Origin of the sequence: Lacihabitans soyangensis (assembly GCF_024343775.1) — a bacterium.
Classification (GTDB): domain Bacteria; phylum Bacteroidota; class Bacteroidia; order Cytophagales; family Spirosomataceae; genus Leadbetterella; species Leadbetterella soyangensis.
On the sequence record NZ_RJUF01000183.1, the window covers coordinates 57672 to 106385 of the forward strand.

The window sequence follows — 48714 nt, forward strand, 5'->3', positions numbered from 1 at the left end:
TAAATAAGCGAATTAACAATTCAAACGCATACAGGGTCTTGGCCACAACGTATGGTGAATATGATATCATCGACGATTTGGTATTAAAGGTTTCATTTGGCACTGATATTCAAAACAATCGTGAGAATAGCTATTTGCCCACCTCTATTTTCGAAGGCTTAGCATTGAATGGGGAAGCAAGAATCGGATATTTCAATTCAAGCTCTTGGCTGAATGAGAACACCTTAACCTACTCGAAGGCCATTCAAAATAAGCATTTCTTCAACATTTTAGCTGGTTATACCCAACAACGCAATACCAGAGAAATAGTGAGTACAGGTTCGCAGAATTTTGTAACAGATGCACTGACTTACAATGCTTTGCAAAGTGGTAACACCCCTTTAACACCAGTATCCTCATCAAATACCTGGGCCTTAAATTCTTATTTGGGAAGAGTAAATTACAATTTCGAAGGTAAATATTTCGCAACGGCCAGTATTCGTTCGGATGGATCATCTCGTTTTGGTGTAAACAACAAATGGGGTTATTTTCCATCAGCTGCTTTGGCCTGGCAAGTGAGTAAAGAGAATTTCTTCTCACCACTTTCTGCTGCTATCAACAGTCTGAAAATCAGAGCTTCGTATGGCTCTACTGGTAATCAAGAAATCGGGGAATATCAGTCGCTTTCCACCTTAGAAAGTGTAAAGTATATTTTTGGGGATCAAATTGTTACCGGGTTTCGACCTTCAAGAATCGCTAATAGCTTTTTGGGTTGGGAGCAAACCAATCAATTTGATGGGGGATTGGACTTGGGCATTTTGAAAAACAGACTTTTCTTAACCTTAGATCTTTATCAAAAAATCACCTCTAATTTATTGTTGGATGTTCAGATTCCATACACTAGTGGGCATACTTCTTCACTGCAAAACTTTGGATCGGTTAGAAACAGAGGTATAGAAGTAGGAGCTAACACCCAATTGGGTAGCGGAGCATTTTCTTGGTCTTCAAACTTCAATATAGCCTTCAATAAAAACGAAGTTATTCAAATAGGCAATGGAGCATCATTTTATACTTTCGGAAACTATATCGTGAAAGTGGGCGAGCCACTGGGTAGTTTTTATGGAGCAGTTACAGATGGTGTTTTACAAAAAGCAGATATCGAAACCAAAGGGAAACTGACTGGCAATGCCGTACCCAAAGCTGGCGATAGACTTTATAGAGATATCAATGGCGACGGAGCATTTACCACTGCGGCGGATAGAACAACCATAGGTACTGCTCAGCCCAAATTTACCGGAGGGTTTAATAATACTTTTAATTACAAAGGTTTTGAGTTAAATGTACTTTTTCAAGGGTCTTATGGTAACAAAATCTTAAACGGCAATGGTCAATCTTTGGAGCTTTTTAATGGCCAACAAAACGCTTCTATTGCTGCATTAGACAGATGGACGGAAACTAACCCAAGCACCACCATTCCGCGTGCAAAGCTAGATCCTGCTCCAGTTTTCTCTGACAGGTATGTGGAGGACGGATCATTTTTAAGAGCCAAAAACGTAAGCTTAACTTATAGTTTGCCAAAACCACTTTTGGTAAAAGCAAAAATAGAAGCTGTAAGAATCAGATTGTCTGGGCAGAATCTATGGACATTGACAAATTACACAGGCTTTGATCCGGAAGTTACGAACGGTAGCTCTATCTCGCCCGGAACCGACAGTGGTATTTATCCAACTTCCAAAACCTATTCTTTGGGCTTAAATCTAACTTTCTAAACTTAAAATCATGAAAAATAAAATCATAATAGCTTTAATATCAATAAGTACGCTTGCCTGTAACTCATTGGAGGAAGTGCCTTTGGGTTTGGTTTCATCATCGACTTTTTACAAGAGCGATAAAGATGCTGATGCGGCGGTCATAGCTGTTTACAATGCCATCAACAACGGTCAGCATACGCTTTACAATCGATTGATACAGATAGGTACGGAAATGGCCACCGACGACTATGAGGCTGGTCCAAGAGCCAGAAATGCACATGTAAGAGCCTTATCAGGTCTTACACATGATCCATCCAACGACCGAATGCTGGAGTTGTGGAGACAGAGCTACGATGGCATTAATAGAGCTAATATTGCCATTGATAATATTTCTTCTAATACAAATCTTACTGCCCAAACAGCCAAAAACTTGGTGAATGAAGCCAAGTTTTTAAGAGGTTTGCTATATTTTAATTTAGTTAGATGGTTTGGCGGTGTGCCTTTGGTGCTGCATGAAACTACCACTTTAGATGCAACTTCGTTGAATGTATCAAATGCTACAGAGCCTGCTGTTTATGACCAAATTATAAAGGATTTGACAGATGCCGAAGCCTTGCCAATTCCAGGAAAAGAAACCATAAAAGGAAGAGCGACAGCTGGTGCGGCGAAAAGTTTGTTGTCAAAAGTGTATCTAACGCAGAAAAATTGGGCAAAAGCTGCCGAAAAAAGCAAAGAAGTCATAGACAGTGGCTGGTATGATTTATTTGCCAACTATGCCGATGTGTACAATGTGGCCACCAAAAATGGTAAAGAACATATTTTTTCGGCTCAATCTAAAGGCCTTACCAATTGGAACGGCAACATGTTGGCAGGTTCTTCGGCACCTTTTGTAGTGCCAGGCATCACGGGTGATTATGCCGATGCCCTGCACAAAGAAGGAAAACTATTTGCGGCTTTTGCAGAAACAGATAAACGCAAATACATCACTTTTGGAGTAGAATTTGTGAGTCCAACGGATGGAAAAACTTACAAAACCGACCCGCATTTTAATAAGTATTTTGACCCAGCTATACCTACGACGCCTTATCAATCTTCTAAAAACACCCCAATCATTAGGTTTTCGGAGGTTTTATTGATTCATGCCGAAGCACTGAATGAGCAAAATTCAGGTCCTAATGACCAAGCTTATGCTGCGATAGATAGAGTGAGAACACGTGCAGGCATTCCATTGCTCAAAACTACTTCACCAAGTCTTAGTCAGGCAGATTTTCGAGAGGCGGTTTTTGAGGAACGAAGAAAGGAGCTGGTTTTTGAGTATCAACGTTGGTTTGATTTGGCCAGAAGAGGTGCAGATTATTATGTTGCCAAACTAAAAGCTGCAGGAAAGACCAATGCACAAGCCAAACACATTCACTTTCCAATTCCCCAAAGAGAATTAGACCTCAATCCAAATCTTAAGCAGGTGGCAGGTTGGTAATTAAAATATTTTAGACTCGATTATTTTAAACATTTAAAAATGAAAAAAACACTTATAATATTTACTGCCATTTTGAGTCTTACAATTGCGGCTCAAGCACAAAAAAAGTCAAAAGTTCAGGAAGTTAAGCCAGACAGTCGTCCTAATGTTATACTGATTATGGTGGACGATATGGGATATTCAGACCTCGGCATTTATGGTTCTGAAATAGCTACGCCCAATTTGGATAAATTGGCAACGCAGGGTCTTCGTTTACGTGAATTTTATAACAACTCCATCTGTGCCCCAACGCGAGCCTCTTTGTTGACAGGACAATATCAACATAAGGCAGGAGTTGGATATTTTGACGTCAACCTAGGTTTGCCGGCATACCAAGGCTTTTTAAACAAAGAGTCTTTGACTTTGGGGGAAGTTTTTCGTTCGGGTGGTTATAGCACGCTATTGTCTGGCAAATGGCATGTTGGTGATGACAGTTTAAGCTGGCCAAAGCAACGAGGTTTTGATAAATTCTATGGAATCCTGAAAGGTGGAGCAAATTACTTCAACACAAAGCCGCTTTACATTGGTGGTCAAAATGGGTACCCTGTCACGCTTTTGAAAGATAACACGCGTCAGTATCCAGCAGATGATTCTTACTATTTTACTGATGAGATAGGCAAAAACGCAATTGAGTTTTTACAGGAACAAAACAATGAAAAGAAGCCATTTTTCTTGTACCTAGCATTTACAGCACCGCATTGGCCGCTTCAAGCTAAGCCCGAAGACATCGCTAAATACAAAGGAAAGTTCGATAAAGGGTGGGATGCATTGAGAGAAATAAGAATAAATAAACTCAAAGAAAATGGCATTCTTTTACCAAGTCAAACCATAGCTGCCCGTGATCCTGAAGTGCCGGAATGGGATAAATTAACTTGGGATGAGAAGGATTTTTGGAAGAAAAAAATGGAAGTTTATGCCGCTATGGTAGACAACATGGACCAAAACGTAGGCAAAGTATTAGAAAAACTGAAAGAGCTTAAAAAAGATGATAATACCTTAATTATTTTCATTTCTGACAATGGAGCTCAGGGTGGTTTTAATACCTACAATCCTTTAAGAAGAGGAAAAGTTGTAAATGCTGGTCCTATTGGCACCTCAGGTTCATTTGACTATCAAGAACAAAACTGGGCATACTTATCCAACACTCCACTTCGTCAGTACAAAAACAATATGCATGAAGGTGGATTCAGTTCTCCATTTATTGCTTGGTTTCCTTCCAAAATCAAGGCTGGTAGAATAGACAAAGGCACAGGTCATTTGATAGATCTCGCTCCAACTTTTTATGATTTAGCGGGAATAAAGTATCCTGAAAACTACAATGGTATCAAAACCAACCCACTGGCGGGTAAAAGTTTGTTGCCAGTATTGTTTGGAGATGCTTCTGAAGTAAATAGGGGCGAACCAATTTTTTGGGAAAGAGCGGGCAACCGTGCGGTAAGAGATGGCAAATGGAAGATTGTTTCCACCTTTCCAGCTTATAAATGGGAGCTATACGATTTAGAAAACGACCGTGGTGAAACCAAAGATTTGGCAGAGGCTCACCCTGATGTGGTAAATAGACTCTCAACATCTTACAACCAATGGGCAGAAAAAACTGGCGTCGTAGAATACAGTAAAATTCGTCCCGGAAACGAACTAATACCTGGAGCTGCCGCACGAAGAAATCAATAATCCCTAAACCTATACCGAGGGAGAACGAATCTTTCTTCTCCCTCTTTTACATCTTGTTTTATGAAAAAACTAAGTTTTGTCTTTTTGATTATGCTCGGGAGTCTAAATGGATATTCCCAAGTTTTCAATTTGGTAGAAGAACTTCGAAAGGGAAAACTGGAGTTTGTACATAGACAGAATGATAAATTTGGTTTAAATAACATTAAAATATCAAAGGGTTCAGGAGAAGGCTTAGTTTGGCTGAGAAATAAGAAATTAAAGACTGGTACCATTGAAGTTGATATCAAGGGAGAAGATGTTTTTCAGAAAAGCTTTGTTGGAATTGCCTTTAATGGACAAAACGATTCTACTTATGAAGCCATCTATTTTCGTCCTTTTAATTTTCATGCCACGGATTCTGTTCGAAGGATTCATGCTGTGCAATACATTGCTCATCCAAAGTATACTTGGAAGCACCTTCGAGAGTTTCGAAACGCAGAATTTGAAAAGGGCATAAAAAATGCACCAGATCCAAATGGCTGGTTTCATGCTAAAATTGTTGTTTTGCCGACTTCGGTTACTGTATATGTTGATAACAAACAAGAACCTTCATTGGTAGTTAATCGCTTAGTTTCGAATAAGAAAGGAACAATTGGTTTGTTTTTAGGAGATGGTTCAGGTGGAGAATATAAAAATTTAAATATTTATTAAGAAAAAATCCTCTCAAATCAGTTTTTTCTTATATACTCTATAAAATATATAGACTAAGTATTTATATTTGTATAAAAACAATTAAACTTCATGAAAAAAATAATTGCGATATTGATAGTTTTGGGTTCTGTGAATCCGATAAATGCTCAAAATAAGCTTCAGACTGGCGTTTGGCGTGGTACGTTTTCTGTTTTTGAAGGAAATGAGTCGCCCTTCAATTTTGAGGTTACGAGCAAAGATATAATTCTATTAAATGCCTCAGAACGCTTTGAGTTAAAAAATTATGGAATAAAAGGAGATTCTATTTTCATTCCAATCGAAATTTTTGATGCCATTATAAAAGCTAAAATTGAAACCAATTCTTCCATTTCTGGTGTATTGAAAAAGTACAATTCCACTACACCTGATATTCCGTTTAAGGCTATTGCTGGCAAAAAGTATCGTTTTTTTGAAGAATCCACACAAGCAAATGTAAGTCTTCAGGGCAATTGGGACTTTTTGATCGGTACTACAGGCAACAAAACAGTAGGAGTTTTTAACCAGACCGGAAGCAAGCTTACTGGTACCATATTAAGTACCACTGGCGATTATCGTTTTTTCGAAGGAACAGTAAAGGGCAATGAATTTTATCTTTCGGCATTTAGTGGTTCTAGTCCATCGCTGATTAAAGGCTCTGTAAATGGTGATGAACTTACAGCTGAAATCATTGGATTGAGAGGAAGTCAAATCGTAAAAGGTACTAGGAATGCTAAAGCAGCCCTGCCCGATGCATATACTTTGACAAAACTCAAAGAAGGAGCAGAATTTAATTTTAGTTTTCCTGATGCTTTTACAGGAAAATTGGTCTCTCTGAAAGATGAAAAATATAAAGGAAAAGCTGTTATTGTTACAATTTTAGGTTCATGGTGTCCAAATTGCCTCGATGAAGCCCTTTTTCTTTCACCTTGGTATAAAGCCAACAAGTCAAGGGGAGTGGAGATTATAGGATTATCTTATGAAAGAAAAAATGACCCAGCTTTTGCAAAAACTCGTTTAGAGGCTCTTAAAAAACGTTTTGATATAGACTATGATCTGCTATTTTGCGGATTAGCTGATAAAAATGGAGTTGCTCAGTCATTGGCTGCTTTAGACAATTTCCTTTCGTTTCCTACCACGATTTATATCGACAAAAATGGTAAGGTTCGAAAAATTCATACTGGATATTCTGGACCAGCTACAGGTAAATATTATGAAGAATTTGTAAAGGAATTCAACGAAGAAGTCAATCATTTGCTGAATCCTGACAAATCGGCTAAGCTATAATTCATTGATAATGAAAGCACATTATTCTTTATCTGAAATAACTCTTTATTTTCTTAAATTAGGTACCGTGGGTTTTGGAGGCCCGGCGGCTCTTATAGCCTACATGCACCGTGATTTGGTAGAGAATAAATCTTGGATATCAGAGGAAGATTACAAAGAAGGATTGGCTTTGGCACAATTGGCTCCTGGACCTTTGGCGGCACAGTTGGCCATATATTTGGGTTATGTTCATTACAGAGTTTTGGGTGCAACCATCGTCGGCTTGGCATTTGTGATACCCTCTTTTTTAATGGTAGTACTATTGGGTTACCTCTATACGCTCTATGGTGGACTTTCTTGGATACAAGCTGTATTTTATGGCATAAGTGCTGCGGTTATCGGTATCATAGGTTTGAGTTCCCATAAACTAGTTACCAAATCTATCGGGAATGATTATTTTCTTTGGGTAATTTTCGTTATAACTGCTTTGTTTACAGTTATTACTGAGTCTGAAAGTGTTTGGCTGTTTTTTATTGGAGGTGTTTCTTATACGCTGTATAAAAACCCTCCCAAATTCCAGAAGACCAATTTTATTGCTCCTCTTGGCTTAAGCTTTTTAGGTGTGAGTGCATCAGATTCGGATATTTTAGTCAAAATTGCACTTTTTTTTGCCAAAGCAGGAGCATTTGTTTTTGGTAGCGGATTGGCGATTGTTCCGTTTTTATACGCTGGTGTGGTTAAAGAATATCATTGGCTCAACGAAAAGCAGTTTTTGGACGCTGTGGCAGTAGCCATGATAACCCCAGGGCCTGTCGTTATCACTGTTGGATTTATTGGATATTTGGTTTTGGGTTTTAAAGGGGCACTTGTAGCAGCTTTAGCCACTTTTTTGCCATGTTATTTTTTTACGATCTTGCCAGCACCTTACTTTAAAAAATATGGTGGCCTTCCTCGAATCAAAAGTTTTGTAAGTGGCATTACTGCCGCTGCCGTTGGGGCCATTTCTGGTGCAGTTATTATTTTAGGGAAAAGGTCATTGTTGGATTTCAATACGATTGCGATAGCACTCATAACGGTTTTGCTGTTATGGAAATATAAAAAGATTCAGGAACCAATTGTTATTCTGGGAGCTGCAGTTTTAGGTTATATTCTCAAGAATCTGGCAATCTAAACAGGTTTTGATTTGAACGTTTAAATTGTGTTTCAATCATACAATTTAAAGGTTTGTCAAACAAAAGCATGAGCTTCTCGTGCTTTTTGTTTTTCATTAAAAAATGAATTAAAAAGGCGTATTTCTTTGGAAATTTTAATTCATTATATAATATTTGCATATAAGTCTATAAAACATATAGATTATATAGGATAAAAAAAGCGAAATGAACAAATACTTAATAATACCAGGTTTTAAAGGGTCAGATGATATTCATTGGCAGACCCTATGGCAAAATGGACCTTTACTCAATAGTGAGCGAATGGAATTTGAAGACCTTATCTCCGTAAAAAAAGGAGATTGGGTAAAACCACTTTTAAATAAATTGATAAATTCTGACGATAAATACACCATTGTTGCCCATAGCTTGGGATGCTTGGCATTTGTACACACCTATGCGAGGTATGTCATAAAAAATGTAAACGCTGCTTTTTTGGTAGCACCGCCAGATGTAGAGCAGAATTCAAACGCTTTTTTTCTGAACGACTTTGCACCCATTCCGAAATTCGAATTTGATATTCCAACATTCTTAATAGCTAGCACTTCAGATCCGTATTGTACATTAGGTAGGGCAGAAAAAATTGCGGATTATTGGGGCAGTACTTTTATAAATGTAGGAGATAAGGGCCACATAAACAGTGCCTCAAGGTTAGGCTCATGGCCCTATGGTTTAAAACTACTGCAGCAACTCGAAAGTGAAAATTCAATACTAATACATTCATAAAACAAATAATATCATGGGACTTAGATTAGGAGATATCGCACCAGATTTTACGGCAGAAACAACAGAGGGAAATATCAATTTTCACCAATGGCTCGGTGATTCTTGGGGATTATTATTTAGTCATCCTGCCGATTTTACGCCTGTTTGTACTACAGAACTTGGCAAAACTGCCCTTTTGAAGGGTGAGTTTGAAAGGAAAAACGTTAAAGTAATAGCCGTTTCTGTGGATGACTTGAGTTCGCATAATAAGTGGATTCCTGACATTGAGGAGGTAAACAACGTCAAGTTTAATTTCCCAATTATCGCAGATTCAGACCGTAAAGTAGCAGAATTATACGACATGATTCATCCAAATGCTTCTGAAAAGGCTACAGTTCGTTCTGTTTTTGTCATTGGGCCTGACAAAAAAGTAAAGTTAACCCTAACTTATCCAGCATCTACTGGACGTAATTTCCAAGAAATCTTAAGGGTTATTGATTCATTGCAGCTTACAGCCAACTACCAAGTAGCTACACCAGCTGACTGGAAAAATGGCGAAGATGTGATTATAGTACCAGCGGTGTCCAATGAAGCCGCAGTTGAGAAGTTTCCGAAAGGCTTTAAGTCTGTTAAGCCTTATTTGAGAGTTACGCCGCAACCCAATATTTAAAAATAAAAGAATTTATGGAAGATTTCGATAAGGCTTTTTGGGACACTGAAATTAAAATTTCGAAACCAAATGTTAGGATTTTTCCAATTCCTTTAGGCTCGAAAATACCTGACTTTACATTTGAAAAATTTTGGAAATCGCAAAATACAATTCTCACGAAAGAGGGAAGTTTTCATAAATTTTGCAAATCTGGTGTAAAAGTTATAGGATTTTTGTCGCCTGAATGGAATAATTTTAATCAAAACTATATCGAAAGACTTATTTTGTGTAACGAGGAGATTAGTGCTCTTGGAGGACAATTTAGTCTATTTGTAAACAGTGAAAGTGAGTTTATTGAAACTTTTTTACGAAATTCACCCATTAAATTCAATGTTTGTAAAGATAAAGAGTTTTCGGTTGCTCGGCGTTTTGGTGTATTTGATAATAATCATCAAGCTTGGGAAACAATAACGGGAATATCTGAGGATGGGCCGTATCCTTCAATTTTTATTGTAAATACAGATAATGAAGTTATTTATTCTCATGTAGACATAAAATACAATAGTCCCTTCTCTTTTTTAGAAATAGCAGCAACAGTATATAATGAAAAACAAAAAAGATATTGGAAAGACGAAAACCTTATCTTTCATAACAGAGGCTAATTTCTCTTTATCTTTTAGAAAAAATAACTAATTTACAATTATTATAATTTAACAAAGTGCGTTTTATCTATTTCTTGGCTATATTTTGTTTAATAAACTCGATTGGTTATTCCCAATCCTCAGATTATCTTAAGGAAATCAACGATTGGCACAAGCAACGTGAGGAAAATCTCAAAAAGGAAAATGGTTGGCTGAATCTTGCGGGTTTGTTTTGGCTAAATGATGGCAAAAATACTATTGGCTCAAATACCCAAAACGATCATTTGTTTCCTTCAGATAAATGTCCTGATTTTCTCGGAGAGATTTTGTTACAAAATGGAGAAGTGGAATTTAAAGTACTCAACGGCCATGAAGTACTGCACGAAGGGGTGAAAATTGAAAAAATTAAACTATTTCCTGCGGACAAACCCGTGTTACTGCAATATGGGTCTTTGAAATGGTTTATAATCAAAAGAGGTGAAAAGTATGCAATTCGATTGAGAGATTTGAAAAGCCCATTTTTAGAAGAATTTTCGCACATTGAACACTTTAAAATTGACCCAAATTGGAACATCAAGTCAAAATTTGTAAAAACCGAGAACAGAAAAATGGCAATTTTGGATATTACCGGTCAAAACAGTCAACAAGATTCACCTGGTAAATTGGTTTTCAAAATTGGCAAAAATGAGCACTCACTTGACGTTTTGGCAGAAGGAGATCAGTTTTTTGTCATTTTCGGAGACAAAACCAATAAAATAACCACGTATGGAGGTGGGCGGTATATATACACCAATCTTCCAGATAAGGACGGAAACGTTTGGTTGGATTTCAACAAAGCATATAATCCGCCTTGTGCTTTTACACCTTACGCCACTTGTCCATTGCCCCCGAAACAAAATTTACTTTCTGTAAAAATTGAGGCTGGCGAAAAAAACTACGGATTTCATTAATAATTCAACCCTAACAAATATAAATTTATGAACCCTAACAAAGAAAAAGCATTACTGACCGAAGACTGGACAGTGGTGGTTTTTGGTTTTCTTATTATTTTTTTGGCCTTGTTCGGCTTTAAAATTCCCTCTCCATCATTTGGTTGGGAAAGTAGCTCTGATTTAGTAGAAAAAGTACTGACTGCTGAAAATTTTGTTAAAATCGGCTCAGTATTTCTCTTGGTATTTTTTACAGCCATTTTAGCGTCTAAGGTACTCGGCAAAGGTTTTTCGGATACGGTACGAGGATTTCCAGTGGTATTTATACTAACGGTTCTTGCTCTTATTTTGGCAGGAAATAGTTTCCTTAAAAACTGGAATTTAGAGGCTGTTATTTTTAGTTTAGCCATTGGATTGATTATCCGAAATTTCTTTGAAATTCCTCAATGGCTTAGCAAAGCTTTGAATACAGAATTGTATGTAAAAATCGGGCTAGTATTGCTCGGCACAAGTGTCATTTTTGGAGATATTCTTAAGGCAGGATCGCTCGGTTTGGTTCAGGCTCTGCTCGTTGTGGTTTCGGTTTGGTATTTCGCTTTTTGGATTTCCAAGAAATTGGGAATAGACGAAGAAATGGCCATCATGATATCCAGTGCGGTTTCTATTTGTGGCGTTTCGGCGGCCATTGCCACTTCGGGTGCCATAAAAGGCGATTCAAAAAAACTTTCTTATGTCATTTCATTGGTCTTGATTACAGCCATTCCGATGATTATTTTCATGCCTTTTCTGGCCAAAATGATGGGACTTTCGGAAACCGTCACGGGAGCTTGGTTAGGAGGAACCATCGATACCACCGGTGCTGTGATAGCCTCTGGCACCATGATAGGAGAGGAGGCATTGAAAATCAGTACAATCGTAAAATTCTCTCAAAACGTTCTCCTTGGTTTGGCAGCATTTGCCATATCGGTTTATTGGACATATACCAACAACCAATCTGAATCAGCCAAAGAAACGAAACCTACCCTTGGGATAATTTGGGAGCGTTTTCCAAAATTCGTTATCGGATTCATAGCGGCTTCTGTGTTGTTTTCGTTTTTTATTTCGCAAGAAAAAATCGATGCGGTAAAAGTAGGGCTAAAATCTTTACAAGGCTTATGGTTTGCATTGGCATTTACAAGCATTGGGCTTGAGACCAAGTTCTCCGATCTGTTTAACAATGAAGGCAAAAAGCCACTTTATGCCTTTTTGATAGCCCAATTGTTTAATATTTTCGTCACCTTGATTATCGCTTACTTTTTGTTTAAATAAAAAAGATTCTTGATGACCAAACTCCACAAAATTGGCTGGAAAACGGCTCTGATGCTGGTGGTTTCTAACATGATTGGAACTGGAGTTTTCACAAGTCTAGGCTATCAACTAATGGATGTTCGGAATGTCTGGAGTATTGTCCTGCTTTGGGTTTTGGGCGGATTGTTGGCACTCATTGGTGCATTTACCTTTGCTGAGTTAGGCACCTATTTCAAACAATCTGGCGGCGATTACCTTTTCATTTCTAAAGCTTTTCATCCATTTTGGGGATATTTGTCAGCCTGGACTTCCTTGATTGTTGGTTTTTCCGCTCCTGTGGCCATTGCAGGCTTGGCCATGGAAGCCTATTTGTCGCCTTTCCAAATTCCAAATTTGAGAGCTTATGTGGTATTGTCTATCATCGTCATTTCTTTTTTTCATACCATTTCGTTGAAGCACAGTAGCATTTTTCAATCAGCTACCACGCTCTTTAAAGTTTTGTTTGTGGCCTTTTTGTTGGGTTTGGGCGTTTGGTATTCTCCCATAGCTTTTAATGCAATTGATACTAACCATTCTATATTTGATGATATTTCGAAAACAGGATTTGCGGTTTCTTTGCTTTATGTTACCTATGCCTACACAGGCTGGAACGCCGCGGCCTATATTGTGGGAGAAATCCGAAATCCCGAGAAAAACTTGCCTAAGGCACTTATTTTGGGAACATTGGCTGTGATGATGGTTTACGTTTTGTTACAATTGGTATTTCTAAAATTTGCCACTTATGATCAGCTCAATGGTCAGGCTGAAGTGGCTATTTTGTCTGTCCAAAATATTCTAGGAAAAGAAAGCATTCCTTGGGTGAGTGCAGGAATAGGGCTGCAGTTGGTTGCTACTATGAGTTCCTATATCTGGATTGGCCCCAGAGTAGTACATGCCATGGCTAACATTATAGTCTTTGGAGTTGGCTTCGGCCTCTCAATTCCCACGGAATTCCCGTTCGGGCCATTTGGTTGCAGTGCGGCATCATCTTGGTTTTACTTCTTTCCGGAACTTTGCAACAGGTACTACTTTATACCTCGTTTTTGTTGCAGTTGATGGGCACTTTGGCTGTGGCCAGTTTTTTTAAAATTAAAAGAAACGTAGATGGTTTCAAAAGTCCTTGGAGCCCCTATATTCAGTATTTTTATGTTGGTTTTAGCTGTTTGGTTTTACTTTTTATAATTTATGATAAACCGCTTGAAAGCCTTATTGGATTAGGAATTTTGGTGATTGGAGCCATTACTTACGTTTTTTCGAAAAAAGAATATACCGATGAATGATTTAGAATATTGGCTGACGGGCCCGATTGAAGGAATTACTGACTTGTTGCAGCCGGTGGCTCATGCCTTACTGCAAGTACAGAAAGAACTACATGAAGTTCTTGCAGACTTTGACCAAGAGAAGCTTTGGAAAAGACCTAATAATGTGGCTTCGGTGGGTTTCCATCTAAATCATTTGGTTGGAGTTTTAGACAGGCTATTTACCTATGCCGATGGCGGCAATTTGTCTGATGCACAAATGGCTTTTTTGAAAAATGAAGCTGTAGAAAACCATGAAATTGGAGTAGGAGATTTGCTACAAGCATTTGATTTACAGGTAGAAAAAGCTTTGAGCCAGTTGAAGAAAACAAATCCTGAAATATTAGCTGAAGTAAGATATGTAGGACGAAAAATGATTCCTTCAACAGTAGTTGGTTTGTTGTTTCACGCGGCAGAACACACAACTCGTCATTTTGGACAACTGATGGTCACGGTAAAACTTTTGTAAGGAGGTTAACGGTATTTTCTGGGGAAATAGAAAAAAAAATCATAATAACTGTGTTAATTTTGGCAAAATAATAATCTACGAAATGAAAAAGATATATATAAGTGATAGCGGTCCAAAGGTTTCGGCTGCCATTTACAGTTTCTGGCGTTGGGAAAACGAAAAGAATCTTACGGACGAAATAGCACAAAGTGTGATAGAACACTGCGTGAAACTTGGAATCAATACCTTTGACCTAGGCAACTACGAGACAAGTTCAAATTCTCAAAAAATATTTTTTAGCGAAATAAACAAATTGGGTCTCAAGCGTGAAGACGTGGTTCTTTTTGCCAAGTTTGGTCTTCAGAAAAAAGACGGTTTAGAATATTTTAATAATTCGAGAAGCTTTTTGCTAGAAAGTCTGGATAAATTTTTGGCCGCTCAGAAGCTTGATTACATCGATATTTTCTTGCTTGAAGGCTTGGATTTTATCACGGATTTGGAGGAAATTGCGACGACACTTGAATACATTGTGCATACTGGAAAGGCCAAACATATAGGTATTGCCAATTTGAACAACAGTCAACACAAGTTACTTTCTAAGTTTCTGTCTATTCCAATCGTGACCAGTCACATCGAAATGAACCTCCTTAAGCCAGACGCAATTTTGGATGGACGCCTGGATTTTATTAAGGAAACTTACAGTAAGCCTTTGGTTTGGGCACCATTAGCAGGTGGCGACATTCTGAGTGGTGGTTCAGAAAAAGCTATAAAAATCCGTAAAATACTGAATGAGATTGCCACAAAACAGAATGTCAACATAGAGCAGCTAGCCGTAGCGTGGTTGATTCAGCTGGGTGCCTTACCAATCATAGGCTCACTGAGCTTGGAAAGAATCCGTAATGCTGCCGAAGCCACTGAGGTGAAACTTTCGCACGAAGATTGGTACAAAGTTTTTTCGGTTGTAGCATAAATGTTCAAGTCCAAATTACCCAATTTAGGTACTACCATATTTACTACCATGTCAGCTCTGGCGGCTGAACATGGTGCTTTGAATCTCTCTCAGGGGTTCCCAAATTTTGCAGCTGATCCAGAGCTTTTGCGTTTATTGGGCGAATACAGTACCCATGGTTTTAATCAATATGCACCTATGACTGGTGTTAGAGAGCTTCGTGAGCAGCTTTCGTTAAAAACTAAGAAACTTTATGGAGCACATTATGACTCTGAAACAGAAGTAACCATATCCTCGGGAGCTACAGAAGCTATTTTTGCTGCTATTGCCGCTACGGTTTCCGCTGGTGATGAGGTAATTGTATTTGAACCTGCCTATGATTCGTATCTGCCAGCCATAGACCTTTGTGGGGGAATACCCGTTTACATTACATTGCATTACCCGGATTTTCAGATAGATTGGGATTTGGTGAAGTCAAAAATTTCGCCAAAAACAAAGATGATTATTGTCAATACCCCGCATAACCCCACAGGAAGTGTTTTTTCTGAAAATGATATAAACGAATTGGCCAAAATAGTAGCCGACAGGGATATTTATTTGGTGGGCGATGAAGTTTATGAGCATATCATTTTTGATGGATTGTCGCATCAATCGCTTTGTACAAATTCTGCATTGAAGGAGAAAAGCTTCATTTGTGGATCCTTTGGGAAGACTTTTCACATCACAGGTTGGAAAATTGGCTATTGCTTTGCTCCGAAAGAATTGAGTGTGGAGTTTCGAAAAATTCATCAATATCTCACTTTTAGCACTTTTACTCCTGCACAATATGCTTTGGCTAAATACCTTGAAAACGAGAACAATTATCTTTCTATTCCAAGTTTTTACCAAAGAAAAAGAGATGTGTTTTTAGAGAGTATTGCAGGTTCACGTTTTGAGTTTATTCCAAGCAAAGGAAGTTTTTTCCAGAATGTTTCATATGCAAACATCACAGACGCAAATGATGCTGAATATGCCATTCAACTTACAAAAACGATTGGAGTGGCATCTATTCCGACCTCGGTGTTTTACCATCAAAAGCTTGACCAGAAAGTACTTAGATTTTGTTTCGCCAAAGACGATGAAACACTTCAGAAGGCAGGTGAAATTTTATCAAAGCTCTGATTTTTTAAAATTTAATAATCTACTAATTTGGTAGATTAATTAGATGTATCTATATTTGCGGACATTTTATCGAAAATCTTGATGGCATCGGCAAAAAATTCCTCTTCCAAAGCATTAGTTTCCAACACGCACTGGTGGTACATTATCCCTGGTTTTCTGTTAATCGGACTCTTCTCGGTCATTTATTATAACTATTCCAGCCAGTTTTCGTTTTCTAAAATCGTCAACGGATTTACTTCAGAGTTTTTTGTATTTCTAATCATTGGAGTTTTTGCACAATTGGTTGATGGTACATTAGGTATGGGCTATGGAGCCACGTCTACCTCATTTCTACTTTCGTTTGGCGTTCCGCCAGCAATAAGCAGCACCGCCGTGCACGTTTCTGAAATGTTTACAACCGGAGCCTCTGCCATTTCTCATCATAAATTTGGAAATATCAATCGCAAATTGGCCAAAATGCTTATAATCCCAGGTGTTATTGGTTCAATAATTGGAGCCTATTTATTATCAGATGTGATTGATGGAAATGCAATAAAGCCCTACATAGCCATTTATATGATTATTTTGGCTATTGTAATTATAGTTAAGGCAGTTAGAAAAAAACGTCCGAAAAAACCTACCAAACAATTGGGTCTTTTGGCCATTTTCGGTGGATTTATGGACTCCGTTGGTGGCGGAGGTTGGGGGCCAATTGTAACCTCAACGCTCATTGGTCGCGGACGTGACCCTCGTTACACCATCGGATCGGTAAATGCTGCTGAGTTCGCCATTTCCTTTGCCAGTGGTATCACATTTCTTCTTTTTCAAGGTATCCATGGCTGGCAGGTTATAGCTGGATTAATTCTCGGCGGCGTAATAGCCGCACCACTTGGAGCTTATTTCATAAACAAAATACCAAGAAAACCCGCCATGGTAGCAGTCGGTTTAATGATTATTTTCTTGAGTCTTAGAACTTTGGTGAAGTGGTTTTGATTAACACACCAACTTAAACCCCTCACCATGCAAATTCATAATCTGGATACTGCCGTCGGATTTTAGATATTTCCTTAATTTGGTGATATAGACATCCATGCTGCGGGCATTGAAGTAAGAATCATCCCCCCAAATAAGTTTTAAGGCATAGCTGCGGCTTACGGTTTTATTTTGGTTTTGGCAAAATAATTTCAGTAAGTCAGATTCTTTTGTGGTTAATTTATAGGTTTCGGCACCGAGTTTCAACTCATGCTGCAAGGAGTTAAAATTAAATTTTCCAAGACTAAAAATCTCTGCATCTGGATTTATTTCTCCTTTTTTTGTTCTTTTAAGTATTGCTTTTATCCTCAGTAGGAGCTCTTCCATGCTGAATGGTTTAGTCATATAGTCGTCAGCTCCAACTTCAAACCCTTTTATGGTGTCTTCTTGCATACTTTTGGCCGTAAGAAACAAAATCGGAATTTCTGGATTTTTAGTGCGTATTTCCTTTGCCAACGAAAAACCATCTTTCTTGGGCATCATGACATCTAAGATGCAAAAGTCGAATTCGGCATCTAAAAAAATATCCAAGGCTTGATTTCCGTCTTTGGCCAGTGTCACGTCGTAGCCTTTGGCAGTGAGGTATTCTTGTAGCAATGAGCCCAAGTTGTGGTCGTCCTCAGCTAATAGTAGTTTTGTCTCAGACATATTTGCTTTGATTTATTTTTATGCTAGGGGTAAATTTATAGAAAAGTCGGTGCCTTCGTCTATCTTACTGTTAACGGTTATACTGCCCTTGTGCATCTCTACCATGTTTTTGACATAGCTTAGTCCAAGACCAAATCCTTTGACATCGTGCAAGTCACCCTTTGGAACACGATAGAATTTTTCGAAAATTTTGCCGAGTTGATCCTTCGGAATTCCTATTCCTTTGTCCGAAATAGTTATGTTTAATTCTTTAGCAGTATTGGAGGTGGCTATGCTTATTTCGGGTTGTTCTTTTGAATATTTGATAGCATTGTCCATCAAATTAAAAATGATATTGGTTAAGTGAACCCTATCTGCTGAAATGATCGTTTCTTCGGCTTGCAAGTCAAGATTTAGCTTAACCCCATATTGTTCCATTTGAACACTCTGGTTTTTAACTACTTGGTCGAGAACCTCATTTATATCAATTGGTTCGAAATTTAAGTTGAGGTCTCCCTTTTCAAGCTTGGCTATTTGTAGTACTTTTTCTATCTGTGTTCCGAGCCTTCTATTTTCTTCAGTAATGATATTTAGATAGCGGTCTGTTTTTTCAGGGCTTTTGTTTATTTCTTTATCCTTTATGACTTCAAGGGCCAGAGCTATTGTTGAAACCGGCGTTTTTAACTCGTGGGTCATATTGTTAATAAAGTCATTCTTGATATTTGAGAGCTTTTTCTGATTCAGTAAACTGTTAACAGAGTAATAGAAAATACCCCCTACAAATGCGATTAAGAGGAAAGAGCTACCAAATATTGACCAGAGGTTTTTCAATATGTAATTCTCTTTTTCGGGAAAGTACACCTGCAAAGTTTGATCCTGTTGGAAGGTGTCATTTGGGAACAATTTTACCTTATAGGTTTTAGATTTCGAGAAATTTTCACTTTTATTGAACGAAGCAAAAACGAAGTTTCCGTTGTCTCGAACTCCATACTCGAATGGAAGAGATATACCCTCCTCAGCAAATTGTTTTTTCAAAAGGGTATCGAGCATTACATGGTTTAATCTTTCATAAATACTACGTTTCCCGATTATAAAGTCCTTAAATACGTCTTTCATCAGGTCTACTTTCTTCTGCTTTTTTGTGAAATTCTCGTTTAGCTTATTGGAAGGTTTCTTACTTAACCTCAGATATTCGCCGGGTTTGATTTCATTACCTCTTATCTCAACTGTGCTGTTGTCTTCAGCAATAAAAGCATCAAAACCCGACATGGGACTTCCTGTTTCTATGAAATCGTCTTCCTCAAAGAACCGTGAAATTTCTACGATATTGTTCTGTTTTTGTGCAATTTCCAGCGATCGTTTTCTAAACTTTTCAAAAGACCTATGCTCATCTTCTAAGAACGCTCTCAAATACTCGCTTTGGCGTTCAGGATAAACAAACATTCTTTCTGTCAGTGCGTCATTTTTTGTTTGAATACCCTCAGGTGCTAAATTAATGGTTATGACATGTCTTGGGTCGAACTTTAAACTATTACCATCATTGTAAGCAAAATTTATGGTGTCTGATTGTACTTCTTGTCTTTGTTTAGCAAGCTCAGTTTTTCGTGAAGTAAACCTTTTTTTTGGTTTAGATATTTCTAGTAGTCTACGTTTTTCTTCTTCAAGAATTCTTTGTTTGGCCAAAAAAATCACCTCTTGTTTTTCTATTTGGCGAGCCGTTTCACGCAAAGTTTCATTCACTTTTCTATCGAATTGCTCATTTTTTACGGCTATGGCGTTCTCAATCCAGTACCATTGGAAGGCTATCAACGATACCAAGGCAAGGAGCATAACACCGATTAGAACATTAATTCTATTCAATTCTTAATAAATTAATACTTCAAAACTAGGTTTTTTGGAAAACAATGGAAAGGCCTTTAACACTTTTTAACTACTCAACAGCCTATCACCAAATTGACCAATAGTCAGCTTCTTAACGAATAAATGATTAATTTTGTAACAAATACTCTCAAGAAGATTTTTATGGCGATATCGGTAAATCAGCTGACAAAAACTTATGGCAGCCAAACGGCAGTAAACAATATTTCTTTTTCGATTGAAAAAGGTCAAATATTGGGTTTCTTAGGACCAAATGGTGCGGGCAAATCTACCACCATGAAGATTCTTGCTGGCTTTATAAGTTCGACATCTGGTGTAGCCCAATTGGACGGGGATGTAATAACCGTAGATTCTTTAGTAACGAAAAGAAAGGTCGGGTATTTGCCAGAGCATAACCCGCTGTATCTGGAAATGTACGTGACAGAATATCTCGGCTTTGTAGGTGGTATGTATGGATTAAAAGGCGAGAATCTTAAAGGTAATGTTGCCAAAGTAATAGAAATGGTAGGGCTTTCGCCCGAAAAGCACAAAAAGATAGAGCAACTCTCAAAAGGATATAGGCAAAGAGTTGGACTAGCTCAGGCACTGATTCATGACCCCGAAGTTTTGATTTTAGACGAACCCACCACAGGTCTTGACCCCAACCAATTGGTGGAAATAAGGAAATTGATAAAGGAAGTTGGTAAAAATAAAACAATTATCCTTAGTACACACATCATGCAAGAAGTGGAGGCTATTTGCGATAGAGTGATAATCATAAACAAAGGTAATTTGGTTGCCGACGATTCTCTCGAAAACCTCAAGAAGGAAGGCGGAACCTTAGAAGAAATATTTAGAAAATTGACAAACTGATATAGACATGGACATTTTTGTAGGAAGCATACCGTTCAAATTCAAAGACCAAGACTTGGTAGATTTGTTTTCTCCATTTGGCGAGGTAAAATCTGCCAAAATAGTAATTGACAAAAGTACTAGACAAAACAAGGGTTTCGGTTTTGTGGAAATGGGCGACAGAAAAAGTGGCACCGCGGCCATAAAAAAACTTAATGGTTCGGAGCAAATGGGTAGGGCCATTGTGGTATCGGAGGCCAATAAAAATAAAGATGGAGAAAAAATAGACAAAGCTCCGAGAGACTGGCACAAGCCCAAAAAGAAGAACGATAATATCATAACTTACGGCAATTAATGAAGTTTGAAGATTACAGAATTTCGAATGACATTAAAAGGAGTTTGGCCGAAAAGGGATTCAAAAAGCCAACAGACATTCAGTTTAAGGCTATTCCGAATATCCTGAAAGGCGAAGATGTGCTTGCAATTGCTCAAACAGGTACTGGTAAGACCGCAGCATTTGCTATACCAGTTATAAATATTCTGCATACCAATCCTCCTGAGTGGTTTGCCAAAGGCTCGGTTAGGGCTTTGGTGATGGTACCCACACATGAACTTGCACAACAAATAGCCGAAGTTTTTAAGGAAATTGCTAAGTATACCAAACTTCGTATTCTGGCCTTGTTCGGCAGTACAGACCAAGATCCACAGATTGCAGCTTTTCAAAAAGGCGTGGATATTTTGGTAACTACCCCCGGTAGAATGTTTGACCTTCGTGCTCAAGGATATATCGACTTCAGAGGTACAGAATTCTTAATACTTGATGAGGCCGACCGAATGCTTGATATGGGTTTTTATAAAGACATCGAGGACGTAATTCGGTTTCTCCCAAAGAATAAGCAAACCCTGTTTTTCTCCGCAACCATAGACGAAAAGATTAAGAAACTGGCGTATTCTATTGTTAAAAATGCTATTCGTATACAGATATCTCCAGACGATCCAATCTCGAAAAATATCAGTCATTCGATGATTTTGATAGAAATGGATGACAAAAGATTCTTTTTGGAAAGGTTTATAAAACAAAACCTGGATAAGAAACTAGTGGTTTTTGTTAGAACCAAAGTCAGAGCGGATAGGGTAGTGGCTGCTATGGATCGTGTTGGATTAGTCACAGAGTCGATACATTCAGGTAAAACACACCAAGAGCGTAAAGACACTATGAGAAGGCTGAAAACAGGAGAGTTGAAAGTATTAATAGCCACCGACGTTAGTGCAAGAGGGGTAGATATTCCCAATGTAGATTATGTTATAAACTATGACCTGCCAGATGTACCCGAAAACTATGTTCACCGAATTGGTAGAACAGGAAGAGGCACACAGAAAGGCAGGGCATTGTCTTTTTGTAGTTTAGAAGAACGACCCATGTTGGATGCTATCGAAGACTATATTGGTCACTCCATAGCCACACAAAAACTCGAAGAAATGGACTACCAAGAAACCATAATTTTCTCGGAGGCAGACCAAAAAACCTTTAAGGACGTTTTCAAAGAAATTGCAGAGTTTGAAAAAGCAATGGAAGAGAAAAAGAAGAAGAAAAAGTGAGAGCTAATGAAAAAGGCAGTAATTTTATTTTTTACATTATTATTAGGTTTTGCGAAGGTTAAGGCCCAAATAAATTGGAAAACTGACTTTGAAGCCGCAAGAAAAATAGCTTTCAAAACAGGTAAGAAAGTGCTTATAGAGTGCTTTCATCCAGAGTGTACCCATTGTATTGAATTGAACAAGAACTTAGAAACACCTGAGCTTTCGGCTTATCTAAACAACAATTACACTAACATGAAGCTTAACTTGACTGACTTAGAACAAGTAAAGCTTTTGGAAGGTAAAAACATTCGATTGACCAATTATCCCATTTTCTTGTTTTTTGACAATGATGGCAATTTTCAATACTTCATTGAACCCAGAGAAACTCCACAGGATATTATCCGGCAGTTTGAGGAAGAAAGAGGAAATTCTTGTATTGACTGCGAAAAATCTCTGGAATTAAATACTATTGAAAAAGTCAGATGTGCTACTTTTCAGCGGCTAACGAAGAGTTACAATAAGAGCAATACCATTTGTACTAAGTTTTTTAATGAATTACCGGAGGAAGAAAAAACGAAAATAGGCCCATGGAATGTTTTCAAAAAAGTAGTTTATTCAACCAATAACGATTTTTTTAAATATTATATTAATCACCAGGCATTAGCGGCGAGTTTAGAACAAAATAGTGGTAGAGAAAAGGATGTCTTCATAACTATTATTCAGCAACAAATTAAATATTTGGAGAATAAAGGTGAATATCCGAGTTGGGAGATTGATTCGATTAAAACCTATTTGCAAAAAATGGGAGCAAATGAAAAACAAAAACTTGTTTGGACTTGGAGCTTAGAATTAAGTAATAGTTTGACGAAAAAAGACTTTGCAGCGGCCAAAGCACTTTGTAAAAAAATGAGTGAATACTATCCCGATGTTACCACTTTTGGCTTTCTTTCAGAGAAAATTAATGAAAAATCTTCAGGCAGTGAAATGTTTGATTATTTCACAGAAATTAAAGATAAATGGCTGTCGGGTCTCAAAGAACCGAAACAAAAGCTACAATTCTACACGCAATCTGCCTGGTATTATGGTAGAAACAAACAGAAATCTCAATGTGCGAATGCCTTGGATTCAGCTTCGCAGTTTGGCATGAGTCTTACAGAAAAGAACAGTTTACTAGTGAAATACTGTCAGTAATTCAGCCATAATTAGTATATCAATACTTCTCAGATATAGAATTGTACCAATTTTGTTTGCATCTAACATCTTGCTTATTGTTTGTTTTAAAATTTGTTATAAATATCAAATTAAGAAGTCAAGCATTGTTGGTTTAAGTAAAATCTGCCTTCAACTTGAACATGAATATGATGTTTGACTGGCACATTAATAAATTCTTTATAATCTGCAAATCAACTTTCAACTCTTAACAAGGCGTCAATTAAACCCGCAACTAAAAATTGTTTTATGCTTCGCGTAAAAGTGAAAGTTTTATAGCTTAACCCCTAAATTTTAGTGCATTTTGGGGTAATTGTTTCCCGAAATAGTCCACATTTATCTTTCCACTTATATTATAGCCTAGAGTGATATTGGAGGTTTTTGAAATCCATTTCCAACTTAAGTTCTTCATTTGTATTTGTTATGCTCTATTTTTCAATAGTTTTCAGAAACCCCTGTAGAGTTTATACATTTTAAGGTATAAAATATTTTTATGGGTTAGATATTAAAATTAAATAAAAACTAATGAATAATATGCCCCAATTTTGCAAAAAAAATTAAAAACTACCTAATCAAAGTGTATGTCACGAATGGCACAGAGTGAATTTTAATCATTTCTAACAAAGGTTATTTTTCTCGCCAAAGACAAAGTTTGTATGCCAAATCAGTTATATATCATTTGCCCTTTTTCATGCATTGAACCCGTTTTACAAAAAGAATTTGGAGAATCTATACTTTTTTTAACGTCTCCAATTGCCTCCATTGAAACAAGTGATACTAGTTTATTAAATGCTCTAAAGTGTATTTTGGAAACTGAAAAAATCACGGAAATCAGAATCGTCAACAGCACCACTTGCAGATTTATTAACTCAGTTATAAACGGCACACAAAAGGCCGATTTTAAGGCATTCGAAATCTTGCAGGACCTTTACAATAAAAACCACAATTCTGATTTTGCAGGATTAAGTCAGCAGCAACAAGCCTATAAGTTGGCCGAACTAAATATATCTTTCCATACGCTTGAGATTCTTCAGTCAAATATTTTAGGAAGTTATATTCTAAAGAAGGACATCGAAATTGAAGGATTAATTATATCTGAAAACAATACCATTTTTAATCATTTACAATTAACCCACAGGGTCTAATATGAACATAGATTTACTAGTTGAAAATTTAAGAAATCCAGCTTTATTATTTTTTGTTTTGGGAATTTTGGCGGTTTATCTGAAAAGTGACCTAGAAATACCGTCTAATTCGTCAAAGTTTATATCCATTTATTTGTTGTTTTCTATTGGATTTAAGGGAGGCCAAGAGTTATCCCACGAAACCTTCAATCTGGACATAGCGGCGGCCATGTTGTTTGGTGTTCTTACATCAATAGTCATTCCCATTTATACCTACTTTATTTTACGGAGAAAATTATCGGTACAAGACTCTGGGGCCATTGCAGCGTCTTATGGTTCGGTAAGTGCCGTGACTTTTGTAACTTCAGTGGCCTATTTAGAAACACTCCAGTTGAACGTGCATGGTTACATGGTTGCCATAATGGCCCTTATGGAGTCACCCGCCATTATAATCGGACTTGTGTTGATTTCATTTTTTGATAGGGAAAAAAGCACAAAAATCAAGAAACGGTCGGTGATTAGCCATTCTTTAACTAACGGAAGTGTGTTGTTGATATTAGGAAGTCTTGTTATTGGTTTTCTGGCTAATGCCAAACAAGCAGAGGGTATCAAGCCCTTTACAAATGACTTGTTCAAAGGATTTTTGGCGATTTTCTTAATGGATATGGGTCTAACGAGCGGCCGAAAGCTGAAGTCATTTTTTTCATTTGGATGGTTTCCCATAGTTTTTGCTTTTACTATTCCTTTGGTAAACGGTGTTGTGTTTTCGATACTTAGCGGTCTGATTACCCATGATGTATCCAATAGGTTTATGTTTGGTATTTTAGCTGCGAGTGCCTCCTATATTGCTGTACCAGCAGCCATGAAGATAACGGTACCGAAGGCAAATCCGGGTTTATACCTTCCGATGGCACTGGCTATTACTTTTCCGGTAAACATTACTATTGGCATGCCGCTATATATGGCTATAGTTCAGTATTTTAGTTTTTAATTTTTCGAAAGAAGGTTCTAATGAAATTCTAATTTTCAAACCTCGATTAGAATGTAATCTATTGGTACATTTGTTAAACTATCTCTTTTATTATGATATCTGAAATCCTCGTTCCGTTGTTTTCTTTGATTGCCCTGGAAGTTATTCTGGGTATTGATAATATCATTTTCATTTCTATTCTCGCCGACAAACTTCCTGATAATCAGAGAAATAAACTCAGGTATTGGGGGATAGGTTTAGCGATGGGAATGAGATTGGGTTTGTTGGCCCTCATTTCTTGGATTTTAAAACTTGATCAGGTGTTATTTACAGTTTTAGAAACTGATTTTACGGGGAAAGGAATTATTTTGCTACTCGGTGGTTTGTTTTTAATCTACAAGAGTACCAAAGAAATATACCACAAGACCGAACAATTTGAGGATTTGGATAGCAAAAAACAAGAGGTTAAAAGGTCTTTTGGCAAGCTACTTTCGGAGGTTATTATTTTAGATTTGGTATTTTCTATTGACTCCATTATTACTGCCGTTGGTATGGTGGACCAGCTTTGGGTGATGTACACTGCAGTTATTGTGACGGTTTTGATAATGTTAGTAGCCGCAAAACCAATAAGTGAATTCATTAGTAAACATCCTTCGTTCAAAATTTTGGCCTTGTGTTTTCTAATGATGATTGGAGTTTCTCTTATTGCAGAGGGCTTATCTTTCGAAATTCCGAAAGGCTACATTTATTTCTCAATGGCTTTTGCATTTTTGGTGGACATCATTCAAATGAAAACTGTAAAAAAATAATTTCGGTTTCTGGATGTTCATGAGGATTGCAATAATCGGTTTAGCTTTTTTTGTTAGTTTAAAATCTTCGGCTCAATCTACCGGTTCTTGGAATATTATAAACTTGAAGGCGGATTTGAGAAAAGGTTTTAGTGTTTTTGGCGAAGCTCAGTTGAGATCTTTAAAATATTATGACGATTTTCATTACCATGAATTCAAGGCTGGTTTAAACTACAAGGCTCACAAAAATGTCGTTTTAACCATGGCAGCTGGTAAATACGATACTTATGGCGAAGGGGGTAATTTTGAATTACCTAAAAACAATGCTGAAATCAGGCTTTGGCCTCAAGTGTTGATAGCCCAAGAAGTCAACAAACTGAAAATAGAAAACAGATTCCGAACAGAAATGCGTTTTACTTCTAATGGGTATAGAAATCGTTTCAGGAATAGATTCGGCGTAGTTTACCCAGTTTTCCCAAAGAAAAATATAGAATTGGGGGTGTATAATGAGTTATTCTTTACCAATAACGAACCCTATTTTGAACGAAATAGAGTTTCTGTTAATGTTACATATAAACTAAATCCGTCGAGCTCATTTATGATCGGTTTTTTAAATCAGTTTGATTACAAAATCAACGACGAAACCGGTAAGAATTTCATTCAGGTTGGTTATTATCACAGCATTGTCAGGAAAAAGTAATTCTAATTATAATCTAATATTCTTACAAGAAGTCTCTAATCTGAGCTAGGTAACTTTAAGAGTTATACTTAAACTTTAAAAAAATGAGTAACAGCAAAACATTTCTGATTGTAGAAGACGAAGAAAAAGTGGCCTCTTTTATTAAAAAAGGCCTATTTACTCAAGGCTACAATTCAGAAATTGCCTCAACTGGTCAAGAAGCTTTGGCTCTTTTTGAAAGCCAAAAAATCGACCTCGTTATATTAGATATCGGCTTGCCAGATATGAGCGGCCTAGAAGTTTGCGAACAAATCCGTAGAACCAATGCACAGATTCCGGTTTTGATGTTAACTGCACTGGGCAGTGTAAGCGATAAACTTTCAGGGTTTGAGGTAGGAACCGACGACTACCTCGTAAAACCATTTGATTTTATGGAGCTTTTGGTCCGAATAAAGGCACTTCTTAAGAGAACCAACGAAAATATGCCATCCGACGACATTCTGAAAGTGGCCGACCTTGAATTGAATCTTCATCAAAAAGTGGCCATTAGGGCGGGGAAAGTCATTGCGTTAACCGCCAAGGAATTTAGTCTTTTGGAGTATTTGATGAGAAACAGGGGACGTGTTGTTTCTAAATTGGATATCGCCGAGCATGTATGGGATATTGATTTTGACACCGGTACCAACTTTATAGAAGTGTATGTAAACTATCTTAGAAACAAGATTGATAAGGGTTTTAATGACAAGCTGATTCACACGATTTTCGGAATGGGCTACACTTTGAAAAGTAAATAAAAGGCTCGCTGCGAAAATATGAAGATTAGAAATAAACTGATACTGATTTACCTCGCCATTACTGCGGTACTGCTGTCTTTTTTCTGTGTGGTTATATACTTACAAAGTAAAGATTACCGACGGTCCGAGTTTAAAGATCGCTTAAGAAAAGAGGCTCTCTCGACAGCTAATATTTATTTCAACAAAAAAGATATCAGCCCGGAGGTATTAAAACTCCTTGACCGAAACGATTTTACGGCTCTTACAAACGAGGAAATTGTGATTTTTGACAGTAAAAATCAAGTAATTTATGAAAGTGGAGAAGATAGGTTTAAAATTGATGGTGACATTTTAGAAAAAATAAGAGCCGACAAGGAGTTTTTTTGGGAAGATACCAAATACGAATTCATCGGAATCTTGTTTGAGAATCAAGGTCAGAAATACGTAATAGTCTCTTATGCAGTTGATAATTACGGCTTTTTTAAACTTCAAAACCTTACGTATGTTCTTATTCTGGGAGGTTTGTGCATTTTGTTTTTGAGTGCTCTCACAGGTTGGTTTTTTGTGGAAAGGATGCTGAATCCTATCCAGCAAATCATCAAAAAGATTGACAAAATTAAAGCCTCACAACTTGGTGATCGTCTTGAGGTTGGTAACGAAAATGATGAGTTTGCTCAATTGGCCGATAGGTTCAATCAGATGCTCGATCGTCTCCAAAAATCTTTTATGGCCCAAAAAGCCTTTGTTTCACATGCTTCGCACGAGTTAAGGACTCCTTTGACTTCAATTACTGGACAGATACAGGTTTCGCTTTTAGCTGAAGATAGCCCCGAAGATTTGAAAAAGATGATTCAGTCGGTACTGGAAGACGTAAAACAGCTTAACCGCCTGAGTAATAATTTGCTTGATCTCACTTCCCTGAATACTTACTCAGAAAAGTCCAACTTGAACCTGGTGAATGTGTTAGACAAATTATCAAGAGTAAGAGATGAGGCCATTAAGAAAAATCCTCTTGGTCAGGTGGCCATAAATGTTGATGTAAACGAAGATGAAATACCCGAACTTCTGGGCAATCCACCTTTGCTTTACACGGCTTTTTATAATCTCATAGACAATGGCATAAAGTATTCACTCAATCAGACTGTCGATATTGAGGTCATCAATAAGCCTAAAAGTATTAAAGTTCAATTCCAAAATAATTCTCAAAACATAAGTGACGATGATTTGAAAAATATCTTTGAGCCATTTAAGCGAGGAAGCAACTCCAAAAACAAAGTAGGTCATGGAGTGGGTCTTTCATTGGTTAAGGGAATTGTAGAAATGCACAACGGAACAATAGAAGTATCTAGGCAAGACCCAAATCTCATTCTTTTTGAGGTAATGCTTCCTAAGCGATAATTTAATACTCTTCTAATTCTCTCCTAAGTTGGATCTAATAGTTAGGTTTTAGCTTTGTTATGGGCTCAAAAGAGCCTTAAATAACAAACTAAAATTTACATAAAGATGAAAACACGATTGGTTGTAATGGGAATTGCTTTTAGTTTAATTTTCAGTAGCTGTACTATAATTCGCCAAGGAGAGGTTGGTGTGAAGCGTTCATTCGGTAAAATAAAGCCCGAGCCACTCATGGAAGGTGCCAGAGGATTTAACCCATTTACTAGCACCATTATCAAACTACCTACCCGTACCATGAACATGGAAGTAAGGGTGCCACTTCCTTCAAAAGAAGGTCTTACCGTTCAGTCTGATGTTTCCATACTTTATAGATTGGAAGGAAGTTATGCACCTAAAGTTATAGAAAAACTGGGCAAAAATTATGAGCAAGTCGTTATATTGCCTGTATTCAGGTCTGCCGTTGCCGATATTTCTTCGCAGTATTATGCCAAAGATATGCATACTGGTCAAAGGTCGGTCATTGAGAAATCTATCAAGGATTTAATGATGACTCAACTCAAAGAAAGAGGTTTTGTGGTTGAGTCAGTACTATTAAAAAGTATTGTTTTGCCTCCCGGACTTACTAAGGCTATAGAGGACAAATTAGAAGCCGAGCAAGACTCACAAAGAATGCAATTTGTACTTGACAAAGAAAAACAGGAAGCCAAAAGGTTAATCATAGAGGCTGAAGGTATTAGAGACGCCCAAAAGATAGTAGCGGAAGGTCTTACGCCATTATTGATTAGATTCAAGGCTATTGAGGCATTTAATAAACTTTCTACCTCACCAAATGCCAAGGTTATCATAACAAGTGCCGAGCAGCCGCTTATGTTGAATGCCAATTCGGATAAATAACCAAGCATTGCATTGTTAGAATTGCAAACGTTTGGGCTTAACAAAAATACTGAGTGGCAGCAATGGACTGCCGCTCAGTATCTCAAAAATCTTACGTAAACCTAAATATCAAAAACATGAAACCTTCGACACAAATAAAAATAGTATTGGCCTTTGTTATGGTTCAATTGGGTTTTTTGAATTTTATAAATGCTCAAGAAAAAGAATACACCGAACTCAACCAAGCTTTGGTTTTTCCTGACAAAGTTACGCGATTAAACCTAAGCGGAATGAGTATGGAGTCTTTACCTCAAGAAATATCACTCTTTAAAAACCTGACTTACCTAAATCTTCGGAATAATCATTTAAAAATCTTTCCAGAAGAATTGTCAAAACTTCAGAATCTCAAGGTTTTAGATGTTGGAGGAAACTTATTTTCTTACTTACCACAAAGCCTATCTTCCTTTGCGTCTTTAGAAGAATTGTTTATTGATAATGAACAAAATCTTGATTTTGAGAAAAGTATTGAGGCTATTGCCAATATGCCCAAACTTAGAATTTTACATTTAGAAGACAACCGTGAATTTTCGAGCAATTCATCGATTCTCAAATTGAAAAATGTGAATTCCGTCTTCGTAAACAGAAGCATGCTTAGGTATGTGCCCAAGGAAATTTACTTAATGGAAAACCTGAAATTCATAGATTTTCAGAATACCCCAATAAAGAAAAACCATATGGTTACATACCCGGTCTCCTACGGCGTAAAAATTAGATGAAAGAATTAGTAGAAGTATAAACGAGCAATATCTCAGAGCGTTTTTTTGAGATAAATTGGACTCTGGCCAAATTCTGCCATCAGTTTCCGAATAATAATTTATACAAAAAGAGTGACGAATCAAATTCTAATAACTTTCTAATATGAACCTAAGTTGGGTCTAATATCAGTGTTGTAGGTTTGTATAGTCATCAGACAGATAATTACAACAAAACAAATTGAAAAATGAAAAATTTAATAAGAATCGTTCTGGGCACAATGTTGATTCCGACCGTTGCAGTTTTTGGTCAAACCAACTCAGTCAGAAATTATAAAATGCCGGTGCAGGATCGGAAAGAAGTAAAAACCCAAGATATTGCCATAAACAAAAGCAATGCCTCTGTCACTAATTCTTTTGATTCGCCGCAAAACTATAAACATCAGGTGCTTAATAAGAATCAAGAAAATCAAGACCTTTTGGTATTGCGAACCAGTACGGAGAAAGGTCAAACAGGAATTAATCCATTAGAATCAATCAGAAACTATAAATCACCTGTGTTTTCGAGAACGATCCAGAAAGAAATTAATAGGGAGCAATTAGCGGTCGTCAAAGAATAAAGCGATTCATAAGTTTTTCAACCTTAAAAGAATTAAAGAATGACAATGCTGGAATACACCAAAATCGTACTTGAGAAGGTCAGTTTTGATCCCAGAATTTTTAGAAAAGAACTTAAAAAAGCAGTGAATTATGTAACAAAGGAAGAGTATGGTCACCTGAAAGCTTGGGTTAAGCAGAAGTTTGGTAAAAGGGTTAAAACTAAATCTAGCTTCACAGAATTCAAAATAGGGTGATTAGCAATATGAAATAATTTTCATGAGCTTGGAAAAGCGAAAAAGAGATTAAAAATAAAGTGATAGTTTTTTTTCAGAGTAGTTTAGGGGTAAGTAAAGACAGCGAGAATTTCTCGCTGTTTTTTTTATCTTTTCAGCTTCCCACTTCCATCTCCGAGCATGAGGTTTTCAACCTCTGCGATATCAACCAAGTTTTGATCTCCAGGAATGGTGTGTTTCAGGGCACTTGAGGCATTGCCAAATTCTAGCGATTTTAAATCGTCTTTGTAGGTCAATTGCCCATAAATAAATCCTCCTAAGAAAGCATCTCCTGTACCTACTCGGTCTACTATGTGGGTGATGTCTAGGTTACCAGTTTTCAGGTATTCTTGGCCATTCCACATGCGGGCGTTCATGCGGTTGTGGGAGGCACTTATTTGTATGCGTTCGGTGTCAATAATTTTCTCTATTGATTCATATTGAGCCATCAATTTTTTGGCGGTGTCTTGAAATTTGCCTTTTTCTTCAGTAGAAATTATTCCAAAAATCTCTTCAATATTTTTCCTTGAGGCCAAAATGACGTTGGAATACGATGCCAGTTCTGGTAAAATTTCTTGTGGCGTTTTGCCATAATTCCAAAGGTTACTTCGGTAATAGATATCCGAAGAAACTTTGACACCAAGTTTTTTGGCCACTTTTAATGCTTCGAGTAGGGCGATGGCAGGTTTTTCTCCCACTGCAGGTGTGATGCCGCACCAGTGAAACCAATCTGCATCTTTCAGGATTTCTTCCCAGTCAAACCAAGATGGGTCTAAATTAACAAAGGCTGAATCTGCTCTATCATAAACTATTTGGCTCGCTCTACTCACTGCTCCTGTTTCCAGAAAAAACAGGCCCATTCGTTGTCCCTTCAGGTGTATGTTTTTGTCAGAAATACCTAGTTTTCGGATAAATGCCTTAGCTTTTTTTCCGATGTGATTGTCTGGGAAAACACCCACATGAGTCACATCAAAGCCAAAATTGACTAATGCCGCACCGACGTTCATCTCTGTGCCACCAAAAGTACAATCGAACGATTCAGCTTGGGCTATTTTTTGGAAACCCGGTGTAGAAAGACGTAACAATATTTCTCCGAAAGTGACGATTTTTGGCATTTTGAAATGAGTTTAATTTTTGAACAAAAATAACGCTTTTGACTAAACCCCCAAATTTCTTCTAATACCCAATTCCAGCCCACGTAGTTCAGCCAATCCTCTTAAACGACCAATAGCCGTATAACCCGGATTTGTTTTCTTGTTTGGATTCAAATCATCCAACATTCTGTGTCCGTGATCTGGTCGGAAAGGCAGCCTGTAATCTTCTCTGTTTTCAGATTTGCGTTTTTCTTGTTCTTTCACCAAGGCTTGCATTACACCAAACATATCCACGTCGCCGTCGAGGTGGTCAGCTTCGTGGAAATTACCGATTTCATCTCTTCTGGTTGCCCTCAAGTGTATGAAGTTGATTCTATCGCCTAGTCGTTCTACCATACCTACAAGGTCGTTGTCTGCACGCACACCATATGAGCCAGTACAAAAACACAGGCCGTTGTATTTGCTCGGATAAGCATCAAGAAGGGCTTTGGCATCGGTTTCGGTACTCACCACTCTCGGCAAACCCAAAATTGTATAAGATGGGTCGTCGGGGTGAATGGCCAACGAAACTTTGTTTTGCTCGGCCACGGGACCTATCTCGGCTATAAATGCATAAAGATTATTTCGAAGCGTTTGGTCGTCGATGCCCTCGTAAGTGGCCAAAACATCGCCAAATTGCTCAATAGTAAAGCTTTCTTCGCTTCCCGGAAGCCCAGCAATGATATTTTTAACGAGTTTTGCTTTCTGTTCCTCTGTGGCGGTGGTTATCCAATTTTCTGCTTTTTCAAGAATTTCGTCGGTGTAGCTCTCGGCAGCGTTTTTTCTTTTCAATAAATGCACCTCAAAAGCACAGAATTCTACCATATCAAAACGAAGAGCAGTAGAACCATCGGGCATTGCGTAGTCAAGATCTGTTCGGGTCCAGTCCAACACGGGCATGAAATTATAACAAACAGTATCTATACCGCACTTGGCCAAATTGGCGATGGAGGTTTTGTAGTTGGCAATATACGTTTCGAAATTTCCAGTACGTTTTTTAATGTCTTCATGCACAGGAATACTCTCCACCACCGACCAAGTGAGTCCTGCTGCTTCAATGATATCTTTTCGTTTTTGGATTTCTTCCACCGTCCACACTTGTCCGTTCGGAATATGATGCAGAGCCGACACCACGCCAGTAGCTCCTGCCTGACGTACATCTGAAAGACTCACGGGGTCGTTAGGTCCATACCATCTCCAAGTTTGTTCTAATGCCATAAGATTGCTTTGATATTATTTTGACAAAAATAGTAGACCGTTTAGCCAATAACTACCATTATGGGCTTAATTAATTGTATTATTTTGTCGGAAGATTGATTGAAAAAAAGAAAATGAAAAAAAAGTAAATTTTTTTTAGCCAATGTTTGGAAATAAAAAAACAGTCCTACATCTTTGCAGTCCCAAAGCACAAGGGAAAAGGTAGTTTAGCTCTCCCGATAGTTATCGGGAGGTTCAAAGCAACCGAAAAAAGGGAGTTTAGCTCAGTTGGTTCAGAGCATCTGCCTTACAAGCAGAGGGTCGGGGGTTCGAATCCCTCAACTCCCACGGTAGCCTCAGAGAAATCTGAGGCTTTTTTTGTGCCTAAAAATTTGCATTTGCATTACAAGCAGAGGGTCGGTGCTGTGCGACGACTTGCTTCCAAGAGCGAAGCTTACTAAAATATAAGACTTTCAAATATGTATAATTTACCAAATGCTAATTGTTAAATTTTAAGTTTTCGGAAAGTTCGATTTTGTTTATTAAGTAGTCAATACTATACTCAGCTTCGAAAATAAAATTACCTTGCTTCGATATATTATTGTAAAGTATTTCAGAATCGATAGACACTTTTTCAAATATACTATGAAAACTCTCTTTGTTTTTGACATCTGACAAATCAATTAAAAAATGGTTATTTATATAGTTTGAATAAAGTGAATATAATACAAATTCATGTCTTTTAAAGGCAATTGGAGTCTCAGATTTTTTAGGTGAATTACCAGGTAATAACAGATTCTTATTCCATTCAAGGAACTCTTCAATCCTAATTTCTTTATTTTTTATTTTTTCAAACATTTCGATATCAGTGGATTGAAGATAAATTAGGATTGTAAGTACACTGGGTATTGTATAATCATTTTTATTGAACGAGTATAAAATTGTTCTAAGTTTGTAAAGCAATTGTTTTGTAGCCCTAAGTTTGAAGTTTTTGTTTTGAGCAAAGACAGTAATGAAACTCAATAATTGTGATATTTCATTTACTTGAAAGCCATAATCGTTTCTGAATTCAACATAGTGTTCGTTAAAATTAAGAGCTTCAAAAGAAATTTCGATGAATTTGTTTAGTTTGGGTTTTGGAAGTGAAAATTCTAAATCAATAAATCGTTTCAAATACTCATTTCCATCAATTTGGTCGCTTCCATAATAACCTCTTACAGTATTGGCCAATTGCTCCTTGTCAACCGACAAAACAAAAACTATATTATCTACCGAAAACAAATGCTTTATTAATTCTAAAACTTCAACTGCATAAGAGGGTTTACAGCGGTCTAACTCGTCGATGTAGAACACGATGGGTTTACCTTTTCCTACACTTTCTGCGAAATTTCTTAGAGACTCTCTGAATCCTGCAACAGTTTTTTTCTGATTTTTATATTCTTCGATTAAACTTTTGAAAGGTTTACCCATTTCCTCACCGATTAAATTGGCTAAGTCCTCGTATCCATCTTTCCCTGCAATTTTTTTTCCTGCAATTTTTAGTAAAACTGGTAATGATTTTATGAAAAGACCAGTTCCTTTTTCTAAAACTTTATCTAGCAGTTCCTGATTTGGGTCTTTGATATCTTCCGAAATCTCACTTATTATTGAAACCAAAGCATTTTCAGAATAATCATCTTCCCAAGCATTATAGTAAACTACCTGAAATTCTTCTTTTTTTAATTTTTCTCTCCAACGATTCACAAAAAATGTTTTGCCATCACCCCAACGATTGTTGAGAGCCATTACAAAACCGGAGGGATAATTTTTAATGATTTGGGTAAGATTATCGGCGTATTTTTCTCTTTCAAGTTTACAATCCTCAAATGGATTATCTGGATTTATTTTGTTTTCAATGTCTCTGAGAGTTTTCATTTTTGTGTTTTGTACTTTTATAAAATGTGAAATTTTCAATAACTAATCAACCTGATAATTAGTTAGATGAATAATATTATCATAAATTTACTTATTATCAAAAAGTTATTTTTATAAATGAAAAAACTATTCCTATTAGCATTTACAATCTTATCAATTAAGCACTCATCTTTCACCCAAGAAAAGAAATCATTTCCGATAATCGCCAACAAGGATCATCAGAATGCTCGGATGAGGTATAAGGTGGTGAGCTCTAATGTGTTGGATAAACAAAAACTCACGGCTGCGTTTGTTGATGAAATTTCTAAACTTGGAAAGGATAAATATGAAAGACTTGCTCCCATGATTTTAGAGAAAAGTATTCCTGAAATTCAAGAATTTATATCTGATAAGAAATTTACTTACAGGGATTTAACATTGTTTTATCTTTACAGAATCCATAAATATGAACTTAATCCTGAACTTAGTTTGAATGCAGTCATCAGTCTAAATCCTGATGTTCTGAAAGAGGCCGCTGCGAAAGATAAAGGAAAGAAAAAGGGGCTTTTGTATGGTATGCCTATTCTCTTAAAGGACAACATCGGATATGATAATTTGCCAACTACGGCAGGTGCGGAAGTGCTCAAAGATAACAGAACAAAGGATGCCTTTATAGTTAAAAGGCTAAAATCTGAGGGTACTATTATTCTAGGAAAGGCCAATTTGAGTGAATGGGCCTACTATTTCTGTAACGGATGCCCGCTAGGCTACAGTGCTGTGGGTGGCCAAACCATGAATGCCTATGGACGTATGATTCATGAAAGTGGAGGCTCAAGCTCAGGTAGTGGAGCGTCTATTGCGGCTAATCTTGCTGTGGCAGCTGTGGGTAGCGAAACTTCTGGCTCTATTTTGTCGCCTTCTTCGCTCAATTCATTGGTTGGGCTGAAACCTACAGTTGGTCTGTTGAGTCGTTCGGGAATTGTGCCGATTTCTAGTACCCTAGATACACCGGGTCCAATGACCAAAAACGTGACAGACAATGCAATTTTGCTCGAAGCCATGCTTGGTTATGACGCTAAAGATAGCAGATATCCGAAGGGTTCTTCTCCTAAAGATTTTGTAAAAGAACTTAAAAATTATGATTTAAAAGGTAAACGTTTTGGGGCATTCAAAAACCTTATGCAGCAGGCCAATTACGCCAAAATGGTAAACATCTTGAAAGAGAACGGTGCAACGGTGGTCGAACTTGAAAATACCAACCCTAAAATGGATGGATTTAGGTCAATTCTTAGCCTTGATATGAAAAAGGACTTGCCGGAATATTTAAATGCTTATGCTTCTAGTAATATTTCTGTAAAATCGGTGAAAGACGTTATGGAGTACAATCTGAAAGATGAATTTTTAAGAGCTCCTTATGGTCAAGAGCTTTTTGAGGGTATTTATAAGGATACACTTTCTGATGCCAATTTTGAAAAATTAAAGAAGACAGTTCACGAAAATGCCGTTTCTTATTTTGATGGGCACTTTAAAGAAAATAAACTGGATTTCGTATTGTCCATCAACAACACGCATGCGGGTGTGGCAGCGGCGGCGTTTTACCCTTGTCTTACATTGCCGATGGGCTATTTAGAACAAGATCAACCGCAGGGATTGACATTGATAGCTCCTTCTTGGAGTGAGAAATCGCTTTTGCAGGCAGCCTATGCTATAGAAAAACTATCCAAGGCGAGAAAAATACCAGAAAATTACAAATGAGGTTTTTATAAATATTTTGCTGCTTTTTTCGGAATTCATTGCGAGGTTCAATCAAATCTTGCCAGTAATAATTTGCAGTCGAGTTTTCAATATGCCGGACAGAAGATTCAGAATTTCTTTTTTTAGCGTATTTTTGAGGAAATAACCTTTGAATAAATGAAAAAAGTAGTCTTTCTGTTATTATTTGGATTTTTAGTTTCGTGTAATTCCAACAAAACCGAACAAAGCAGCCCAACCGAACAAACTTTAACCGAAATCAAACTAGATAGTTTAGGAATAGAAAATTTCTTTGCAGATAGCACACTGAAAAATATTTCAGCTTCTGAAATAAAAGACTTGACTCAAAATCTACCAGATACAAGTCTTTTTGCCGGTCTCGACGACGGTTTTTTACGTTTAGATTCCATCAAGAAGGCAGGAGAATACGAAAACTATCTTTCAAAACTCGATATCGGCATGTACAAGGACATTCGTGGAGTACATTTTAAAGATATCAAATTAAGCAATTCGGCGTCCTTAAAGCTTTGGGGATTTGATTATTCTTCTTACGAGGCCTGTCCTTATTCGAATGGTAAAGTGGTCTTCATCAGTAAATTCGTGAATGGCAAAAACGTAGAATGCGTTCCTTTTTCTTATTATCACAATTGGGCAGATGCTCCTTTTTATGAAAACTTTAAGACCAATTCGGTGTTTGACGAAAACGCCAAGATGTCCGTAGTGGAATATCAAGTAAGTGGTGGCCTTGATGAAAAAGACAAAGAATATACCAACAAAGCTACGGTGAAGAGAGAGTTTAAAATGGGTATTTGAAAACTTTACCTTTCCAATTTCTATTTTTTGGTTGATTAACTTTAAATTCCTTACTTTAGTATTTCAAATTTATTCAACCAATCATGAAAAAAATCTCGGTGCTATGGCTCAGCACATTGGTTTTGCTATTCTCTAGCTTTACCATTTCTCCGCTAATTAAGGTCACTGTTCGTTCAGCAGATGTCATCATCTATGGCGGAACTTCTGCTGCCATTACAGCTGCCGTCCATGTCAAAAAAATGGGCAAATCCGTCATTGTTGTTTCGCCAGACAAGCACCTTGGAGGTTTATCTGCCGGTGGTTTGGGTTTTACTGATACGGGAAACAAAGAGGTTATTGGAGGGCTTTCTCGGGAGTTTTACCAAAGACTTTACCAGCATTATCAAAGCTCGGACGCTTGGAAATGGCAAAAAAAGGAAGAATATGGCAACAAAGGACAAGGAACACCGGCCATTGATGGCACCAACCGCACGATGTGGATTTTTGAGCCACATGCCGCCGAAAAGGTTTTTGAAGACTTTGTGAAAGAGCATAAAATAGAGGTTTTCCGAAATGAATGGCTCAATAGATCGGCCGAAGGAATCAAAAAAACCAATGGAAGCATTCAATCCATAAAGACACTTTCGGGTAATATTTATAAAGGGAAAATGTTTATCGATGCCACTTATGAAGGCGATTTGATGGCCCTATCTGGAGTAAGTTATCATGTTGGGCGTGAAGCAAATAGTGTTTATGGCGAAAAATGGAATGGGGTGCAAGCTGGTATTTTTCATCATGGGCATCATTTTAAGTCAAAAGTCAGTCCTTACAAGATTTCAGGCGACCCGAAAAGTGGTTTGTTACCCGAGATTTCTAGCGAAAAACCAGGACCAAATGGAAGTGGTGACAGTAAAATTCAGGCTTATTGTTTCAGGCTGTGTTTGAGCAATCACCCCGAAAATCGCGTTCCTTTCCCAAAACCGATAGGCTATGACCCCGCTAGATACGAATTGTTGGCGAGGGTATTTGATGCAGGTTGGAGAGAGACTTTCGATAAGTTTGATGCAATTCCAAACAGAAAAACAGACACCAACAACCATGGACCGTTTAGTACAGATTACATCGGCAAAAACTATGATTACCCAGAAGCCAGCTATGAGCGACGTCAACAAATCATAAAAGAGCATGAATTGTATCAAAAAGGATTGCTTTATTTCTTACAAAACGACCCTCGAGTGCCAGCGGACGTACACGAACAAATGCAAAAATGGGGATTGCCCAAGGACGAATTTACAGACAATGGCAATTGGCCACATCAGTTATATATTCGTGAGGCCAGAAGAATGGTGGGCGATTTTGTGATGACCGAGGCCGACGCATTGGGTAAAACGGTGGTTCCAAAACCTATTGGTATGGGCTCCTATACGCTGGATTCGCACAATATTCAGCGATATGTGACCGAAGACGGATATGTTCAAAATGAGGGAGATATAGGAGTGCATCCCGACAAACCTTATTCTATTGCTTATGGTTCTATTTTACCGAAGGAGTCTGAGTGCAATAATCTTTTAGTTCCTGTGTGTGTATCGAGTTCTCACATTGCCTATGGATCTATACGTATGGAGCCAGTTTTTATGATACTTGGTCAATCGGCTGCTGCAGCTGCAGTTTTGGCGATTGAACAGAAAACTACACCTCAAAGACTATCTTATGCCGATTTGGAAGCTATTTTGGTGAAATTTGGACAGAGGTTGAGGCTTTGAGGGATAAATTAGTGTGTCACTAACCACCACGACCTACGGTCGACCCTGCTTTCACAAGGAGGGTGTAGGTTTGGTTGTCTTATTTTGGCTTTTGTGTTTTGATTTTTCGCTTTGCTAAAATCGGATCTAGTTTAATTTCAAAATTATCAAAAATCTTAATTACAACCACCCCTTACCCTCCTTGCCAAGGAGGGTCGGCCGAAGGCCGGGGTGGTTAGTATGCGTTTCAATTATTAAAAAAATAACATGGTCGGCCGAAGGCCGAGGTGGTTTGTACGCATCATATTTATTTCAAACCCTAAAACTGGCCTCAATCTCCCTCAAAACTGCCTCAGTCTGTTCAAAAACATACTTATTTTCAAATCTCAGAGTTTTAATTCCAAAATTATGAAGAAGAAATATATCTCTTCTTTTGTCTTTTTCTATGCCTTCCGGTTCAAAATGACCTTGACCATCTAATTCTATTGCTAATCTTTCGGCCGGACAGTAAAAGTCTAAAATACAGTTTTCTACAGAATGTTGTCTTCGGAATTTTCTACCTGACAACTGTTTGTTTTTTAAGAAATTCCAGAGGAATATTTCGGCTGAGGTGCTGTTGTTTCTTAGGTTTTTTCGGTACGGTTCTAGTTCTTTTTTGTTGTTGATTTGTTGTTTCATTTTTGTGTTAGAATTTGAGTGTCTAACCACCCCGACCTTCGGTCGACCCTCCTTTCACAAGGAGGGAAGTGGATTAGCGTGTTTAATTTGGCATTAGTGTTTTGATTTTTCGCTTCGCTAAAATCGGGTCTGGTTTAATTTCAAAATTAGCAAAAATCTTTATTACAACCACTCCTTACCCTCCTTCCCAAGGAGGGTCGGCCGTAGGCCGGGGTGGTTAGTAGGTATTTTATATATTTAAAAACTTAACAAGGTCGGACAATTGCCGATTTGGTTAGTATGCGTCCTCTATTTTCAAATTCCCTTAATCCTCACCTCACCCCATTCTCCAACAGAAACACCCCATTTTTATTGGCAATAATGATATCAAGCTTTTTGTCTTTGTTCATGTCTTTTACGGCTATGTTTAGGCCTGCACCGGAGTCGGAGTCTATGATATGTTCGGTGTAGTATGGTGCTTTTTTAGGATGAAGGTCAAACCACATTAGTATCGGTGCATCTCCATCGCCAGCGTCGTTGCCGTTGTGGGCTAGAAATCTTTTTCCTGTTATATAATCTTTTCTTCCGTCCCCGTTGATATCGGCCATTATGGAGGAGTGAGTTTGGGCTGTGGTACGACTTATTTCGTGCATTTTAAAGTTGATTTGGCCGTTTTCTGATATTTGCTCGTACCACCAAACGCCCAATTTGTGAGCAGAGGCCGTAAGAACATCGTTTTTGCCATCGCCATTCATGTCCAATACCTGCATGTGCGAGCAGGCGTCACCCAGGTTGGCTGCATGGAATGTCCAATCTCCTGAACTCTGGTTTTTCTTGCCTTCAAACCAACCTTCCTTTATTACTACGTCTTTTATGCCGTCCATATTTATATCTCCAAAGCCAATTCCGTGCGAGAAACGCTCGGTACCATTTACGTTTTCTTGGCTCAGGTTATGTCTTTTCCATGCTGTCTCACCCTTTTTGGTTGGGGCTTGTAGCCAAACAATCTGTTTTTTCTTCACGTCACCACAAAGAATATCCAATCTTCCGTCACCGTCGATGTCTATAAAGCCAGGCGATTCATTGGCGATGCCCATAGAATCGGCCATAATGTGTTTTTTCCACTGGCGTGGTATATTTTTTGGGTTTTCGAACCAAAAAGCAGGCTTTCCGGGATAATCTATAATAATTACATCGTCCCAGCCGTCAAGATTTACATCCATGGCATGGTTTAGGAAAGATTCGCAGTATTCTTTTCTTGGGTCGAAAGTTCGGGATGGGGCCATTTCTTGGCGAGTCCAGTTTGGGGCCTCAAACCAATAATAGCCAGCAATGATGTCAGTTTTGCCATCCTTGTTGAGGTCGGCGACAGCTACTCCTTCAGAAACGAAGTCTCTGGTTAAGACCGTTTTTTTGAATGTTGGTACTTGGCCAAAAGCAATTGTTGCTATTAGGCAGAAAATGGATAGAATTATTATTTTTTTCATATGGTTGAATATTTTGACGCAGGGCAAACGGAGTTTTAAACAAAGTTCAAATACATTTTTTAGTGGTTAGTTTCTAATAATTTCTCTATCAACATCATGTTTTCGTGATTTTCATGAGAATGCCCAAGACGTAGGCTGAGTGCTTTCAGGGCTTTTTTGGCTTCTTCGTTTTGGATTGCTCCAACACGCTGAATCATATAAGATAGCATTTTAGGCATTTTAGACTTTTCGGCCAATCCAATAGCTTTGCTAGGGTCAATTTCAGCCAGTGGCTCCGCGGCGTACCAAAGCATAAGTGGCATGTTGTGGTCTGTGGCATCCTCTTCATTTTGGGACAACGATTCCAACACATTCCAGCGTTTTGACGGTTCCAGACGCATTACACCAGAAGTCAAATAGAGCCTTACCAAAGCAGATTTTTCAGTTTTAGCCAAAGATTCTAAGGCCACCAAGCTTTCGTCAGAAACGGTTTTTTTCTCTGTCAAAAATTGTATTGCCCAACTTCTGATGTTTTCATCAGCATGTGTTAGTAAATCTCTTAATTCGTTTTCTGAAATACCTTTTATTACTTGTAAAGTCCACAAAGCACGCAGTTTTCTCGTAACATCTGGGTTTTTGTTTAGAATATCTTTCAAAGCAGCGGTCACTGCATTATTTCCTCCTCTTTCTTGTAAAATAGTTCTCGCTTGACGCACATAATATTCGTTTCTATGTAATTGATAATTAACCAACTCCATGTCTGTGGCTTTCCAAAGATTTACCTTAACAAACTTGTCGTTGTCATTTGTGATTTTGAAGATCCTTCCCATGGTTTTGTCGTGAACGTCAGGGTTGGAGCTGTGGCATTGGTTTTTATCATACCAATCGATAGCGTAAACTGAGCCGTTTTGGTCGTATTTCATATTGAGCCATTGACTCCACGAGTCGTTCATGGCTAAGAAATCTTTTCGGTGTGATGCCACATACCCAGAGCCACTACGTGTAAGTTGGTCATTATTGAGTTTTGCCCCATTGATGTTATTCATAAATATCGTGTTGCGGTATTCTTTAGGCCAAGAATCACCACCTAAGTAAATCATGGCTCCTGCATGTGCGTGTCCACCGCCTGTAGAAGCAGAACGGAAGTTGCCCGCATGTGGTCCTCGCTCGCCTACGTAATGTTTATGATCTGCGATGGTTTTGATTTCGTCGAAGGTATATGGATTAAAACTTTTACCTGCCTGACGCTGATATCGAGCCCCTTGAATGACATGATACATGTGCGGAATCACACAAACAGTGATGAACGGATGCCCCCAATCGTTGAAATCTATGCCCCAAGGATTGCTCGTACCCTCGGCAAAAACCTCAAATTTATGCTCGGTTGGGTGGTATCGCCACACACCTGCGTTGATTTTTGTACGCTCGTTATCGGATGTACCAGGTTTACCCACTTTTGAATGTGTAAAAACACCGTGAACACCATAAAGCCAACCATCAGGCCCCCAACGGAGATTGTTGAGTACTTCATGTGTATCTTCCAATCCCCATCCGTCGAGAAGTTTTTGGGGTGGACCAAGTGGTTTATCGTTTTGCAAATTAGCTGGGATAAAGAGCAGATATGGGGCAGCACCTAACCAAACTCCACCCATGCCCACCTCTATGCCACTCACCAAGTTGAGGTTTTCCATGAAAATTTTCCGAGAATCAAGTATGCCGTCGCCATTTGTATCTTCAAAAATCAAAATGCGATCTCTACCTTCCCCTTCTTTCGCCGGAACAGGATAAGTGTGGCCTTCTACCACCCAAAGTCTTCCTCGGGCATCGATGGTAAAGCTAATTGGCCGAACGACATCTGGCTCTGCAGCGGCCAAAGTTATTTTAAATCCTTTTGGTGGAGTCATGGCTCTTGCGGCTTCTATACCTGAAAGTCCGGCGTTCAAAACTGGGTCGAGTGGTGGCAGAATTATGATGTCTTTTTGGAATAATTCATTTTCAAACTCTGGTCGTTCTGGATAAAACAGAAAATTGTCAAAATTGATATGTGCCCACTTGTCGTTCGGAATGTACGGTATCTGCGAAATACCGGTTTCGTTATCTACAATTCGGATGAATATATTTTTTCCCAAATAAGCCTTCAGATTAGCTACTACGGGTTGTAGGGTGGCTCGTCCCTGACCCGTAGATTGGAAAATAACTTTATTGGTTTCGGCCAAAACCAACTCCACCCTAGTGTCCACCAAAGCACCACCGGATACCAAAAAACTGGCAAAAGGATGCGTTATTTTGAAGGTTGTAGATTTTATAGTTCCGGTTAGTTTATAATTGGCTGTGCCACCGCTGCTAAGGAAATTTTTTCCTTCAGCTTCAATTTTCATGTCTTTTTCATGTAACGGGGAAGGAATTTCGCGAACAATTGGATTTTTAAAAGCATCACCCGTGGAGGTCCAATCTTGAAGATTTTCAGACTCGAAATTGAGATTTAGTGGTTTGCCATTTTTCATCGGTACTTTGCCCACAACTACTTTTGGTGCCAATGAACCCTCCACCACTTCAAACTTACCCACCATGCCCGCGGCCTTGTGGCCCGGAACAGTGCAGAAATAGGTGTCGTTATTTTCTGCTACAAATGTGATGCTGGTGGTGGCACCTTTTTCAAATATGGTTTTACTTTTTATGCCCAATTTTTCCAACGAAATGTCGTGTGTCATTACTTCGCCATTTGTTATGGTTATTCGTACTTTCATGCCTTTGTTGGCTTTTAAGACTGGATTTCTTGTGCCGTTTTTGGCGAAATAACCCAACATGGTGGCTTCAAGGAAGTATTCTTTGTCTATTTTTGTGGTATCCTCGGAGGCATATTTCCTAGAGACAGAATTTTCAGTTTTTCCGAAAAACAAGAAAATAGAAATAGCAAATAATGCAATGGTAATACGAAGAAAGGTCATTTTTATGGTTTGGTTGAATTGTCAAATTTGATTTTGTTGAAAAAATAGAACTCAGTTTATTCTTGGTTCAAAAATCACAACTCGGTGATATAAATATCTTTGAATTCCACCAAAGCTTTGCCGCCTCCATGAATTTGTAGGCCGATGAGACCCGATTGTGGAATGTTAGCATCTGGTTCGGTATAATCAACCGTTTGATGACCATTGATGTATAATCTTATTCTTCTTTTTTCAGCCCTTACCTCATAATCATTCCAGTCGTTTATCTTGATCCATTTCAGTACTTGGGCAGAGTCGGGCTTGGCTATGGTTTTGTTTCGCCTCGATTCGTCGTAGAGACTTGCCCAATAATCTTTGCCCCAATCAGCCTGATAACCAATCATTTCATTTGCAGGGTCTTCGGCTCGAACACTGCGAAATTGGATTCCTGAATTTATAAATCCTTCGCTTCCGGTAAGTTTTACTTTGAGTTTGAGTATAAAATTATCGTAAGTACGAGCAGTGCAAAGGAAGTCGTTCTGAGGAACTGTTTTTTCCAAAGAACCACCCACAATAGCTCCATTTTTTATTTTCCACGTGTTTTTGATATCTCCTTGCCAGCCATTGAATGTTTTTCCGTCGAAAAGCGGAGTTGATTTTTGAGAAGTATGCACTACAAAACCACATAGTCCAAGGACTATTGTAGCTAGAACTAGTTTTTTCATTTAAGGTTGAATTTAAAAAGGTGATTGTGAATCCCCTTTGTCTTGCTAAATTAATAAAAATTCTTAGAAAAACAAAGATAATTATCTTGTAGAATGTGATGTTTTAGCCGTAATGAATCAAAATGTTTTTAATAAATGTTAATCACATGATTAAAAGGCGTAAAGCCTGTAATATAAACAGTTGGAGCGTCCATAGCGGGCAATGCTCCTCTCAATTGCATGCCTTTGTGCTCTACTTTTCCCGGTCCAAAACTAATTTTATCCTCACCAATTTGGTATTCCCCTTTTTGACCCGAAAGTAGATAAGAATTTGACATTTTCTCAACACCATTAAAAGTGCCTCCTGGCCTAAAAATAAGTTCTAACGATACTGGGACATTGTCGGTGCCACGCATTTCTATTTCTACTTCTATACCTTGTGGTTTTTCTATAATTTTGACTGTAGTTTCTAATTTCTGAATTTCGCTTTGTTTTCTTAGATTCCTCGGCATTTTCTCAAAATCTCCATCTGGGGAAATTTGATCCTTTTCAAATGGCTGATAGTAAGGTCCTTCTAGAGATTTTGTCATTATCCAAGTATCCCCTTGTTTCTCTATTTTTTCTGAATCAAACTGACCTTTACCGAAAAACGAACAAGCCACTCGCATAGCTTGAAGCACTGCATTTCCTTTGTGGAAAGTGAGCCAACTGGTGTTTTTTGAGAGAATGGTACAGTCCCAGTTTTCTCTTCTTATACGAACTAAACCTGAAAACGGAAAAGCCTTGGCATAGTTGGTCGGAAGAGCATGACTTGTCGGTAATTCTCGGCAAATTTGTGGGTTTTCGAGAAAATAACCCAAATATCCGGCGAGAGCTTGAGGTGAATTGGTTTTCTCTATCAATCGGCAGACTTCGGCCATTTGGCCATTGTTGTCTAAAAGAGCCATGTAGCGGTAGTTTCCATAATAAACCGACATTTTGCCTATAACGCCGCGGTCTTGTCTACTCGATCCTTCAGTAACCACCTCGCCGTTTGGATGAATATAATAGAGGGTCATTAACAGGTTTTTGCGGACATGGTCAAGCAGTACGGGCTTATTTAGCCCAATTGCAATGTCAATCAAAGCCCTATTTACGATGGGCGAATACACATGGGTGCTTTTTTCGGTGTATTGACCATCAGGATCTATATCGATATGCTCAGCCAACCATTGTTCCGCACGATTTACCAGTCTTTTATCAGGGAAAATTTCATTGATTTTTACCAAAGCTGCAGTAACTACCCAGCGGTGGTTAGGCGTGTGTATTCCGCCAACTATCAATGCCTCAGCCGCATTTTTTATGAATTTTTCTAATAAAACCAATGTTTTTTCAGAGCCAGATAAGTTGGTTTTTTCAAGAAATTTATAAGCAGGAATGATATTCTCAAGTACAAAGGCAGTATCAGGTGTAGAGTGAAAATTGGTAGACAATAAGTCAATTGTACCGTCAGGGTATTGGAATTTTAACAAAGCTTCTGCTGCTTGTTCAACCGTTAGTAATGTTTCTTTTGACTTATAAAAACTTGATTCAGGGCAATACATTAACATACAAGCTCTGCCAATGTAACCTGCCGTAGAATGCGGATTTGGTATTTCAGCTGCGTCCATAAATGCATTAAAGTGCCTGTTTGAGCTATCAATTACTCTTGACTTTTTGAAATTGGACATTTGCTCATCGAGAATTTTTATCCATTCCAGAAGCCAAGCAGGTTTTGATTCGTTGTTTTTTGAAAAAACGGTAAATCCTAAAAATGGCAATGTGCAGATTGTTCCTAGGCTTGATTGAATAAATGATCGTCTTTGCATCGTAATTTTATAAGGTTTCAAGCATAATTGATAACAATACAATTCTAGTGATTTTTTCTATTAAAACGTTAATGGTGAACAAGTTTCTTTGACTAAAACTTACAACTTCAGACAATTCAGGAAAAAGTACATGTCAGTTATATTTTATAAAACTCTATTAGAAATAGCAGTTTCTTAAACCATTTTATCTTATTATTTTTGACTTAATCATAAACATTATCCACGAAATCCTTCCTCATTATATTCTTCCTTTTTAGTTTTTTAAAAGTTTATGCTCGACCATTTTTTGCAAAAGGGCAATATTGGATAAAGGCAATAATGGATCTTTTGGAGTCAGAAAAAAAACTTAAATACAGTTTATAACTTTTACCACCAATAACCGTAGTGTGAGTGGTTATTTTTAATTGTTTTCCGATATAAACTTTCCCACAAACCAATAATTCCCTTCCCATTCCCCCCATTTTCTGCCTATATTTGCAGCCCTTTTGTGGGATTTGCTCGGCAGAGTGGGTTCTTTTACTTCAATAGTTTTACATGCAAAAATACATCTACGGCATAGATTTCGGCACTTCCAACTCAGCTTTGGCCATTTTAGATACAGACACTCGTGAGGCTGTTAAACTTTTTACGGTACCGTCTCTTTTGTTTTTTCAGGAGCCCAAGGAACGTGGTCAGTTTACAAAAGTGGCTGTAGGCCAAGATGCCATTGATCAATATGTGCAGAATCGGATGAACGGCCGATTTATGAAGTCTATCAAGAAGGTTTTGCCTAACAAAAGCTTTGTAGATACCCGAATTGGTAACCGCATGTACAAAGCCGAGGACTTGGTGGCTTTGATTTTGGTCCATCTCAAAAAACTGGCTGATGATTTTCTATCTGAAGATATAAAAACCGCAGTAATTGGTCGACCAGTGGTCTTTGATGAAGCCGCCGACAAGGATACCTTGGCCCAAATTAGGCTCGAAAAAGCCGCTAAAATTGCGGGTTTTGAAAAGATACATTTTCAGCTAGAACCCGTTGGGGCGGCCTATACGTATG

At 37.9% G+C, this 48714-nt stretch carries 45 protein-coding genes and 1 tRNA gene (1 of these 46 cut by a window edge); 36 read left to right on the forward strand and 10 right to left on the reverse strand.

Annotated elements, in window-relative coordinates:
* The 17 genes from EGI31_RS21000 to EGI31_RS21080 form a co-directional block, all read left to right on the forward strand.
* Positions 1-1748, forward strand: partial view of a SusC/RagA family TonB-linked outer membrane protein gene (locus tag EGI31_RS21000; protein WP_255039131.1) — the 3' portion only. Its footprint begins 1297 nt before the window's first position; 1748 of the gene's 3045 nt are visible here — the last part of the coding sequence; the start codon falls outside the window, past its left edge; it ends in the stop codon at positions 1746-1748.
* Between the two features lie 10 nt (positions 1749-1758).
* A complete protein-coding gene (locus EGI31_RS21005) occupies positions 1759-3207 on the forward strand; it encodes a RagB/SusD family nutrient uptake outer membrane protein (protein WP_255039132.1) in 1449 nt (482 codons plus the stop codon).
* A 39-nt stretch (positions 3208-3246) separates the two neighbouring features.
* The gene (locus tag EGI31_RS21010; RefSeq protein ID WP_255039133.1) at positions 3247-4917 is read left to right on the forward strand and encodes an arylsulfatase; all 1671 of its coding nucleotides are present in this window, start codon (positions 3247-3249) and stop codon (positions 4915-4917) included.
* Between the two features lie 60 nt (positions 4918-4977).
* Positions 4978-5607, forward strand: coding sequence for a hypothetical protein (locus EGI31_RS21015; protein WP_255039134.1), 630 nt, complete (start codon positions 4978-4980; stop codon positions 5605-5607).
* A 90-nt stretch (positions 5608-5697) separates the two neighbouring features.
* Positions 5698-6909: a peroxiredoxin family protein gene (locus EGI31_RS21020; protein ID WP_255039135.1), complete on the forward strand. Its 1212-nt coding sequence runs from the start codon at positions 5698-5700 to the stop codon at positions 6907-6909.
* A 10-nt stretch (positions 6910-6919) separates the two neighbouring features.
* Positions 6920-8059 carry a chromate transporter gene (locus tag EGI31_RS21025; RefSeq protein ID WP_255039136.1) on the forward strand — a complete coding sequence of 380 codons (1140 nt, stop codon included), beginning with the start codon at positions 6920-6922 and terminating at the stop codon, positions 8057-8059.
* A gap of 205 nt (positions 8060-8264) precedes the next feature.
* A complete protein-coding gene (locus EGI31_RS21030; protein WP_255039137.1) occupies positions 8265-8822 on the forward strand; it encodes an RBBP9/YdeN family alpha/beta hydrolase in 558 nt (185 codons plus the stop codon).
* Positions 8823-8835: 13 nt separating this feature from the next.
* Entirely contained in the window at positions 8836-9471 is a 636-nt protein-coding gene (locus tag EGI31_RS21035) for a peroxiredoxin (protein ID WP_255039138.1), read from the forward strand.
* Between the two features lie 14 nt (positions 9472-9485).
* Positions 9486-10112, forward strand: coding sequence for a redoxin domain-containing protein (locus EGI31_RS21040; protein WP_255039139.1), 627 nt, complete (start codon positions 9486-9488; stop codon positions 10110-10112).
* 56 nt (positions 10113-10168) lie between these two features.
* A complete protein-coding gene (locus tag EGI31_RS21045) occupies positions 10169-11041 on the forward strand; it encodes a DUF1684 domain-containing protein (protein WP_255039140.1) in 873 nt (290 codons plus the stop codon).
* Positions 11042-11068: 27 nt separating this feature from the next.
* On the forward strand, positions 11069-12328 hold the full coding sequence (locus EGI31_RS21050; RefSeq protein WP_255039141.1) for a YeiH family protein: 1260 nt from the start codon (positions 11069-11071) through the stop codon (positions 12326-12328).
* A 12-nt stretch (positions 12329-12340) separates the two neighbouring features.
* Positions 12341-13402: an APC family permease gene (locus tag EGI31_RS21055; protein ID WP_255039142.1), complete on the forward strand. Its 1062-nt coding sequence runs from the start codon at positions 12341-12343 to the stop codon at positions 13400-13402.
* Entirely contained in the window at positions 13360-13626 is a 267-nt protein-coding gene (locus EGI31_RS21060) for a hypothetical protein (protein ID WP_255039143.1), read from the forward strand. The genes EGI31_RS21055 and EGI31_RS21060 overlap by 43 nt, the downstream gene beginning before the upstream one ends.
* The gene (locus tag EGI31_RS21065) at positions 13619-14113 is read left to right on the forward strand and encodes a DinB family protein (protein ID WP_255039144.1); all 495 of its coding nucleotides are present in this window, start codon (positions 13619-13621) and stop codon (positions 14111-14113) included. Before EGI31_RS21060 ends, EGI31_RS21065 begins: the two co-directional genes overlap by 8 nt.
* 82 nt (positions 14114-14195) lie before the next feature.
* Positions 14196-15062, forward strand: coding sequence for an aldo/keto reductase (locus tag EGI31_RS21070; RefSeq protein ID WP_255039145.1), 867 nt, complete (start codon positions 14196-14198; stop codon positions 15060-15062).
* The gene (locus EGI31_RS21075) at positions 15063-16202 is read left to right on the forward strand and encodes a methionine aminotransferase (protein WP_255039146.1); all 1140 of its coding nucleotides are present in this window, start codon (positions 15063-15065) and stop codon (positions 16200-16202) included. It abuts the gene before it with no gap.
* Positions 16203-16283: 81 nt separating this feature from the next.
* Positions 16284-17174: a sulfite exporter TauE/SafE family protein gene (locus tag EGI31_RS21080; RefSeq protein WP_255039147.1), complete on the forward strand. Its 891-nt coding sequence runs from the start codon at positions 16284-16286 to the stop codon at positions 17172-17174.
* Here the strand turns inward: EGI31_RS21080 and EGI31_RS21085 are convergent, their stop codons facing one another.
* Positions 17175-17861: a response regulator transcription factor gene (locus tag EGI31_RS21085; RefSeq protein WP_255039148.1), complete on the reverse strand. Its 687-nt coding sequence runs from the start codon at positions 17859-17861 to the stop codon at positions 17175-17177.
* Positions 17862-17879: 18 nt separating this feature from the next.
* Positions 17880-19700 carry a sensor histidine kinase gene (locus EGI31_RS21090; protein WP_255039149.1) on the reverse strand — a complete coding sequence of 607 codons (1821 nt, stop codon included), beginning with the start codon at positions 19698-19700 and terminating at the stop codon, positions 17880-17882.
* A 123-nt stretch (positions 19701-19823) separates the two neighbouring features.
* Between EGI31_RS21090 and EGI31_RS21095 the strand changes: the two genes are divergently transcribed.
* From EGI31_RS21095 to EGI31_RS21160, 14 genes are all read left to right on the forward strand, one after another.
* The gene (locus EGI31_RS21095; RefSeq protein WP_255039150.1) at positions 19824-20570 is read left to right on the forward strand and encodes an ATP-binding cassette domain-containing protein; all 747 of its coding nucleotides are present in this window, start codon (positions 19824-19826) and stop codon (positions 20568-20570) included.
* 7 nt (positions 20571-20577) lie between these two features.
* The gene (locus EGI31_RS21100) at positions 20578-20904 is read left to right on the forward strand and encodes an RNA recognition motif domain-containing protein (RefSeq protein WP_255039151.1); all 327 of its coding nucleotides are present in this window, start codon (positions 20578-20580) and stop codon (positions 20902-20904) included.
* A complete protein-coding gene (locus tag EGI31_RS21105; RefSeq protein WP_255039152.1) occupies positions 20904-22148 on the forward strand; it encodes a DEAD/DEAH box helicase in 1245 nt (414 codons plus the stop codon). Before EGI31_RS21100 ends, EGI31_RS21105 begins: the two co-directional genes overlap by 1 nt.
* 6 nt (positions 22149-22154) lie before the next feature.
* Positions 22155-23321 carry a thioredoxin family protein gene (locus tag EGI31_RS21110; protein ID WP_255039153.1) on the forward strand — a complete coding sequence of 389 codons (1167 nt, stop codon included), beginning with the start codon at positions 22155-22157 and terminating at the stop codon, positions 23319-23321.
* Between the two features lie 674 nt (positions 23322-23995).
* Positions 23996-24484: a hypothetical protein gene (locus tag EGI31_RS21115; RefSeq protein WP_255039154.1), complete on the forward strand. Its 489-nt coding sequence runs from the start codon at positions 23996-23998 to the stop codon at positions 24482-24484.
* A gap of 1 nt (position 24485) precedes the next feature.
* Positions 24486-25454, forward strand: a complete 969-nt coding sequence (locus EGI31_RS21120) for a sodium-dependent bicarbonate transport family permease (RefSeq protein ID WP_255039155.1) — start codon at positions 24486-24488, stop codon at positions 25452-25454.
* 92 nt (positions 25455-25546) lie between these two features.
* Positions 25547-26242 carry a TerC family protein gene (locus tag EGI31_RS21125; RefSeq protein ID WP_255039156.1) on the forward strand — a complete coding sequence of 232 codons (696 nt, stop codon included), beginning with the start codon at positions 25547-25549 and terminating at the stop codon, positions 26240-26242.
* A 19-nt stretch (positions 26243-26261) separates the two neighbouring features.
* Entirely contained in the window at positions 26262-26921 is a 660-nt protein-coding gene (locus tag EGI31_RS21130; protein WP_255039157.1) for a DUF2490 domain-containing protein, read from the forward strand.
* Positions 26922-27004: 83 nt separating this feature from the next.
* A complete protein-coding gene (locus EGI31_RS21135) occupies positions 27005-27694 on the forward strand; it encodes a response regulator transcription factor (RefSeq protein ID WP_255039158.1) in 690 nt (229 codons plus the stop codon).
* Positions 27695-27712: 18 nt separating this feature from the next.
* Positions 27713-29071, forward strand: a complete 1359-nt coding sequence (locus EGI31_RS21140; RefSeq protein WP_255039159.1) for a HAMP domain-containing sensor histidine kinase — start codon at positions 27713-27715, stop codon at positions 29069-29071.
* A 105-nt stretch (positions 29072-29176) separates the two neighbouring features.
* The gene (locus EGI31_RS21145; RefSeq protein WP_255039160.1) at positions 29177-29962 is read left to right on the forward strand and encodes a prohibitin family protein; all 786 of its coding nucleotides are present in this window, start codon (positions 29177-29179) and stop codon (positions 29960-29962) included.
* A 116-nt stretch (positions 29963-30078) separates the two neighbouring features.
* Entirely contained in the window at positions 30079-30717 is a 639-nt protein-coding gene (locus tag EGI31_RS21150) for a leucine-rich repeat domain-containing protein (RefSeq protein ID WP_255039161.1), read from the forward strand.
* Positions 30718-30941: 224 nt separating this feature from the next.
* Positions 30942-31313, forward strand: coding sequence for a hypothetical protein (locus EGI31_RS21155; protein WP_255039162.1), 372 nt, complete (start codon positions 30942-30944; stop codon positions 31311-31313).
* Positions 31314-31352: 39 nt separating this feature from the next.
* Positions 31353-31547, forward strand: a complete 195-nt coding sequence (locus EGI31_RS21160; RefSeq protein WP_255039163.1) for a hypothetical protein — start codon at positions 31353-31355, stop codon at positions 31545-31547.
* A gap of 125 nt (positions 31548-31672) precedes the next feature.
* Here the strand turns inward: EGI31_RS21160 and EGI31_RS21165 are convergent, their stop codons facing one another.
* Together EGI31_RS21165 and uxuA are read right to left on the reverse strand one after the other, a co-directional pair.
* Positions 31673-32680: a sugar kinase gene (locus EGI31_RS21165; RefSeq protein WP_255039164.1), complete on the reverse strand. Its 1008-nt coding sequence runs from the start codon at positions 32678-32680 to the stop codon at positions 31673-31675.
* A gap of 42 nt (positions 32681-32722) precedes the next feature.
* Positions 32723-33916, reverse strand: a complete 1194-nt coding sequence (gene uxuA, locus EGI31_RS21170) for a mannonate dehydratase (protein ID WP_255039165.1) — start codon at positions 33914-33916, stop codon at positions 32723-32725.
* Between the two features lie 252 nt (positions 33917-34168).
* Here uxuA and EGI31_RS21175 point away from each other — a divergent pair.
* Positions 34169-34243 (forward strand) — tRNA-Val (locus EGI31_RS21175).
* A gap of 150 nt (positions 34244-34393) precedes the next feature.
* Here the strand turns inward: EGI31_RS21175 and EGI31_RS21180 are convergent.
* Positions 34394-35809, reverse strand: a complete 1416-nt coding sequence (locus EGI31_RS21180) for a KAP family P-loop NTPase fold protein (RefSeq protein WP_255039166.1) — start codon at positions 35807-35809, stop codon at positions 34394-34396.
* A gap of 117 nt (positions 35810-35926) precedes the next feature.
* Here EGI31_RS21180 and EGI31_RS21185 point away from each other — a divergent pair, with 117 nt between their 5' ends.
* From EGI31_RS21185 to EGI31_RS21195, 3 genes are all read left to right on the forward strand, one after another.
* Positions 35927-37543, forward strand: a complete 1617-nt coding sequence (locus EGI31_RS21185) for an amidase family protein (RefSeq protein WP_255039167.1) — start codon at positions 35927-35929, stop codon at positions 37541-37543.
* A gap of 156 nt (positions 37544-37699) precedes the next feature.
* Entirely contained in the window at positions 37700-38353 is a 654-nt protein-coding gene (locus tag EGI31_RS21190) for a hypothetical protein (RefSeq protein WP_255039168.1), read from the forward strand.
* Between the two features lie 83 nt (positions 38354-38436).
* Entirely contained in the window at positions 38437-40095 is a 1659-nt protein-coding gene (locus tag EGI31_RS21195) for an FAD-dependent oxidoreductase (protein ID WP_255039169.1), read from the forward strand.
* A gap of 291 nt (positions 40096-40386) precedes the next feature.
* Here the strand turns inward: EGI31_RS21195 and EGI31_RS21200 are convergent, their stop codons facing one another.
* The 5 genes from EGI31_RS21200 to EGI31_RS21220 all read right to left on the reverse strand — a co-directional run bounded on the left by EGI31_RS21200 (position 40387) and on the right by EGI31_RS21220 (position 47675).
* Complete coding sequence (locus EGI31_RS21200) at positions 40387-40752, reverse strand: endonuclease domain-containing protein (protein WP_255039170.1); 366 nt, start codon at positions 40750-40752, stop codon at positions 40387-40389.
* A gap of 311 nt (positions 40753-41063) precedes the next feature.
* Entirely contained in the window at positions 41064-42218 is a 1155-nt protein-coding gene (locus tag EGI31_RS21205; protein WP_255039172.1) for an FG-GAP repeat domain-containing protein, read from the reverse strand.
* A gap of 59 nt (positions 42219-42277) precedes the next feature.
* Complete coding sequence (locus EGI31_RS21210; protein ID WP_255039173.1) at positions 42278-45145, reverse strand: PVC-type heme-binding CxxCH protein; 2868 nt, start codon at positions 45143-45145, stop codon at positions 42278-42280.
* A gap of 74 nt (positions 45146-45219) precedes the next feature.
* The gene (locus EGI31_RS21215) at positions 45220-45849 is read right to left on the reverse strand and encodes a 3-keto-disaccharide hydrolase (RefSeq protein ID WP_255039175.1); all 630 of its coding nucleotides are present in this window, start codon (positions 45847-45849) and stop codon (positions 45220-45222) included.
* A 128-nt stretch (positions 45850-45977) separates the two neighbouring features.
* The gene (locus EGI31_RS21220; protein ID WP_255039176.1) at positions 45978-47675 is read right to left on the reverse strand and encodes a hypothetical protein; all 1698 of its coding nucleotides are present in this window, start codon (positions 47673-47675) and stop codon (positions 45978-45980) included.
* 534 nt (positions 47676-48209) lie between these two features.
* On the opposite strand from EGI31_RS21220, the gene EGI31_RS21225 reads away from it, so the two are divergent.
* Positions 48210-48714 (forward strand): Hsp70 family protein (locus tag EGI31_RS21225; RefSeq protein ID WP_255039177.1); only part of this gene is annotated, 505 nt, incomplete at its 3' end.

Bases quoted from the DNA above. Each gene is read 5' to 3' on its own strand.
- EGI31_RS21005 (WP_255039132.1), top strand. From the start codon at position 1,759: ATGAAAAATAAAATCATAATAGCTTTAATATCAATAAGTACGCTTGCC.
- EGI31_RS21010 (WP_255039133.1), top strand. From the start codon at position 3,247: ATGAAAAAAACACTTATAATATTTACTGCCATTTTGAGTCTTACAATT.
- EGI31_RS21015 (WP_255039134.1), top strand. From the start codon at position 4,978: ATGAAAAAACTAAGTTTTGTCTTTTTGATTATGCTCGGGAGTCTAAAT.
- EGI31_RS21020 (WP_255039135.1), top strand. From the start codon at position 5,698: ATGAAAAAAATAATTGCGATATTGATAGTTTTGGGTTCTGTGAATCCG.
- EGI31_RS21025 (WP_255039136.1), top strand. From the start codon at position 6,920: ATGAAAGCACATTATTCTTTATCTGAAATAACTCTTTATTTTCTTAAA.
- EGI31_RS21030 (WP_255039137.1), top strand. From the start codon at position 8,265: ATGAACAAATACTTAATAATACCAGGTTTTAAAGGGTCAGATGATATT.
- EGI31_RS21035 (WP_255039138.1), top strand. From the start codon at position 8,836: ATGGGACTTAGATTAGGAGATATCGCACCAGATTTTACGGCAGAAACA.
- EGI31_RS21040 (WP_255039139.1), top strand. From the start codon at position 9,486: ATGGAAGATTTCGATAAGGCTTTTTGGGACACTGAAATTAAAATTTCG.
- EGI31_RS21050 (WP_255039141.1), top strand. From the start codon at position 11,069: ATGAACCCTAACAAAGAAAAAGCATTACTGACCGAAGACTGGACAGTG.
- EGI31_RS21055 (WP_255039142.1), top strand. From the start codon at position 12,341: ATGACCAAACTCCACAAAATTGGCTGGAAAACGGCTCTGATGCTGGTG.
- EGI31_RS21065 (WP_255039144.1), top strand. From the start codon at position 13,619: ATGAATGATTTAGAATATTGGCTGACGGGCCCGATTGAAGGAATTACT.
- EGI31_RS21070 (WP_255039145.1), top strand. From the start codon at position 14,196: ATGAAAAAGATATATATAAGTGATAGCGGTCCAAAGGTTTCGGCTGCC.
- EGI31_RS21075 (WP_255039146.1), top strand. From the start codon at position 15,063: ATGTTCAAGTCCAAATTACCCAATTTAGGTACTACCATATTTACTACC.
- EGI31_RS21080 (WP_255039147.1), top strand. From the start codon at position 16,284: ATGGCATCGGCAAAAAATTCCTCTTCCAAAGCATTAGTTTCCAACACG.
- EGI31_RS21085 (WP_255039148.1), bottom strand. From the start codon at position 17,861: ATGTCTGAGACAAAACTACTATTAGCTGAGGACGACCACAACTTGGGC.
- EGI31_RS21095 (WP_255039150.1), top strand. From the start codon at position 19,824: ATGATTAATTTTGTAACAAATACTCTCAAGAAGATTTTTATGGCGATA.
- EGI31_RS21100 (WP_255039151.1), top strand. From the start codon at position 20,578: ATGGACATTTTTGTAGGAAGCATACCGTTCAAATTCAAAGACCAAGAC.
- EGI31_RS21105 (WP_255039152.1), top strand. From the start codon at position 20,904: ATGAAGTTTGAAGATTACAGAATTTCGAATGACATTAAAAGGAGTTTG.
- EGI31_RS21110 (WP_255039153.1), top strand. From the start codon at position 22,155: ATGAAAAAGGCAGTAATTTTATTTTTTACATTATTATTAGGTTTTGCG.
- EGI31_RS21115 (WP_255039154.1), top strand. From the start codon at position 23,996: ATGCCAAATCAGTTATATATCATTTGCCCTTTTTCATGCATTGAACCC.
- EGI31_RS21120 (WP_255039155.1), top strand. From the start codon at position 24,486: ATGAACATAGATTTACTAGTTGAAAATTTAAGAAATCCAGCTTTATTA.
- EGI31_RS21125 (WP_255039156.1), top strand. From the start codon at position 25,547: ATGATATCTGAAATCCTCGTTCCGTTGTTTTCTTTGATTGCCCTGGAA.
- EGI31_RS21130 (WP_255039157.1), top strand. From the start codon at position 26,262: ATGAGGATTGCAATAATCGGTTTAGCTTTTTTTGTTAGTTTAAAATCT.
- EGI31_RS21135 (WP_255039158.1), top strand. From the start codon at position 27,005: ATGAGTAACAGCAAAACATTTCTGATTGTAGAAGACGAAGAAAAAGTG.
- EGI31_RS21140 (WP_255039159.1), top strand. From the start codon at position 27,713: ATGAAGATTAGAAATAAACTGATACTGATTTACCTCGCCATTACTGCG.
- EGI31_RS21145 (WP_255039160.1), top strand. From the start codon at position 29,177: ATGAAAACACGATTGGTTGTAATGGGAATTGCTTTTAGTTTAATTTTC.
- EGI31_RS21150 (WP_255039161.1), top strand. From the start codon at position 30,079: ATGAAACCTTCGACACAAATAAAAATAGTATTGGCCTTTGTTATGGTT.
- EGI31_RS21155 (WP_255039162.1), top strand. From the start codon at position 30,942: ATGAAAAATTTAATAAGAATCGTTCTGGGCACAATGTTGATTCCGACC.
- EGI31_RS21160 (WP_255039163.1), top strand. From the start codon at position 31,353: ATGACAATGCTGGAATACACCAAAATCGTACTTGAGAAGGTCAGTTTT.
- EGI31_RS21165 (WP_255039164.1), bottom strand. From the start codon at position 32,680: ATGCCAAAAATCGTCACTTTCGGAGAAATATTGTTACGTCTTTCTACA.
- uxuA (WP_255039165.1), bottom strand. From the start codon at position 33,916: ATGGCATTAGAACAAACTTGGAGATGGTATGGACCTAACGACCCCGTG.
- EGI31_RS21180 (WP_255039166.1), bottom strand. From the start codon at position 35,809: ATGAAAACTCTCAGAGACATTGAAAACAAAATAAATCCAGATAATCCA.
- EGI31_RS21185 (WP_255039167.1), top strand. From the start codon at position 35,927: ATGAAAAAACTATTCCTATTAGCATTTACAATCTTATCAATTAAGCAC.
- EGI31_RS21190 (WP_255039168.1), top strand. From the start codon at position 37,700: ATGAAAAAAGTAGTCTTTCTGTTATTATTTGGATTTTTAGTTTCGTGT.
- EGI31_RS21195 (WP_255039169.1), top strand. From the start codon at position 38,437: ATGAAAAAAATCTCGGTGCTATGGCTCAGCACATTGGTTTTGCTATTC.
- EGI31_RS21200 (WP_255039170.1), bottom strand. From the start codon at position 40,752: ATGAAACAACAAATCAACAACAAAAAAGAACTAGAACCGTACCGAAAA.
- EGI31_RS21205 (WP_255039172.1), bottom strand. From the start codon at position 42,218: ATGAAAAAAATAATAATTCTATCCATTTTCTGCCTAATAGCAACAATT.
- EGI31_RS21210 (WP_255039173.1), bottom strand. From the start codon at position 45,145: ATGACCTTTCTTCGTATTACCATTGCATTATTTGCTATTTCTATTTTC.
- EGI31_RS21215 (WP_255039175.1), bottom strand. From the start codon at position 45,849: ATGAAAAAACTAGTTCTAGCTACAATAGTCCTTGGACTATGTGGTTTT.
- EGI31_RS21220 (WP_255039176.1), bottom strand. From the start codon at position 47,675: ATGCAAAGACGATCATTTATTCAATCAAGCCTAGGAACAATCTGCACA.